General features: G+C 52.3%; 53 protein-coding genes and 1 pseudogene (2 of these 54 running past the window's edge). 12 read left to right on the top strand and 42 right to left on the bottom strand.

Features of this window, described 5'->3' with window-relative positions:
- Positions 1–69, bottom strand: a pseudogene (locus K7397_RS03230) (Gfo/Idh/MocA family protein) (it extends 1,014 nt beyond the left edge of the window).
- Positions 62–832, bottom strand: coding sequence for a sugar phosphate isomerase/epimerase family protein (locus K7397_RS03225; protein WP_223066501.1), 771 nt, complete (start codon positions 830–832; stop codon positions 62–64). Before K7397_RS03225 ends, K7397_RS03230 begins: the two are co-directional and overlap by 8 nt.
- A gap of 322 nt (positions 833–1,154) precedes the next feature.
- On the opposite strand from K7397_RS03225, the gene K7397_RS03220 reads away from it, so the two are divergent.
- Positions 1,155–1,973 carry a helix-turn-helix domain-containing protein gene (locus K7397_RS03220; RefSeq protein WP_223066500.1) on the top strand — a complete coding sequence of 273 codons (819 nt, stop codon included), beginning with the start codon at positions 1,155–1,157 and terminating at the stop codon, positions 1,971–1,973.
- A 63-nt stretch (positions 1,974–2,036) separates the two neighbouring features.
- On the opposite strand, the gene K7397_RS03215 is transcribed toward K7397_RS03220, so the two are convergent.
- On the bottom strand, positions 2,037–2,726 hold the full coding sequence (locus K7397_RS03215; protein WP_223066499.1) for a TerC family protein: 690 nt from the start codon (positions 2,724–2,726) through the stop codon (positions 2,037–2,039).
- Positions 2,727–3,156: 430 nt separating this feature from the next.
- Between K7397_RS03215 and K7397_RS03210 the strand changes: the two genes are divergently transcribed.
- Both K7397_RS03210 and msrA read left to right on the top strand, forming a co-directional pair.
- Complete coding sequence (locus K7397_RS03210; RefSeq protein WP_223066498.1) at positions 3,157–3,771, top strand: TVP38/TMEM64 family protein; 615 nt, start codon at positions 3,157–3,159, stop codon at positions 3,769–3,771.
- A 77-nt stretch (positions 3,772–3,848) separates the two neighbouring features.
- Positions 3,849–4,817, top strand: coding sequence for a peptide-methionine (S)-S-oxide reductase MsrA (gene msrA / locus K7397_RS03205; RefSeq protein ID WP_223066497.1), 969 nt, complete (start codon positions 3,849–3,851; stop codon positions 4,815–4,817).
- Positions 4,818–4,924: 107 nt separating this feature from the next.
- Here the strand turns inward: msrA and K7397_RS03200 are convergent, their stop codons facing one another.
- From K7397_RS03200 to K7397_RS03160, 9 genes are all read right to left on the bottom strand, one after another.
- Positions 4,925–5,584, bottom strand: coding sequence for a YitT family protein (locus tag K7397_RS03200; protein ID WP_223066496.1), 660 nt, complete (start codon positions 5,582–5,584; stop codon positions 4,925–4,927).
- A 410-nt stretch (positions 5,585–5,994) separates the two neighbouring features.
- Positions 5,995–6,951 carry an L-lactate dehydrogenase gene (locus K7397_RS03195; protein ID WP_223066495.1) on the bottom strand — a complete coding sequence of 319 codons (957 nt, stop codon included), beginning with the start codon at positions 6,949–6,951 and terminating at the stop codon, positions 5,995–5,997.
- A gap of 152 nt (positions 6,952–7,103) precedes the next feature.
- Positions 7,104–8,234, bottom strand: coding sequence for an alanine dehydrogenase (gene ald, locus K7397_RS03190; protein ID WP_223066494.1), 1,131 nt, complete (start codon positions 8,232–8,234; stop codon positions 7,104–7,106).
- 285 nt (positions 8,235–8,519) lie between these two features.
- Positions 8,520–9,386, bottom strand: a complete 867-nt coding sequence (locus tag K7397_RS03185; RefSeq protein WP_223066493.1) for a hypothetical protein — start codon at positions 9,384–9,386, stop codon at positions 8,520–8,522.
- Positions 9,387–9,508: 122 nt separating this feature from the next.
- Entirely contained in the window at positions 9,509–10,879 is a 1,371-nt protein-coding gene (locus tag K7397_RS03180) for a nucleotide sugar dehydrogenase (RefSeq protein ID WP_223066492.1), read from the bottom strand.
- A gap of 47 nt (positions 10,880–10,926) precedes the next feature.
- Positions 10,927–11,733, bottom strand: coding sequence for a response regulator transcription factor (locus K7397_RS03175; protein ID WP_223066491.1), 807 nt, complete (start codon positions 11,731–11,733; stop codon positions 10,927–10,929).
- Between the two features lie 49 nt (positions 11,734–11,782).
- Positions 11,783–13,159, bottom strand: a complete 1,377-nt coding sequence (locus K7397_RS03170; RefSeq protein WP_223066512.1) for a glycosyltransferase family 2 protein — start codon at positions 13,157–13,159, stop codon at positions 11,783–11,785.
- A gap of 43 nt (positions 13,160–13,202) precedes the next feature.
- Positions 13,203–14,396, bottom strand: a complete 1,194-nt coding sequence (locus K7397_RS03165) for a HEAT repeat domain-containing protein (RefSeq protein WP_223066490.1) — start codon at positions 14,394–14,396, stop codon at positions 13,203–13,205.
- A 29-nt stretch (positions 14,397–14,425) separates the two neighbouring features.
- The gene (locus K7397_RS03160) at positions 14,426–16,654 is read right to left on the bottom strand and encodes a hypothetical protein (RefSeq protein WP_223066489.1); all 2,229 of its coding nucleotides are present in this window, start codon (positions 16,652–16,654) and stop codon (positions 14,426–14,428) included.
- A gap of 556 nt (positions 16,655–17,210) precedes the next feature.
- Here K7397_RS03160 and K7397_RS03155 point away from each other — a divergent pair.
- The 7 genes from K7397_RS03155 to K7397_RS21275 all read left to right on the top strand — a co-directional run bounded on the left by K7397_RS03155 (position 17,211) and on the right by K7397_RS21275 (position 21,074).
- Positions 17,211–18,470: a DNA polymerase IV gene (locus K7397_RS03155; protein WP_237690642.1), complete on the top strand. Its 1,260-nt coding sequence runs from the start codon at positions 17,211–17,213 to the stop codon at positions 18,468–18,470.
- On the top strand, positions 18,467–18,940 hold the full coding sequence (locus K7397_RS03150) for a YhjD family protein (protein WP_223066488.1): 474 nt from the start codon (positions 18,467–18,469) through the stop codon (positions 18,938–18,940). The genes K7397_RS03155 and K7397_RS03150 overlap by 4 nt, the downstream gene beginning before the upstream one ends.
- Positions 18,941–19,123: 183 nt before the next feature.
- Positions 19,124–19,471, top strand: coding sequence for an ArsR/SmtB family transcription factor (locus tag K7397_RS03145; RefSeq protein ID WP_223066487.1), 348 nt, complete (start codon positions 19,124–19,126; stop codon positions 19,469–19,471).
- Positions 19,472–19,791: 320 nt separating this feature from the next.
- On the top strand, positions 19,792–20,412 hold the full coding sequence (locus K7397_RS03140) for a class I SAM-dependent methyltransferase (protein ID WP_223066486.1): 621 nt from the start codon (positions 19,792–19,794) through the stop codon (positions 20,410–20,412).
- Positions 20,413–20,482: 70 nt separating this feature from the next.
- Positions 20,483–20,719 (top strand): SHOCT domain-containing protein, encoded by a 237-nt coding sequence (locus K7397_RS03135; protein ID WP_223066485.1) that lies wholly within the window; start codon positions 20,483–20,485, stop codon positions 20,717–20,719.
- A gap of 151 nt (positions 20,720–20,870) precedes the next feature.
- Entirely contained in the window at positions 20,871–20,975 is a 105-nt protein-coding gene (locus K7397_RS03130; RefSeq protein ID WP_223066484.1) for a YjcZ family sporulation protein, read from the top strand.
- Between the two features lie 18 nt (positions 20,976–20,993).
- On the top strand, positions 20,994–21,074 hold the full coding sequence (locus K7397_RS21275; RefSeq protein ID WP_237690641.1) for a YjcZ family sporulation protein: 81 nt from the start codon (positions 20,994–20,996) through the stop codon (positions 21,072–21,074).
- A gap of 79 nt (positions 21,075–21,153) precedes the next feature.
- Here K7397_RS21275 and map read toward each other — a convergent pair whose 3' ends face one another.
- The 5 genes from map to K7397_RS03105 form a co-directional block, all read right to left on the bottom strand.
- On the bottom strand, positions 21,154–21,900 hold the full coding sequence (gene map, locus K7397_RS03125; protein WP_223066483.1) for a type I methionyl aminopeptidase: 747 nt from the start codon (positions 21,898–21,900) through the stop codon (positions 21,154–21,156).
- Positions 21,901–22,056: 156 nt separating this feature from the next.
- Complete coding sequence (locus K7397_RS03120) at positions 22,057–22,344, bottom strand: stage VI sporulation protein F (protein ID WP_223066482.1); 288 nt, start codon at positions 22,342–22,344, stop codon at positions 22,057–22,059.
- A 69-nt stretch (positions 22,345–22,413) separates the two neighbouring features.
- Complete coding sequence (gene recG, locus K7397_RS03115) at positions 22,414–24,459, bottom strand: ATP-dependent DNA helicase RecG (protein WP_223066481.1); 2,046 nt, start codon at positions 24,457–24,459, stop codon at positions 22,414–22,416.
- Complete coding sequence (locus K7397_RS03110) at positions 24,446–25,336, bottom strand: DegV family protein (RefSeq protein ID WP_223066480.1); 891 nt, start codon at positions 25,334–25,336, stop codon at positions 24,446–24,448. The genes recG and K7397_RS03110 overlap by 14 nt, the downstream gene beginning before the upstream one ends.
- 31 nt (positions 25,337–25,367) lie before the next feature.
- On the bottom strand, positions 25,368–27,152 hold the full coding sequence (locus K7397_RS03105) for a DAK2 domain-containing protein (RefSeq protein WP_223066479.1): 1,785 nt from the start codon (positions 27,150–27,152) through the stop codon (positions 25,368–25,370).
- Between the two features lie 461 nt (positions 27,153–27,613).
- On the opposite strand from K7397_RS03105, the gene rpmB reads away from it, so the two are divergent.
- Positions 27,614–27,802, top strand: a complete 189-nt coding sequence (gene rpmB / locus K7397_RS03100) for a 50S ribosomal protein L28 (RefSeq protein ID WP_082926854.1) — start codon at positions 27,614–27,616, stop codon at positions 27,800–27,802.
- A 122-nt stretch (positions 27,803–27,924) separates the two neighbouring features.
- Here the strand turns inward: rpmB and spoVM are convergent, their stop codons facing one another.
- The 18 genes from spoVM to K7397_RS03010 form a co-directional block, all read right to left on the bottom strand.
- The gene (gene spoVM, locus K7397_RS03095) at positions 27,925–28,005 is read right to left on the bottom strand and encodes a stage V sporulation protein SpoVM (RefSeq protein WP_036621610.1); all 81 of its coding nucleotides are present in this window, start codon (positions 28,003–28,005) and stop codon (positions 27,925–27,927) included.
- Positions 28,006–28,203: 198 nt separating this feature from the next.
- Positions 28,204–28,872, bottom strand: coding sequence for a ribulose-phosphate 3-epimerase (rpe, locus tag K7397_RS03090; protein ID WP_223066478.1), 669 nt, complete (start codon positions 28,870–28,872; stop codon positions 28,204–28,206).
- A 5-nt stretch (positions 28,873–28,877) separates the two neighbouring features.
- The gene (gene rsgA / locus K7397_RS03085; protein WP_223066477.1) at positions 28,878–29,774 is read right to left on the bottom strand and encodes a ribosome small subunit-dependent GTPase A; all 897 of its coding nucleotides are present in this window, start codon (positions 29,772–29,774) and stop codon (positions 28,878–28,880) included.
- A 36-nt stretch (positions 29,775–29,810) separates the two neighbouring features.
- Positions 29,811–31,913 (bottom strand): Stk1 family PASTA domain-containing Ser/Thr kinase, encoded by a 2,103-nt coding sequence (gene pknB, locus K7397_RS03080; protein ID WP_223066476.1) that lies wholly within the window; start codon positions 31,911–31,913, stop codon positions 29,811–29,813.
- Entirely contained in the window at positions 31,910–32,686 is a 777-nt protein-coding gene (locus K7397_RS03075; protein WP_223066475.1) for a Stp1/IreP family PP2C-type Ser/Thr phosphatase, read from the bottom strand. The genes pknB and K7397_RS03075 overlap by 4 nt, the downstream gene beginning before the upstream one ends.
- A gap of 6 nt (positions 32,687–32,692) precedes the next feature.
- Entirely contained in the window at positions 32,693–33,739 is a 1,047-nt protein-coding gene (gene rlmN / locus K7397_RS03070; RefSeq protein ID WP_223066474.1) for a dual-specificity RNA methyltransferase RlmN, read from the bottom strand.
- A 139-nt stretch (positions 33,740–33,878) separates the two neighbouring features.
- On the bottom strand, positions 33,879–35,333 hold the full coding sequence (rsmB, locus tag K7397_RS03065) for a 16S rRNA (cytosine(967)-C(5))-methyltransferase RsmB (protein WP_223066473.1): 1,455 nt from the start codon (positions 35,331–35,333) through the stop codon (positions 33,879–33,881).
- A complete protein-coding gene (gene fmt / locus K7397_RS03060) occupies positions 35,330–36,268 on the bottom strand; it encodes a methionyl-tRNA formyltransferase (RefSeq protein WP_223066472.1) in 939 nt (312 codons plus the stop codon). Before fmt ends, rsmB begins: the two co-directional genes overlap by 4 nt.
- A gap of 14 nt (positions 36,269–36,282) precedes the next feature.
- Positions 36,283–36,759 carry a peptide deformylase gene (gene def, locus K7397_RS03055; RefSeq protein ID WP_223066471.1) on the bottom strand — a complete coding sequence of 159 codons (477 nt, stop codon included), beginning with the start codon at positions 36,757–36,759 and terminating at the stop codon, positions 36,283–36,285.
- Positions 36,760–36,850: 91 nt separating this feature from the next.
- A complete protein-coding gene (priA, locus tag K7397_RS03050) occupies positions 36,851–39,385 on the bottom strand; it encodes a primosomal protein N' (protein WP_223066470.1) in 2,535 nt (844 codons plus the stop codon).
- A complete protein-coding gene (coaBC, locus tag K7397_RS03045; protein ID WP_223066469.1) occupies positions 39,385–40,605 on the bottom strand; it encodes a bifunctional phosphopantothenoylcysteine decarboxylase/phosphopantothenate--cysteine ligase CoaBC in 1,221 nt (406 codons plus the stop codon). The genes priA and coaBC overlap by 1 nt, the downstream gene beginning before the upstream one ends.
- Positions 40,606–40,709: 104 nt before the next feature.
- Positions 40,710–40,943, bottom strand: coding sequence for a DNA-directed RNA polymerase subunit omega (rpoZ, locus tag K7397_RS03040; protein WP_223066468.1), 234 nt, complete (start codon positions 40,941–40,943; stop codon positions 40,710–40,712).
- Between the two features lie 47 nt (positions 40,944–40,990).
- The gene (gene gmk / locus K7397_RS03035) at positions 40,991–41,563 is read right to left on the bottom strand and encodes a guanylate kinase (RefSeq protein WP_223066467.1); all 573 of its coding nucleotides are present in this window, start codon (positions 41,561–41,563) and stop codon (positions 40,991–40,993) included.
- A gap of 13 nt (positions 41,564–41,576) precedes the next feature.
- A complete protein-coding gene (gene remA / locus K7397_RS03030; protein ID WP_005548256.1) occupies positions 41,577–41,837 on the bottom strand; it encodes an extracellular matrix/biofilm regulator RemA in 261 nt (86 codons plus the stop codon).
- A 42-nt stretch (positions 41,838–41,879) separates the two neighbouring features.
- Positions 41,880–42,770 (bottom strand): YicC/YloC family endoribonuclease, encoded by an 891-nt coding sequence (locus tag K7397_RS03025; protein ID WP_223066466.1) that lies wholly within the window; start codon positions 42,768–42,770, stop codon positions 41,880–41,882.
- A gap of 35 nt (positions 42,771–42,805) precedes the next feature.
- Positions 42,806–44,698 (bottom strand): bifunctional homocysteine S-methyltransferase/methylenetetrahydrofolate reductase, encoded by a 1,893-nt coding sequence (locus tag K7397_RS03020; RefSeq protein WP_223066465.1) that lies wholly within the window; start codon positions 44,696–44,698, stop codon positions 42,806–42,808.
- Positions 44,699–44,987: 289 nt separating this feature from the next.
- The gene (gene dapF, locus K7397_RS03015; protein WP_223066464.1) at positions 44,988–45,821 is read right to left on the bottom strand and encodes a diaminopimelate epimerase; all 834 of its coding nucleotides are present in this window, start codon (positions 45,819–45,821) and stop codon (positions 44,988–44,990) included.
- An 87-nt stretch (positions 45,822–45,908) separates the two neighbouring features.
- Positions 45,909–48,710, bottom strand: coding sequence for a calcium-translocating P-type ATPase, SERCA-type (locus K7397_RS03010; RefSeq protein ID WP_223066463.1), 2,802 nt, complete (start codon positions 48,708–48,710; stop codon positions 45,909–45,911).
- Between the two features lie 172 nt (positions 48,711–48,882).
- Here K7397_RS03010 and K7397_RS03005 point away from each other — a divergent pair, with 172 nt between their 5' ends.
- On the top strand, positions 48,883–50,637 hold the full coding sequence (locus K7397_RS03005; RefSeq protein ID WP_223066462.1) for an Rqc2 family fibronectin-binding protein: 1,755 nt from the start codon (positions 48,883–48,885) through the stop codon (positions 50,635–50,637).
- Positions 50,638–50,719: 82 nt separating this feature from the next.
- Here K7397_RS03005 and K7397_RS03000 read toward each other — a convergent pair whose 3' ends face one another.
- The 7 genes from K7397_RS03000 to K7397_RS02970 all read right to left on the bottom strand — a co-directional run.
- On the bottom strand, positions 50,720–52,438 hold the full coding sequence (locus K7397_RS03000) for a bifunctional diguanylate cyclase/phosphodiesterase (RefSeq protein ID WP_223066461.1): 1,719 nt from the start codon (positions 52,436–52,438) through the stop codon (positions 50,720–50,722).
- A complete protein-coding gene (locus K7397_RS02995) occupies positions 52,428–53,288 on the bottom strand; it encodes a PHP domain-containing protein (RefSeq protein WP_337926666.1) in 861 nt (286 codons plus the stop codon). Before K7397_RS02995 ends, K7397_RS03000 begins: the two co-directional genes overlap by 11 nt.
- A 21-nt stretch (positions 53,289–53,309) precedes the next feature.
- A complete protein-coding gene (locus K7397_RS02990; protein WP_223066460.1) occupies positions 53,310–54,215 on the bottom strand; it encodes a selenium metabolism-associated LysR family transcriptional regulator in 906 nt (301 codons plus the stop codon).
- A 155-nt stretch (positions 54,216–54,370) separates the two neighbouring features.
- Entirely contained in the window at positions 54,371–54,808 is a 438-nt protein-coding gene (locus K7397_RS02985; protein WP_223066459.1) for a hypothetical protein, read from the bottom strand.
- A 221-nt stretch (positions 54,809–55,029) separates the two neighbouring features.
- Entirely contained in the window at positions 55,030–55,293 is a 264-nt protein-coding gene (locus tag K7397_RS02980) for a YlbG family protein (protein ID WP_223066458.1), read from the bottom strand.
- A 42-nt stretch (positions 55,294–55,335) separates the two neighbouring features.
- Entirely contained in the window at positions 55,336–55,776 is a 441-nt protein-coding gene (locus tag K7397_RS02975; protein WP_223066457.1) for a YlbF/YmcA family competence regulator, read from the bottom strand.
- Positions 55,777–55,890: 114 nt separating this feature from the next.
- Positions 55,891–57,671, bottom strand: partial view of a helicase-associated domain-containing protein gene (locus K7397_RS02970; protein ID WP_223066456.1) — the 3' portion only. 223 nt of this gene lie beyond the right edge of the window; the window shows 1,781 of its 2,004 coding nt (coding positions 224–2,004); the start codon falls outside the window, past its right edge; the stop codon is at positions 55,891–55,893.

The raw sequence follows: 57,671 nt of genomic DNA, 5'->3' as shown, positions 1-57,671 counted from the left end.
GGTTCGGCAAATGCTTGCCGTTCGCGATCCCCCACAGCCGATAACAGCTACTTTCAACAGTTTAGACATGAATGTTTCCTCCTCCGGTCTGATAGGCTTTCAGCCAATCCATACTGATTGAAATGCTGTCCAGCGCGCCTTTTGCCGAGAAATCCTGCTCCACAATCAGCCATTTCACTCCGGCGGCAATCCCTGCATCGGCGATTCGCTTCACATCCACTTCGCCGGCTCCAAGCTCAACCGTTTCGGGCGATCCGTCTTCGCGTCTTTTGACATCCTTTAAATGCAGCAGCAGCAGACGGCTCGTATATTTGCGCACATATTCTACTGGATCGTATCCGGCATAATGCACCCAGCAGGAATCAAGCTCAACCTGAACGAGCGATGCCGGCACCTGCTCGTAAATGGCGTCAAGCACGGGCCGATCTTCCAGCTTCTGCGTCAGCTCGAAGTCGTGGTTATGATACAGCAGAACCATATCTTCCGCCGCGCAGGCTTCCCCGATGTTCCGGATGTCGGCAATGATTTCCGGCCAACGGCTACGGTCTTCTTCAATAACATAAGGAATAACAAGATTCCGGTTGCCGATGAATTTGTTGAATTCAATTTCTTCCTGTAAATGGTTCTTAAGCCGGTCCAAAGACGTATGCGTACCGATCGCAGCCAGCCCGGTTTCCTCGAGGAGGGAACGGACTTCCTCCTTCGTTCGGCCATAATATCCTGCAAACTCTACCCCTTGGTAGCCAAGCCCGGCAATTTTGCGGAGCGTGCCTTCAAAATCCTGCTCCAGATGTTCCCTAACGGTGTACAGTTGCAATCCTACTTTGGTCATTGTTTTTCACCCTCACTTTTCATTCTAATTCCTGCAGAAGGAATGATCAGGTTCATAATCATAAATGTATACGTTTCCAATACTGGTCCTCCTTAGGCTTCTACGTCTTCTTCGACAGCAGGCAACAGGTGGGTGCCTACTTGTTAAAGGAACCGCCCGAGTGTTCTCAGGCAGCAACCCGTAATCCGGATAGCTCAGGCTCTCTGTTCCCAAGGCTAGCTATATAGTAATATGTTTTGTTCCGGAGTAAAATGAATGATATGATTCAAACATGAACAATCTGGTCATTATTTAACTTGGAGCTGCAGGAGGATTGTCACCAATGATCACCGAAGAGCGTATTGATATTTTGGCAGCGGGTTATTCCGTTCACCGCAAAGCTTTCGGATCAAATGCGGCCAGCGGTCTCGGCCACTATTTAATACGGCTCCAGACGGAAGGCAAAGCGCGCGCCCGATGCGGTCACGTCCTGGTCGATGTTGAAATGGGCGACCTGCTTCTTTTCTCCCCGAGCGAGCCATATGAACTGTACATCAATTCGGCTGCAAGTTCAAAAGAATCTTCGATGATTAGCGGGGATTATTATATTTTTCTCAAAGGATGCTGGATTGAGGATTGGTGGGCCGCCAGAGCAAGGTCAAACAAAATCCGAATGCCGATGACGGACTCGTTTATCAGCCTGTTCAGACAAATTACACTGGAGCAGCAGCGAATTTCGAACCACAAACCGGAAATCGCCGAATATTATGTAAAGATTTTGTGTCTGGAAATCGACAGACAATTGGATGAGCAGCCCCATGCCGGGCACCGTTCTTACCTCGCGTACCAGCTCAAGCATTTTGTCGAAGAAAATGCGGCAACGAGCTTTCGGCTTGAGGATGCGGCTGCCTATGCAGGCATCAGCGTATCGCGCGCAGTTCACCTGTTTAAAGACGCTTTCGGACAAAGCATGATCAGGTACGCGCTCGACATCCGTCTGAATATGGCGCGGGAGCGGATTATTTTCAGCCCCTTGTCCCTGGAACATGTGGCTGAAAGCTCCGGATTTCCCAGCTACAATTATTTTCATAAAGTGTTCCGTGCCAAATACGGTATGTCCCCGAAGCAGTTTCGCATTGCGAGCCGGGAAAATTTAAAATAAGCGAAAACAGACAAAGCCGTTCCAACGGAACGGCTTTGTCTGTTTTACATGCACAAAATGATTCTACTCTAGAGACTGCTGAAATTTGCGCAGCCGTTCCCGCTTTGTTTTCACATAGGTTCCTATGCTCACCACCGCTATAACGACCAATGCTTCAAATCCATATTTGATCAGCGGCATGGTGAACCAGTCATGAATCAGCGGTTCCTCAACAAGCATTTTCGCTGATGTCCAGGCCAGCACGGCTGAACCGATCGTAATCACGACAGGAAAACGCTCCGTCAGCTTCAAAATGATCGTGCTGCCCCAAACCATAATCGGAACTGACACAGCCAGTCCAATAAGAACCAGCCCCATGTCTCCGTGGGCAGCTCCAGCAACCGCAAGCACGTTATCCAATCCCATCATCGTGTCCGCAATAATGATCGTGCGAATGGCTGCCCACATCTGTGTGCCTGTGCTGATGTCATGTTTCTTCTCTTCTACAAGCAGCTTGTAGGCAATCCAGATCAGTGCCAATCCTCCCGCCAGCCGCAGTCCCGGGATATTGAGCAACTGAACGACCAGAACCGTCATAATCACTCTGACGACAATGGCGCCAATCGTTCCCCAGAGGATTACTTTCTTCTGGTCAGCTTTGGGCACATTGCGCGCAGCCAGTCCAATGACGATGGCGTTGTCGCCGGCCAGCACGAGGTCAATCAAAATAATGGATAAAAGTGCCCCCCAAAACTCAATGCTCATAAAGTCCATAAAAAAACCTCCTCCTTTTTATTATTTTCTGCCGGTTCGCGCAATTTAAAACGTTCCCCTCTTGTCCTTTTCGAGGCTTGTCGTTTCAAACACTAATGCGCCTTGCCGGTACAACAGGCAAAGGCGCATAATTAAGCAAAAATGCATAAAAATAACCTTTACCCCTGTATCACAGCGGGCAAAGGTCTCGCTAACAACAGAACGGAATTGTTGTCGATAAAGCCGGGGATACTATCCCGTAATGACGACTTTATTGTTTAAAGCTACTCCCCTTTGGGAACCAAGCATATTCATTTGCAGTCATTATAACATCTGTCTTTGAAAAATACCACTACCTATTTAACAATATTTTCGCTTTTTGGCGCTGATTTTGCTATCATCAGAGAAAAGCAAGCGATATTACCGCTAACGGAAAGGAAATACAGCAGCTATGAATAAATGGCTTGTTCCGCTCCTGTATGTATGGATTATGATCACGGCCTATTTTTATAGAGATGAAATCATGCAATGGCTGGAGCATCGTCCTTCTCCCCTGCTCATGATCGTGATGGCATCCTTGCTTGCCCTGTTCCCCGTCGTGCCTTACAAGCTCGTCATCGCTGCGATCGGCATGATCTACGGCCCGTGGGGCGGCGCCTCCATTACCGTGATCGGATCGACGTTATCGGGTGCCGTATTATACGCTGCCGGAGCTATCTGGTATAAAGACAGCACGGCACGCTGGCTGCAGCGTTTCCCCGGATTGGAACGGTTTACGGCTTATTTGCACCGCCATCCCTTTGAGTCGATTATTTTATATCGCCTGCTGCCCGTTGTTCCCCAGTGGGTCATTAATTTATACGCCGGCATTTCCTCCATTCCGTTCCGAATTTATGTAACGGCGTCGGTGATCGGCAAATTGCCGGGAATTCTCGTCTATGCCTTTCTGGGCAGCTCGCTGTTTTCGCGTCCGCTTATCGCCATTGAGATCCTCGGCCTTTACATGGCAATCATCGGAGCTGCCGTTTGGGGATACAAGCGAATGAGCGCCCGTAAAGCCGGATAATCTTTGGTTTTGCGGCTATAATCCATTATAATGAAATACGTCTAAAAGCATAAAATTTTATATAAAGGCGGGATCCTATGAATACGCAGGCAAACTATGAACTGGCTACATTTGCGGGAGGCTGTTTCTGGTGCATGGTTTCACCTTTCGAGGAACTGCCCGGCATCAAGGGCATCGTATCCGGGTATACGGGTGGCCATACGGAACATCCTACCTACGAACAGGTTTGCGCCGGACATACCGGCCATTATGAAGCGGTTCAGATCACGTTCGATCCGCAAGTATTCCCGTACCGCAAGCTGCTTGAGCTGTTCTGGCAGCAAATTGATCCTACCGATGAGGGAGGCCAATTTCACGATCGCGGCGAGTCGTATCAAACAGCCATCTTTTATCATAATGAATCGCAGCGGGAAGAAGCGGAGGCATCCAAGCAAAAGCTTGCGGCCAGCGGCCGGTTTGACAAGCCGATTGTAACGGCTATTCTGCCGGCAAAAACCTTTTACCCTGCGGAAGAATACCACCAGAATTATCACCGGAAAAATCCGCTCCATTACAAACGGTATCGCAAAGGCTCCGGTCGCGAGGATTTCATTGAGACCCACTGGTCCGGCAAGTCTGCGGATGATAAAGCTGCCTTAAAGGAGAAGCTCACGCCGATCCAATATGAAGTGACCCAGAATAACGCAACCGAGCGTCCCTTCACCGGGGAGTACTGGAATAACGATCGGGAAGGGATTTACGTGGACGTTGTGTCCGGCGAGCCGCTGTTCAGCTCCAAGGATCAATACGATGCCGGCTGCGGATGGCCAAGCTTTACCCAGCCTTTAAGGGAATACAGTATCAAGGAGAAATTGGACACGAGTCATTTTATGGTTCGGACGGAGGTTCGCAGCCGTGAAGCGGATTCTCACCTTGGGCATGTGTTTGATGATGGACCGGGGCCAAACGGCCTTCGCTACTGCATCAACTCGGCAGCCCTCCGTTTTGTCCCGAAAGCGGATCTTGAAAAGGAAGGCTACGGAGAGTACAGCTTTCTGTTTGAATAAACTATGAGGATGGCCCGGCTATGCCGTACAGCCGGCTTCTGAAGGTAAGGACAGCCCGGAATAAGTAAAAGGTACTTCCCCGTCGAAACAGGAGAAGTACCTCTCGCCTAAGCTCGCGCCGTCTTCTTCTTCGCTACATAAGAAATCGTAACCGCCGGCTTGCTTTTCTTTTGATAGCTTACCATCCAGGTAATGATCTTGCCCGCAATAGACACAGCCAGAATCGTGAACAATGTCTCCATCAGCGGCAAATAAACGAGCGATAACAAGAGTACGAGTCCGTCCAGCAGAATAAATACGGTTCCCAGCTTGATGCCGGTCCACTTGCTTATGAATAGAGCCAATAGATCATCTCCGCCGGATACTCCTCCTGCCCGCAGCACAAGTCCTGCTCCGATACCGGTTAATATGCCCGAGATCAGCGCTACGGGCAGCAGGTTGTGTTGAAAATCGAAATGAAACGGGGAGAAGCGCTCGCAGGCTTCATACATGACCGAGAACGATGTGAAGCCAAGCAGGCCGCTCCAAATGAAACGGCGGTTCTTCATGAACAAGGCGAGCATAAGCACCGGAATGTCAAGCAATAAATTCGTAAGCGCAGGCGGCAGGTTAAACAAATATTTGCCAAGCAGCGCCAGGCCTACAAACCCTCCTTCGGCCAAATGGTTCTGAAAATTAATATGGTAATACGTAAACGCAAGCAGAAAAGCTCCGAACAAAATCATTAAAATCTGTCCAACACCAAAAGCTGTCTTCTCTTTCCTCATTCGGAATCCCTCGAATCGCAGTTTTGTTGACCTTTCGGCAACACCCTGCGATGAAGGTCCTCAGAGACTTTGTCCTTCGCATCATCACACGCCTCTTTCGCAGGGAATTTGCCTAAACCGGCATACCTACGAAAGGGAGCTAAGTATAAGAGAGATCACAACGTTTCCAAATCGTCCTTTGGGATTTCGTCCTTCGGGAACACATGGTATCCTGATCCTTTCCTTATTGATTTGAAACGAAGGCTCGGCAAGCGGCTTTCGTCTCTATTTTTCCTATACATATTATATCACAGGATAAATAATGACTAAACGGCTTGGAGCTATTTGGAAGACGACAAGACAAAGAAAAGACGGCCTGCCCGGAGGACCGCCGTCTATGTAATGAATATGGGTAGCGTAAACGTAAAGCTTCAAACCGTCTCCGCCAGCTTGTTTATGCCTTCGCGGATAACCGTGCAGGAATTCTGGAATTTCCGCTCCTCATCCTTTGAAAGATTGAGTTCCAGAACTTCCTCTATGCCGCCTTTGCCTATGATGGCGGGAACGCCGATGCAAAGATCATGCTGGCCGTATTCCCCATCCAAAATGGCTGAAACGGCAATGATTTTATGCTCGTCGTTCAGCACGGATCTTGTTATATAAGCCAGCGCATTCCCTATGCCGAACTGCGTATTGCCCTTACGCGTAAAGATCTCCCAGCCGGCATCTTTTGTTCTGCGCTCAATCATCTCCAGGTCGACAGCCTTAAAACGGTCCTTATGCTGGGATAAAATATGCAAGATCGGTTTGCCGCCAATCGTGACATGGGACCAGGCAACAAACTGGGAGTCCCCATGCTCTCCCAGCGCATAACCCTGAACGCTGCGCGGGTCGATCGAAAAAACTTCCGACAGCAGCGTTTTCAGTCTGGACGAATCAATGGAGGTGCCTGTTCCGATTACCCTGGAGCGCGGCAATCCCGACACTTCCCGGACCAGATAGGTAACGATATCCACCGGATTGGCGGCTACAACAAAAATACCGTCAAAACCTCCCGCCATAATGCGGCTCACAAGGTCACGCGTTATATTCTTGGCATCCTCCAGCACATCCAGCCGCGACTGACCGGACTTCGGATTGGCTCCAGCCGTCAAAATAACGACATCCATGTCGGCGCAGTCTTCCATACGGCCGGCATAAACCTTTGTCCGCGTCGACGTAAATTCCATACAGTGGGATAAGTCCAATGCCTGTGCCACCGCACGGTCATACGTTCTGTCGATCATCATGATCTCCTCGCAAATCGACTGGTTAATCATAGAGTAAGCGCAGCCTGCGCCAACCATTCCCGCCCCGACAACTGCCACTCTTCTCGTACTTTTTCCCATCCGTCTTCCTCCTGTTGTTCTCATGGCCCACCATGTTCTTTCTTTCTCCTTATATTATAGCGTTAAGCTCGGTGGGGTGTCACAAAACATCACACCTTATTCATGACAATTTAACAGAAAAATATACGGGACAAAGCCGGAGCGGGACAAAATCAGCAGCTCAGAGCGCTAAGCACCTGTCCGCCCGGCACGTAATCATAGCCGAGGCTTATGGCAACGGCTTCGTTTGTCACCTTGCCTCCCGCGACATTGACACCTTTGGCCAGCGCCCGGTTCCGTTCTGTGCTTAGAACCAGTCCTAGATTGGCAATCTGCACCGCATAAGGCATGGTTGCGTTCGTCAAGGCCAGGGTGGATGTCCGGGCTACCGCTCCCGGCATATTCGCAACGGCGTAGTGCACCACGCCGTATTTGGTATAGGTCGGATTGGCGTGGGTCGTAATCCGGTCAATCGTCTCCACGGAACCGCCCTGGTCAATCGCAACGTCAACAATGACCGAGCCTTCGCACATCTGCTGCACCATGTACTCTTTGACAAGCTTCGGCGCCCGGGCTCCGGGAATCAGGACTGCGCCAATGACCAGGTCCGCTTTTGCTACGGCCTGCTCGATATGGAAGGAGTCCGACATGACCGTCGTAATCCGGCCAGCGAAAATTTCGTCCAAATAGCGAAGACGGTTCGCATTGAGATCAAGCAGCGTCACTCTCGCTCCCATCCCCACCGCAATTTTGGCGGCATTGGTTCCCACGACCCCGCCGCCTACAATCACCACTTCCGCCGGGGCTACACCCGGAACCCCTCCCAGCAGAATTCCTTTTCCGCCGCAAGGCTTTTCCAAAAATTGAGCTCCGATCTGCACAGCCATTCTTCCGGCCACTTCGCTCATCGGCATAAGCAGAGGCAAAGACCCGTCATCCAGCTGCACCGTCTCGTAAGCGATCGCATTGACTCCGCTCTCTACCAAAGCCCGCGTTAATTCCGGCTCCGGCGCAAGATGAAGGTAAGTGAACAGGATCAGTCCTTCGCGAAAATAGCCGTATTCCTCAGGCAGCGGTTCCTTGACCTTCATTATCATTTCTGCCCGCTTCCATACCTCTGCCGCGGTTTCTGCAACAAAGGCCCCTTTGCTTCTGTACTCTTCGTCCGAGAATCCGCTGCCTGCTCCCGCAGACTGCTCGACCCATACTTCGTGGCCGGCGCGAACAAGCGTATCTACACCGGCTGGAGTAATCGCTACACGGTTCTCATTGTTCTTGATTTCCTTTGGTATTCCAACGCGCATAGTACAAAACTTCCTTCCATCATAATGTGTAAGAAGCTGCCCTGGCTGACGACCGCCCCTTTTAAGCTTCACCTATATATTACATGAGAAGACGCGTACTTGGAACATATATTGGCACTAAAAAATGAAAATGAGCCTATAATTTTCATATTTTTCAAAATTGGCGTTATATTTTATGACATAATCAGTTAAATTTCGCCTGTTTATATAATAAACAGCCGGCCCTAAAGGGGACCGACTGCTTCTGCTGTTTACTCCGGCGACTCGTTTTGCCGAATTGGCAAATCACCTGTTATTCACTTTTCTCTGCCAGGCTTCATAGCTGTGCACAGCGATTCCGGCAAAGGATTCATGCGCCGCTCCAAGCCGGGTGAGACGTGCCAGCTCCCGGTCCACCGTCTTCATGGATTTACGGTGAAAAGACACCTTGGGCCCTTCATCGGTTTTGGCAAACTCGACGCCGATCCATACCTTTTTCTTCTGCCGGTCGCCTTCGTCCAGAAGCGGCTTTGCGGCGTCGTAAATGCCGGCCGCCCGATTGCGGTAGGCCATGATCGCTACATAATCCATCATATCGACGACCTCCTGTCCAAAAGGCACGCTTTCCCGGCTCCCAGGTTCATCTTCTCTCTGCCGATCCCGGTGGAATTTGATGTCATTCAGCCAGAACGGAACGGCCGCGCCGACGGACAGTCCGGCCTCACGGCCTTTCTCCGCCCACTCCTGCATATTGTCCGCCCACTCCCGGACGATTTCCCGCCGCTCGCTCTTCCAATCCTCGAGCAGGTATGGCTCGACATCGAACTGGATGCCTGTGAATTTTTCCCCCGGCTTCGCCCTCTCATTATATGCCCGAACCCAGGCAACAAATGCTTCGGCCTCATCACTGTTCCTGCTTCTGGCCCACTCCGGGCTTCCGGCAAGGGCATGCACCTGAATGCCGCGAGCCGAAGCTTTCGCTGCGAATGACCGGTACGCCTCTTCGGAGAGGGTGCGGTCAATCTGCAGAAAGAGCACCTGAACGCCCTCTTTGCTTATAAAATCCACAGCGGCGTCCCCCTGCCGAGTGATGACCTCCGTATTCCACAACCAGGTCGCATTCACTTGTTTCACCGCGGACTGCCTGACGTCCAGTATAAGAAAAGCCAGCAACAGCAAGCCCGCCAAAAGAAGTAGACACAAAGAGCCCCATAGCAGCCAAAACCGGCGGGAATGGCGTCTATGCCAAAAGCCTGCTGTCCTCCGTCCATGCGCATTCACTTTCAGGCCAGCCTTTATACGATCAGCGCCGCGGCGTCCGGTTCATCCACATGCTGGACGGAGTGCCCGAGCTTGTAAATATGCTCCCGGGCAAAATTTCTGAACGCATTGCGCGTATCGAGAATCGGGACGCCGAGACCTGCGATTTCCTCATACTTAAGGCTGCTATGGTTTGTAATCAACACGATGCAGTCATATCCGCGCAGTATTTCCGCATCATAGCCGATGCTGTGAACGGCACTTCCGCTCGCGGCACGGAAGCTTGCAGCAAACGGGTCATAATAGTCCACATAAGCTCCGCTTTCCTTGAACAATTCATATACTTCGAGCCCCGGAGACTCGCGCAGGTCGCTGATATCCGGCTTATAAGCCATGCCCAGAATCAGTATTTTCGATTTTTTGATCGATTTGGCGTATTCATTCAAAATTTTGGACGTCTTGTTCACGACATAATAAGGCATGTTGTCGTTGGTCGACTGCGCCAGCTCGATGAACTGGCTGTAAAAGCGGAAGCCTTTCGCTTTCCAGGATAGATACATCGGGTCCAGCGGAATGCAGTGCCCCCCGATGCCCGGTCCCGGATAAAACGGCATAAACCCGAACGGCTTGGTCTTCGCCGCATCAATGACTTCCCAAATATCGATGCCCATCCGGTCGCACATCATCGCCATTTCGTTGATAAAGGCGATATTGACGCTGCGGAACGTATTTTCAAGCAGCTTGGACATTTCCGCCACTTTCGGCGAGGTTACCGGTACGACGGTTTGCACGTATTTGCTGTACAGGCTTTTCCCCAAATTCAGGCAAGCTTCGGTTGTCCCGCCGATCACCTTCGGCGTATTGAATGTATTGAAGCGGGGGTTGGACGGATCCACGCGCTCCGGGGAGAAGCAGAGGAAGAAATCCTCGCCCGCTTTATATCCCAGTTTTTCGAGTTCCCGCTGAATCAGTTCCTCGGTGGTCCCCGGGTAAGTCGTGCTTTCCAGCGTAATCAGCAGCCCTTTGCGCATATATTTTTTGATTTGATCGACGGCCATGACAATATAGGAGGTATCGGGGTCCTGATTTTCGCTGAGCGGCGTGGGCACGCAGATGCTGATCGCGTCAAGCTCAGCAAGCACGCTATAATCCGCTGTAGCCTTAAAGCGGCCTGAAGCGGCCACCTCGGCAAGCGTCTCATCCGATATGTCATGAATATAAGACTCGCTGCGGGAAAGCTTGTCTATTTTGCCCAGATCGGGATCGATGCCCACGACTTTAAAACCCTGCTTGACCATTTCGACCGCAAGCGGCAGTCCTACATAACCAAGGCCTGCAACGCCGAGTACAGCGTTTTTCGTTTCAATGGCTTCAAGCAAATTCAGGTACGTTTTATTCACAATCATTCACCCTCCATGTTCGTCTATTTGTCTACCCGAATGCGCTTCACGGGTCAATAGAAGCAGCGGCGGATCCGCGCATCCAGCTCCACCGGAGAAAAAGGCTTCGTCATGTAGTCGTTTACGCCGTATTCAAAGCATCTGCTGATCGTTTGTTCGACCCGCTGCTCGGTCAGCACTACGATTTTCGGAGGCTCCTTCACCTTGAGCTGCCGGATTTGATGGATATAAGGCAGTCCGTCGATTCCGTACAAATTCAGCTCGGTCAGCACAAGATCCGGCTGCCAGGTTTCAATCAGCTCAAGGGCGGCCAGCCCGTCTTCGGCTTCACGGGTTTCATAGCCGTGCATCCTGAGCCGGATTTGCAAAAATTCGCGCATGCCGGCATCGTTGTCCACCACAAGGATACGACCGGGTGCAGAATGTTCCGTTTCCACTTTGGTAAAAATATGAATGTCTTCCGAAAGACTCGTCCTTGAGAGGTTCGCCATTTGCCTGAATACCTCCTCATCCGGCTCTCCCTGCTCCGGAAAGCTGGCGAGCGTAATATGCGGATGAAGATCACTGATCCGCTCCTGGAGCTGCTGCTTCAGCAGGAGCCCTCTGAAATGAACCTGATCCAGGGCCAGGCCGGGCAGCATGACCGCAAGGCACCCGGTTTCCGAATCTCTCCACACTTCAAAATCCGCATCTCCTTTCGTTTCGAGCAGGCTCACGATCTGACTTTCCAGATAGGAAGGCGCGTTCGCAGCATAGATGTACATCAGGCCGAAGCGTGCGCCAGGCGATTTTCTGAGCTTGTCCTCGGCATGATGCAAGTGATCCTCATGTTCCTCGGCTGCTGTTATGGTATGAGGCATTTTTCGTTTCCACCTTTCTTAGCAAAATAAGCCAGCCCGGCGCCTACAATCAAGCCTGCTTGGCCGGTTTGCTCTCTTCTTTCCAGCTCTGTCTGGTCATCGCTCCCCAGGAGTTGTTGTTGCGCAAGTACTGGATGTGCCCCTGAACGCGCCATAACGCGCCCAGCTGGGAGTAGCCGAAAAACTTCAGAGCCGCGAAGCCCAGCATTTTGCACAAATCCGCAAGGCGGTTGAACCTCTTGAAGGCCAGTTCCTCCAGCACGAACGCTCCGATGCTGAACAAATATCCGCTGACAAAATTAACGGCCCAGAACACGGCGAGAATTTTCCAGTGGGTCATGTCCAGCATCGCATAGCCAATGAGAGCGATCAGGCCGGTCAGCTTAAAATAAGGGTTGAGCGCTTCAAAAATGATGTTGTAGGGCATCGTCAACAGCCCCATCACCTTGTATTTCGGGTTAAAGGCCATATCATAGTTTTCAAGCATATTCTTCAGGTTTCCGCGTCCCCAGCGTTTGCGCTGATTGGACAAAATATGGTACGTGTCCGGCGCCTGCGTCCAGCAGACGGCCTCCGGACAGAAAGCGACCTTGTAGGGAAGCTTGTTCTCCAGCATATACCGGTGCAGCTTGATAATAATGTTCATGTCCTCGCCGGGATATCCTCCGCGGTAGCCCCCCACGGCGATGACGTAATCCTTGCGGAACATGCCGAAGGCGCCGGAGACGATAATCAGGCCGTTGATAGAGCTCCAGCCGATCCGCCCGCCGAGGAAAGCCTTCAAATATTCGACAGCCTGGAACATCGGCCACATTTTGCGCGGCAGCGAGAAGCTTTTGACCTGGCCGTTCTCGATCACGCAGCCATTGGCAATGCGGACATCTCCGCCGATCGCGACCGTTTCCTCGGGATTCTCCATGTACATTCTGGCCATCCGGATCAGCGCATCCTTCTCCAGCAGCGAATCCGCATCAATGGAAGAGATCAGGGGATAATGCGACAAATTGATGCCGGCATTCAGCGAATCCGCCTTCCCGCCGTTGGGCTTGTCAATGACATAAAGATGCGGATACTTGGGGTTATGGTAAACCGCCTTTACCTGCTCACAATCGATGGCGTTCCGAAGCCCCGGACTCTCCATGGGCTCAAGCTCGAACTCTTTGCACAGCACCCCGAGGGTGTTGTCCGGCGAGCCGTCGTTGATGACGATCACCTCATACGTCGGATAGTTCAGCGTAAGCAGACACTTCACGTTTTCGATAATGGTGACTTCCTCGTTATAGGCCGGGACGAGCAGTGAAACGGAGGGAACAAGCTCCGAGCCTGACAGCGTATTGTATTTGGAAAAGGCGGCCCGGCGGAATACGGTCATGATGCTGCGGAACGAGCAGGCCAGAATCGAAAAATAAATCAGGTTAACGGTCATCACATAATAAACGGCGAGCATGCCGTATATCAGCAAAATATCTCTAAGCACTGTAATCTCCTCCAATTGCGGGTGCTTTGCGGACCGGCTTGATGACCGGGGCGCCGAAATACCGCTCGTACAGAAGCCGCTTTTTGTTGAAGGCTACCATCTGTTCCACGCCTTTCGCGTTAGCGCCCTCCCGGATCGTCCGCTCGATTTGCTGGAAGGCGGCATCCCTTTCGCCGCCCGAGCCTTGCAGCGCCGCTGCGCACAGCGCTTCAAAACCGGCCTCGCCAAGCTGCGCGAGGCTTTCCGCGCTGCTCGTACGCACCCGCCAGTCCTCGTCGCGCAGCGCGCTTTGCAGCAGCGGAATGCTGCCGGCCGCATGGAGCTTGCCGAGCGATTTTGCCGCCTCGGCCCGCACCTCGGCATCTTTGTCCGACATCAGCTGCCGAATCGTTTCATCCTTCAGCGCGAAGCCCGAGCTGAGGTACAACTTGATTGCTTCGGCACGGACATCGCGCCGGCCCGTGCCGACCAGCCGGTTCAGGGCGGGAACCGCTTCCGGCACCGCCTGTCCCCACATGGCGACCAGTCCCACTTTGACAAAGTCGGGGTTTTCGTCGTCAAGCAGCCCCATCAGCATTTTGCTGGCGTCAAGCTTCGTCTCCAGCACAATATCGGCAGCCATATGGTGGATGGGCTTGCCGCTCGCAAGCAGACAGCCCAATATTTCGCGGAGCTGCCGTTCCTCCGTCGCGCATTTGGCTGCGGCGCGGGCAACGATGATCGACTGCGGACTGTATTTTTCCTGCTTGAGCATGTCAAGTAGTCTCGGCGCCGCCTCTTCAGCCCGCATGGCTCCAAGGCGGAATGCCGCTTCGATGCGCCGTCCATACAACAAGCTGTCAAGCAGCTTCAAATCCCGGCGGATAAAGCCTGCCTCCCGGCAAAGCTCCGTCAGCCCGGTCTGAAACTCGCCTTTCATTTGTCCGATCCATTCCATCAGCTTCTGCTGAATCACAGACCGCTCAAGCCGCGTCAGCTTGCCCGGCGGAAGCGGAAGCGGCGAGCTTCCGCCCATACTCGCTTGCAGGTAGCGGAAATATTCCTGATGCTTGTGCTTATACAGCTCCGTTCTCCTCGCCGCCTTCAGGTACCGGAGTTTCATATAGAACAGGAACGCAATTCCTATGAAGATCAATCCGAGGCAGACGTATATGAAATACACTGCCACGGCAAGATGCGAAAACATGATGCGAAAGCATCCTCCTTTATCCCGGACTACCTGTTGCTTTCGTCCGGAAGCTTCTCGTATAGTTGTTTCATTTGGTAATAGCCCGCCTTCAGATACTCGGTATATTGCACGGTATCCCATTGCTTCCATGTGTATCTGGGCTGCTTGTCAAGATCAATCCGGCCGCCTTCAGAGGATGGTCCTGCCTGCCCGCCGGCTGCAAGGTCCCGGATCCACGGCACAAACGTAATACCGCCCGTCCTGATCGCCGCAAACATGCGGTCCTGCTTGAGCGGGCTGTAGTCAATGACCTGCAGCGAGCTCGGATCCGAAAAGCCGAGCAGCATCCAAGGAATGCGCAGCTCCACTTCTTTGCCGCTGTACTGCCAGGAAGCGAGCGAGTCGAAGGCAGCGCTGCTGCGGTCCGTGGTCCCTCTCTTCAATCTTCCCACCGTCACGTCCTGAAACGGATGAGCCGTCCGCGTATGAGGCGGCGTCATCGTCAGACTGATCGCCAGCTTCCAGGGCTGGAATTCCGTTTTCTCCGCTGTCGTCGGTTCGCTCAGCATCCGGTAGCCGGATTTGCCGTAAAGACGGCGGTGGAAATCATACGACGGCGCGGCAAGCACCTGTGTTTCTTCATCCTTGCCGATGACGATCAGATCTTCAAGTCCGTCGCTCAGCGTCTTGCCGGGCAGCTCCTGAAGAGGCTGATCCCCGCCCGGCTGGGTGCTGCTTCCAAGGTAAATGCGGGATTTTTGCGGATCGAAGTTCTCTTTCAGCTTGAGTCCGATATATACGTAGGCCTCGTCGTGAGTGACGCGCATCGTTTCAATCCCCGGCGCCACATCGTCCCAATGCCGGACTTCCCCTGCCGGAAGCTTGTCCCAGTCACCAGGCTTGCCGTCGATAATCAGGCTGTCTGCCTTGCCCGGTCCCATAGACACAAGGCCGAACATCTCTTCGTTCGTGAGCACATTGAGCCAGTAGGGCCGCCGGTCCCCCGGAACTTCAAAACGCATCGTGTTCCACGTTTTCTTGAACCATTCGTCCTGCCACATAAACAGGATCGCTCCGGCGTAACCTTCCTCATAAATATCCCGGGTCAGGGAAACGTTAATTTCTCCCTGTTCCTTCTCATTGTGGCCTCCCTGATTGCGGCCTCCTGCCCCGATATGGGAAACGCCGAGCGAGGACGGCACGCCATATTCCGTCACCATGAGCGGAATATTCTTGTAATAAGCTTTGAGCTTTTTCAGATAGGCTCTGTAGGTATTGAATCCGCCGCTGCCGTCCGGAATCGTCTGTATCGTCTTATCCAAATGAAAAAAATCCGGATAATACGGATACACGTGATAGGCTGCAAAATACCCGGCGTTCCAGTCGGACTCCCTTATGTGCGTCGCATCGACGCTGACCAAATCCTCTTCATAGAACGGTTCTCCAGGATGCTGAAGCACATCCGTCGTCACCCAGTTGGTAAAGCTCATCGGGTGCTGCCACCCGTACGACTGCTCCTTAACGGCCGCAACATCCAGCAGACCCGCCAGCCAGCTTTCGAACGGAGTCGCCTCCTCGGTGGCGCTGAAGTAGACGCCCTGATAGCGGGCGATATCCGCGTGCTGCTTGTTGGTGTTCTCGACCATCTGCGGGTCCCATTCGGTGCCGATATGCCAGGCCAGCAAATAAGGGCCTGCATTCGCCGTATATTTGCCGCCCGCCTCCCCGGGCCTATCCGGAACGTTTAGCTTTCCGTATACGGCGCCGACGGCTTTGCCGATTTCCTGTTTAAAACGCTCCTCGATGCCCGGGCTGTATGCATCCCGCTTCTCGATCAGCTGCTCCTCGGGGGACCAGACGCCTTGTATGAAATAAAGCGGATCCTCTTGATGATCCTGATTAAATTCTACAAGCGCTTTATAAAAAACAGGGTTATGAACGGTATAAATTCTCACCACATTTGCGCCCATCTCCTTGATCTGCTTGAACCAGCGCAAATAATCCGCCTTGGCAGCCGGAAACTCGCCGGGGAAATAGCCGGGAATCGTGGCGCCCAGATTGACTCCTTTGACAAAAATGGGTTTCCACCCGTCCTCTCCTTGAAATTCCAGAAACCTGCCGCCCGAGGTCTTAAACTTGAGCCTCGTTCCATCGGGAGCCGCAAAGCTGACCGGGGGTTTCGGCATATACAGCACAACCGCTGCGAGGGTTGCGGCGATCAGGAGAATACTAGCCGCAATCCAGAGAGCCATTCGTTTTTTCGCTAACGTCGACATAAGACTTAACTTTGTACACCTCGCTCTTGTGGGGAATGATGAGTTTTGTATAGGAATGCTATCCGGCACTATATGTAACACGATTTGTGCACTTTTTCGTAATTATACGCTATAAGATATATCGAAGTTACGTTGTAATTTCTGCCTGATCTTTGCAAAAGTTACAAAAATGATACCTTCGTCTCATAACGAAAATGTTTGATATCAAGGCTTTTATCAATTATGGTTCTTTCTGGAAGCGCTAAAAAAACGGTCTGTAGACCTAAATTTATTACCTGCTTGTTACTATTTTTCAAACAGATCAGAACTAGGACCTTAGACTCATTTCTATAATCGCCAGCCGAAACGGTCTGCATCGTTTTCTTTAAATGATTTCCAGTAAAAATCATTTGCATAGAGAATGTATGTTCGGTGTATAATAATCAATAGCAGAATATATGTTCGTATTCAGGTGGTGATTATGATGCATCCTCATTCGGGCCTTGAAACGAAAGAGCGATACGGAGCTGATGATTTTACTTCAAAACTTACGGGGACGGCTGCATTGAACGACAAGCTGCCCCAAGAACGTACAATTTTTTTAGTTGATGGACAGTCATTTTATGCGTCAATTGAAAAGGCAGCCCGACCAGATTTAAAAGATAAGCCGGTAGCGGTAGGTGATCCCACTCGAAAATCCGGGATTATTCTAGCCGCCTGCCCAGTCGCTAAATCATGTGGAGTAACAACGGCGGAAAGGGTGGGTGAGGCTCTTGCAAAGTGTCCTGAGTTGGTCGTAATACGCCCTCGAATGCAAGCATATATCACCGTCTCCCTGCTCATTACTGAAATATTTGAATCGTTTACGGATCAAGTTGAACCTTATTCCATTGATGAGCAGTTTCTCGATGTTACAGGATCAATTACTTGTTTTGGTCCTCCAGAAGAAATTGCCCGCCAGATCCAGGCTCGTGTTCTGTTATCAACAGGGGTTTGGACACGTTGTGGAATTGGCCCCACCAAAATATTAGCAAAAATGGCCACTGATAATTTCGCCAAAAAAAGATCTGAAGGCATTTTTAGACTGGACACAACCAATATTGAATCCGCATTGTGGCCCTTGCCGGTCAATCAAATGTTTATGACGGGATCCCGAATGACCTATCATTTCAATCGAATGGGTCTTCGTACAATTGGTGATATTGCGCGACTTGATCTCGGTGATTTCAAAAGACGTATGCGGTACGAAATGGGCAGGCAGAGCGATATTCAAGCGGAATACTATTGGCAGACAGCACGCGGTATAGACCCCAGTCCAGTCGTACCTGGTATTCGCAGCAAACTGAAGTCTGTAAGCCATGGAAAGGCCCTCAGAAGCAGCCTGTATCACAAGCTTGAAGATATTGAAGTCGTCCTCTTGGAACTGGTGGTGGAGGTCTGCCGCCGCTGCAGGAGATTGGGTTACATCGGTCAGGTGGTATCCGTCGGGGCTACGGAAACCAATGGAGAACGCTCGTCATCGTTTCATCGGCAGGTTACGCTTCAGCACCCCACTTCTCTCTCGCATGAAGTTGCGGCAGCGGCGCGAGAAATATTCCATAAATATTGGAGGGGGATGCCTGTAAGCCACCTGCATATTTCGCTCACGGAGTTGTCGGACGACAGCGTTCTTCAACTCACTCTCTTTGATGACCGGGTAAAGGCATACGCCTTGGAGAGAGCGAGCGATGAAATTAAGGACAGATATGGAAGCGACGCTATTATTCGGGCATCATCCTTGTTGCAATCAGGGGTAGCTCGTGAAAGAGCAGGACAGATTGGAGGTCATTACAAATGAGCAAACTGGACGGGAATGAGCGGTGGAAATCCAAAATGCTGCTTACCGAGCATCAAGAGCAATATGAGCATCACAGCGAAGCGAGGAATTCTCATCGGCCTACAGAGGATGAGCTGATCATGATTCGCGACTATATTTTGCTGCCTTACATGCTTAGCATGGTCCAAAAGAGCATCGATGATATCGAAAACAACTCTAATCTTTTGAAAAAGCTGTATTTAGCAGCAGGCCAAGTAGTAAAAAACAAAATCAGCGAGGATTTATACCGTTTGCGGCGTGAACTATCCAAGCGCAATATTAAAATAATCAATGACGAACAAGTGGATCTGATCGTGTATCACCGGTTTATTTGCAGAGGTTATGAGGATCGTTTTGGAATGGTTCGTGACGTTATACGATCAGAGATCAGTATTCGCTTATCAAAATATCTCAAAGAAATAGGTGAACGATTGGTTACAAACGGGCATTAATTCCCTCAATCGCATTCGGGCTCAAATTTTTCGGGGAGCGGTCCTCTAGTTGCTGACAACCTAATGCCAAATTAACCTTCACAGCCTCATCAAGCAAATGATGGGGTTTTACATTGACACACATATCAGCAAACGCTAATATGTTATTAATATTAGTGAATACTAATGTGAATCGGAGGAACCATGATGGACAACAATTTATTGGATGTAAAGGCGAAGTTTATTCGAGGTTTTTCGGATAAGACAAGGCTACAAATACTTCATTCCATTCAAGACAAGGAATTAACGGTATCGCAAATTGTGGAAGAGCTTAAAGGCAATCAATCAAATATATCCCAACACCTGGCATGTTTAAAGGGTTGCGGAATTATTGTCGGTCGGCAGGAAGGCAAGTATATGTACTACAGCTTGAGAAATAAACAAATTAAGCAGCTGCTTATCATGATGGATGTTGTTTTTAACCAAGTGGAAGAAGAAGTCGCGGCCTGCGATAAGAACGACCAATTGGACTGTTGCCGGAGGGAGGCATGAAGAATGATTGAGAATAAAGAAAAAAGGATTTATGCTGCTCAACCCAAAGTTGCTCTCCCGCCTCAGGAACCTACATTCAAGAAAAGTCTCACGATCTTAAATACGACTGTTTAAACAAAACATTTGGTTTTCGCTCATTATTAAATTTGTTGCGTTAGTATTGATTTTTCCCGATATATTGACATTGTGGCTAGCAGTTTTAAGCGATACAGGAGCAGCGCTCCTTGTTATTCTGAATAGTATGCGACTGCTTCGATTTAAACGGTGAAAAGGAGCCAACACTCCTTTCCAATAAAGAAGCCAAGGAAGAGTGATGTATTTTGAATAATCGCTGGAATAAGGTGATTTATAAGATTTGGGCACCGATGTACGATTTCATTTTTAACTCGGGTGTGTTTTTGGCTGCTCGAAAGAAGGTCTTTCAGAATATTCAAGTTGAGCTCCAACAGAAAATCCTTTTTATCGGGGTGGGCACGGGAGCAGACCTGCCGTACATGGCAGATGGAGATGTGGAAATCACGGGAATTGATTTGTCACCCGATATGCTTCAGAAAGCCAAGAAAAAATATGATTCGCCACGGATAACGTTTATGGAAATGGATGCGCAAGACCTTACGTTTCCTCGTGAATCGTTTGATCTGGTTATTGCCAATCTTATCTTGTCGGTCGTCCCAAATCCGGACCAATGTTTACGAGAAATGTTACGTGTTACCCGTACCGGGGGAAGAATCGTGATCTTTGATAAATTTGTCCCCCCTGATCAGGATCTGTCCGTGATCAATAAAATCCTGCGTCCCGTCGTTGAGCTTATGGGCACGGATATTGGACGTCGTTTTGAACAAATCGTCACACCCTATTTAAAAACAACAATAGTAATAGAGGAAAATTCGCCTATTTTATTTAACGGCATGTATCGAAAAATTGTGCTTCGTAGAATATAAAAAAATGTAATTCAGCACAGTGCTAACGATTCCAAATTTATCAAATCCTAGTCATGGAGGTGAGTTCACAATGATGGATGGCATGATGATGAATAGTTCTATGATGCTCATGATGTGCATGATAATGGGGGTCGGGGCATTGATCTTTGTCATTATTCTCGGATCAACGGTTTATGTTGTCGTTCGGTCATTGATGATGAAGAGCCGAGTTGTGGATCGTCCGTTGATGTTATTAAAAGAACGTTATGTGAAAGGCGAACTGAGCGATGAAGAATATAGTCGAATGAGAAAAACAATCTCCGAGTAGTACATCGGCAGCATGCAGGAAACGGGTGCGCGTTAAAGCCTTCTTTCCCGGGATTTGGGCTCTCTTCCTAGGTAAATGTCCATAACGATTAACGGCAGGGTTCATACAATGGTTCAGAAAGCAACCTTTTCTTTAAAAGGAGGGACACACAATGTCTCATGTCGAAGGTTACGGCCCTTGGACTTCAACCGGAGCCATCCTGGTTCTGTTCATTCTGCTTGTCATCATTACCCGCAGCTTCGGATTTGTTTACTAGGCTGCAGGTTACGGCGGTTTGGGCCCTTGGACATCTACTGGGACTATTCTTGTCCTTTTCATTCTGCTTGTTATTATTTCCCGTACCTTTTTCATCTAAGTACCTTCCACTTGCATGCAGCATGACCCTCAGGTCATGCTGCATTTTATTACATTAGGCATTCTTTCGGATATGAAGCCTATTGCGCCGTCAGGATCAGCGGACCATCGGCCGTAATGGCGATTGTATGCTCATATTGTGCCGACAGTTTGCCATCCACCGTTCTGGCCGTCCATTCATCATCATCAATCGTAATCCGGTAGGTCCCTTCATTAATCATCGGCTCGATGGTCAGCACCATTCCTTCCCTCAGACGAATTCCTTTGCCGGCATGCCCGATATGCTCGAAGCTCGGCTCCTCATGCAGCGAACGTCCGACCCCGTGTGCGAGCAAATCCCGGACAACCGAAAATCCATGGCTTTCGGCATGGGCCTGGATCGCTGAAGTTACATCCCCAAGACGGTTGCCGGGAACAGCCTTTTCAATTCCGAGGTACAGGCATTCCTTGGTCACATCCATCAGTTCCCTTGCGGTGTCACTGATTTCCCCAACGGCATAGCACCAGGCAGAATCCCCAAACCATCCGTCATATTCCACTACAATATCGATTTTGGCGATATCCCCTTCTTTCAGCGGGGTCTGGCTCGGAAACCCGTGAGCGACTACATCGTTGACCGAAGCGCACGTTTCCGCCGGAAAACCGTTATATCCCTTTGTAAACTGCTTGCCGCCCAGCTTCGTGATATGTCTGGCAACGAAATCGTTAATCTCCAGCGTAGTAATGCCGGGCTCGATCAGCTTCGCAACTTCCCGGTGGCAATCGGCCACAATCTGATTCGCCGTCTTCATCTCTTCAATTTCTTTCGGTGATTTCAAAATAATCAAGACCATGCTCCCCTTTCAGGATCTTACTCCAAACTACACCTGTCATTCGGAAAAAGCAAATCGCCTCTTTACTTCTTATGTATGCGCAAAAAACCGCCAAAGCTTGCGCTCTGGCGGTCATTGCCGGGTTACGGGGGACATAAGGGCAGGCCCAAATTAACGGAACATTCCCCACAACCGGATGAGATGAAACTTATTCTTCGGGTCGATTCTCTGGGCCAGCACAAACTGTGTAATTTGTTCTTCCTGAACGCCGGTAAGCCGCTCGTTAAGAATTGAGGCAGCGCTTCTGACAAGCCTACGGACCTTGACCGGATCCTGCAGGTCGGCTTTGGTCAAGCCTTCCACAAGCTTTTTGACACGCTCTTTTGCCGACGGATTCTTCATCTTCTGTTTGATCCGCCCAACAAGCTCCTGGCTGATTCCAAATTGCTGATAACTCAACGCGATCTAGCACCTCCCGTCAAAACTGTTGTCCTTTCCCAGTATATGACGGTACCCCTGTCCCAAGTGCTAATCAATCAATTCTCCCTGCAAAATCTGTTCCCGCTGCAAATACTCCCGCAGCGGCCCGTACACGGGCGACGTCCAGAACGCCCCCTCGCGGACAAGCGTTACGGCATCGTCCCTCGCCGCCTCCAGCACGGCGAAATCGCTGACCATGTCCGCGATTCTGAACTCCGGCACGCCGCTTTGCTTCGTGCCGAAGAAATCGCCGGGACCGCGGAGCTCCAGGTCCCGCCTTGCCACCTCGAAGCCGTCGTCCGTTTCGGTCATGACCTTCATCCGCTGCTGACCGACCTCCGACTTCGGATCCGCAATGAGCACGCAGTACGATGCGTGCTCGCCGCGGCCGACCCGTCCGCGCAGCTGATGCAGCTGCGACAAGCCAAACCGGTCGGCGTCCATCACAATCATCAGCGTGGCGTTCGGCACATCCACGCCCACCTCGACCACGGTCGTCGACACGAGCAGCTGCGTTTCGTTCGCATAGAAGCAGCGCATCGCCTCCTCCTTCTCCGCCGCCGTCATCCGCCCGTGAAGCAGGCCGATCCTGAAATCCGGGAAAGCCTGCTGCATCGCCACAAAGAGATCGATCGCATTCTGCACATCCAGCTTGTCCGACTCCTCAATCAGCGGGCAAATCAAATAAGCCTGGCGGCCCTGGCCAATTTCACGGGATATGAAGCCAAGCACCCGATCCATCATGTCATGCTTGACCCAGTAGGTGGAAATCGGCTTTCTCCCCTTCGGACGTTCGGACAAGGTCGAAACATCCATGTCGCCGAAAGCGGTGATGGCCAGAGTCCTCGGGATCGGCGTCGCCGTCATCGTAAGGACGTCCGGGTTGTACCCTTTGCGGCGCAGAATGCTGCGCTGATTCACGCCGAAACGATGCTGCTCGTCCGTAACGACAAGACCCAGCGCCCGAAAGAACACATCCTCCTGAATGAGCGCATGGGTGCCCACCACGATGTCGGTCAGCCCCATCTGCAGGGAAGCGAGCAGATCTTTCCTTTTTCGTCCGTTCACACTGCCTGTAAGCAGGCCCACTGTAATCCCGAACGGTTCAAAAAGCGCCGACAGCGACCGGGTATGCTGCTCGGCCAATATTTCGGTCGGCACCATCAGAGCCCCCTGATAGCCTGATTTTACCGTTGCATACAGCGCTATGGCGGCTATCACCGTCTTCCCGGAGCCTACGTCCCCCTGAAGCAGCCGGTTCATGCAGTAGGGCGACCTCAGATCTTCCAGAATTTCCAGCTCGACCTTTTTCTGCGCGTTTGTCAGTTCAAACGGCAGGCTGCGTACAAACTCCCGCATGGCCGCATTATCGACGGTATGCTGAACGCCGTCCTGCCGCTTATGATTCATCGCCCGGTAGGCCTGCAGCTTAAGCTGGAACAGGAACAGCTCCTCGTATACCATCCGCCGCCGGGCCTGATGCCCTTCCTCGTTGTCCTGGGGCTGGTGAATCCGCTGGATCGCCCGGCTGCGGGCCATCAGACTGTATTTTTGGATCAGCTCGGGCGGCAAAACTTCAGGAATCATGGCCCCATATTGCGCAAGCGCCTGGTTGACCGTTTTGCGCATCCATGCCTGCGTAATGTTGCCCCCAACCGAATAAACCGGCTGCAGGCTGCCGCTGCGTTTGACTCCCTGATCGGGAAATTCGGATTCCGAGACAGTCAGCTGCAAGCGCCGCATATCCCATTTGCCGGTTAAAGTCACCTCACGGCCAGCCGTCAGCTGCTCCTTCAAAAAATGACGGTTGAACCAGGTCGCTGTGAACATCCAGTCATCCGCCATCATCTTGCAGGTCAGCCGGGATTTTTTCCCGTAGCGCTGCAGCACTGGCACCCCAAACACCTTGGCCAGTACCGTGACCTTCTCGCCATCCTTTACTTCGCTTAAAGAGCGAAGGCGGTAATCTTCATAACGGAACGGATAATATTCCAGCAGATCACACACGGTAAAGATATTAAAGGCGTGAAGCTCTCCTTCCTTAAGAGCGCTCACGCCGCTGACTTTTCTCACGGAAATTTCATTGATTTGCATTACGATCCCTCACCGGCCATAAAAATGCAGCTACCGTGCCCGTCCCCACATGAGAGCCTACCACTGCACCGATATTGGTACGTACCACTTCATGAAGAGTAAAGCGTCCCGAGAGCTCCGCCAATACCTCCTCCGCTACCTCAGGATTCACGGAATCGGCTATGGCGACACTCACATCTCTGGCATCGCCGAAATCCTTCTCGAACAGCTCCATAATCCGCAAGATCGCCTTCTTGCGTCCCCTCGCCTTGTCGACCGAGTAAATGACGCCGTCTTCACCTACCGAAAGGATAGGCTTGATATTAAGCAATGTGCCTACTAGAGCCGTTGCACGACCGATGCGTCCGCCCTTTTGCAAATATTCCAGCGTATCGACCATGAAGTACAGACGCCGCTCTTTGCGGAGACGTTCGATTTCGGCCAGTATCTCTTCGAGAGGTGCTCCCTCGCTGGCCATACGCGCTGCAGCTGTAACCTGAAGGCCGAAACCGTAGCTGGCGCATTTGGAATCGATAACATGGACATCGATCTCATGATTCAATTCTTCTTCCAGCATCTCTTTCCCCAGGAGAGCCGATTGATACGTTCCACTCATTCCGGAAGAGATATGGAAGGAGATAATCGGACTGCCCGGATACTTGCCCAGCAGTTCACGATATACCTCCAAATATTGGGAAGGAGAAGTCTGGGACGTAGTCGGCAGCTCCTTCGTATGCCCAAGCCGCTCATAAAACCCGGCGACTGTCATATCAATCCCTTCCCGATAAGACTCCTCTCCAAAACGGAGCACCATCGGAATGACATGGATTCCATATGCGTCGACGATCTGTTTCGGAACATCCGCCGTACTGTCCGTTACGATAACGGGTTTCGCCATAACCGTTCCTCCTTGACTGCTCTAGCTTTCCCTAACCTTCTACAGAGAACAAATAATAATAAATAGGCTGGCCGCCCGCGTGAATTTCTACTTCCGCTTCCGGATAATGTTCCTTAATCCATCCTGACAGCAGCTGAGTGTCTTCCTCTTTGGCTTCTTCGCCGGTGAAAATCGTCACAATTTCGTCCCCGTTCTCAATCATTCGGGACAACAGCTTCTGGCAAGTTGGAATCATCCCTTCCTCGGTCGATACGATCTTGGAATCGGCAATTCCGATATAGTGTCCTGCCCGAATTTCCAGCCCGTCAAAAACGGTATCGCGAACAGCGTAAGTAACCTGGCCAGTCTTCACATGACTCACGGCAGCTAGCATTCTGTCTTCATTCAGGTCCGCGTTGTCATCTTCCTGGAATGCAAAGGCCGCGGCAATCCCCTGCGGAATGCTCTTGCTCGGAATAACCGTTACGTTTCGCTCGCCCTCAACCAAATCACGGGCCTGCTGGGCGGCAAGCACGATATTCGAGTTGTTCGGCAGCACAAAAATATGCTGCGCCGAAATGGACTGAACCGCATTGACAAAATCCTCCGTACTCGGATTCATCGTCTGGCCGCCGGACAGCACGATATCCACCCCGAGACTTGTAAAAATGTCGGAAATGCCTTGTCCTGACGCTACTGCAATAATGCCGTAAGGCGCAATCTCGTCTGCGGGAAGCGTAGCCGGATCGGCAGGTCTCGCCGGTTCAGCCGGAATGTCCTTAAACAGCTCCGGAGCAGGCGCAATATCCATGCCTGCCGTCAGCAAATCCCGATGCTGCTCGCGCATGTTCAGAATATGAATCTGCGTAATTTCACCGTACTGCAGGGCCAGGTTGAGCACCTCGCCCGGAGCTTTGGAATGCACGTGCACCTTGATGATTTCGTCGTCTGCAATCACTATAATAGAATCCCCGTTAACCGAAAGAGCACTCCGGAAGGCTTCCTCCGAGAAATTCACGTGCTGCTTGTCGCCAAGCCGGCGATTGATGAAAAATTCCATATCATACAGAAATTCAATGTCTTCCGTTTCCAATTTCGCTTGAGCCGATGCAGGCACATGCGCAGCTTGCCGTACTTCCGGTTTAGGAGGAGTCTCGGTGGCAACTTCGGCCTTGGCTACTTGTCTTTCAGCCTGAACCGCACCCGGCGATTCCAATTTCATGCCGGATAAGAAATCGGCAAATCCCTGGTAAATATAAACCAGCCCCTGTCCCCCGGAATCAACGACGCCCACCTGTTTAAGCACGGGCAGCTGCTCCGGCGTTTGCGCCAGCGTTTCCTTCGCTTTGGCGAGCACTTCCGTCATCAGCTCGGACAGGTCGCTTGTGCGGCGCGAGTAATAAGCCGCATGCTTGGCTGCTTCCCTCGCAACCGTCAGAATCGTTCCCTCGACAGGCTTTACTACAGCCTTGTATGCGGTATCTACCCCGCTTTGCAGCGCGGAAGCGAACTGCATGACATTCAGCTCATCATACGATGCCGCATATCGGCTAAAACCGCGAAATAGCTGGGACAAAATGACTCCCGAGTTGCCGCGGGCGCCCATCAGCAGCCCCCTGGAAAGAGTCGCCGCCCGGGCTCCGACGCCTCCGGCGTCATTTTTGCGCAGCTCTGTCACCCCTGCGGACATTGTCAAATTCATATTGGTCCCTGTGTCTCCATCAGGTACCGGGAATACATTAAGCGAATTCACATGATCCGCATGCTGGTGCAGCTGCTCCGCTCCGGTCAAAACCATCGCGGTAAAATCTGTTCCATTTAGAGAACGCTTACTCAATGATATTTCCCCTTCCTAGCTTAGGTGCCCATTTACGCAGACCAATGACCGGCCCAGAAGCGAGAGATGGCCGATCGTGCTGCGACCGTTTATTTTCATTCATATAAGGAATCCGGTCATTCCGGATCAATCTCATGCTGATCCTATCATTATAGACGTAGACGAGATGAAGACACAAGAATTCCCGGCGGATTGACAGCAGGCCGGCACATCCTCTTGTTCATCACGTACCGCCAATCCGTACATATGGCCCTGACCCCAAGCGAAAACGGCGAACCGTTTGCTTTAGGAAAAAGGACTTTACAATATTGTACTATAAGAATAAAGATAAATAAATAAAAGATGACACGAGGGGCCAAATATTGTTTCATAATTAGTTGACGCAGCTTTTTTTGCTATGATATTATATTAGAAGTGTTGTGTTTTCAAGATGATCGTCTTGGAATAAGGAGGTGTAATGAATGTCACGCAAATGTTATGTAACAGGCAAGAAGCCAAGCACCGGTAACCATGTTTCTCACGCTAACAACCGTAACCGGCGTACTTGGGGCGTAAACGTGCAAAAGGTACGGATCTTGGTCAACGGTAAACCGAAACGCGTTTATGTCAGCACTCGTGCGCTGAAGTCCGGTAAAGTGACTCGCGTTTAATTCTTTAATACGCATATAAACAAAAAGCACCTTTATCTATAGAGGTGCTTTTTTTCATGTCTTGTAGGCGGAAGGCGCAGGGCAGCATTCCCCCACGCTCGGCTGCAGTGTGCTTTTTCTTTTTAGTTTTTGTGAAATGTATTCAGAACAGCCTTAACAAATCCTCCTAAAAACTTCGGCAGCTTAAACGTATAAAATTTCATGCTTCACCCTCCCCATCATTCTCACCATTACCATATGCGGATATCCGTGCCTCGGTCCCTGTTTCGCGCACAAAAAAATGGTTACATGAGAACCTTTGCTCATGTAACCATTTGTATGCGAAGCAGCCACTGCCTATTCCTTTTCGGTCTTGACAGTACCCGTCCTTTTCGTAAAAGAAAGCCGCTTCTCCCCGCATTTTAGCTGCCTTGTACGGCAATGCTCGAGCGGATTTCCCGGATCGCGGCCGCCCGATCGCTCCGGCCGAACACGGCGCTGCCGGCAACAAGCACATCGGCTCCGGCGTTCACGACAACAGGAGCAGTCTCCGCCGTAATTCCGCCGTCAACCTCGATGTGAAGATCCTGAATGCCGCGCTCCTGCTGCAGCTTTCTCAGTTCGGCAATTTTTCGGACCGTATTCGGAATAAAGGCTTGTCCGCCGAAACCGGGATTGACCGTCATGACCAAAACGAGGTCCACATCCTCAAGCACCTGGGCAACAGCCGATACCGGCGTTCCCGGATTCAGGGCTACCCCGGCTTTAACTCCATGCTCCTTGATCAGATGAAGCACCCGGTGGAGATGGATGCAGGCCTCGGCGTGAACCGTTATGACATGCGCTCCGGCCTTGGCGAATGCCGGAATGTAATTTTCCGGATTTTCAATCATCAAGTGTACGTCCAGCGGTTTCTTGGCGATCGGATTGATCGCTTCCATGATCAGCGGGCCGAATGTCAGATTGGGCACAAAGTGGCCGTCCATGACGTCAACATGAATCCAGTCGGCTCCCGCCGCTTCAACTTCAACAATTTCTTCCCCCAGCTTCTCAAAGCGGGCAGACAGAATCGATGGCGCAATACGGACCATACGTTTTAGTACCTCCGTTTCTTCTCTCTCATTTCTTCATAAAATTCTACATAATGCTCGTAGCGGCTGCCGGCAATTCCCCCGGACTCCACAGCTTCGCGAACACGGCAGCCCGGCTCGTGCAGATGGCTGCAGCCCCGGAATTTGCATTTAGGTGCATGGGGAGCAAATTCAATAAAGCAAGGAGACAGCTCCTCCACACCCAACTCCAGAAAATCAAGCTGGCTAAAACCGGGTGTATCCGCAACATAGCCGCCGTTAGCCAGTTCAATCAGCTCGACGTGACGGGTTGTATGGCGGCCTCTTCCAAGCCGCAGGCTGATTTCGCTTGTCTCAAGCGAAAGTCCGGGCAGCATGGCGTTAAGAAGCGACGATTTCCCGACACCCGACTGGCCGGCAAAAACGCTGATGCACCCTTCAAGCCGCTTCATTACGTCTTCCATTCCTTCGCCCTTCAGGGAGCTTGTGACCAGCACTTCATAGCCTACCCGCTCGTACAGCTCAACCGTCTGGCGGATTAGCTCGTCCTCCTGTTCGTCCATAAGGTCGCGTTTAGTCAGGCATATCAGCGTCTTGAGACCAGCGTGCTCAATATGTACCAGAAATTTGTCGAGCAGCTGCAAATTAAGATCGGGCTCACGCACCGAGAAGAGCAGCACAGCCATACGGGCATTTGCCACGGGAGGGCGGATTAGCTCCGTCTCCCGCGGCAAAATTTCATCCACTATGCCTTCACCATTCTCCGTAGGCGTGTATATGACCCGGTCGCCGACAAGCGGCGTCAGTCCTTTTTTCTTGAATATCCCCCGTCCACGGCACTGCACGGATTCGGCAGAGCCTGCCGCTTCCGGCTTCACATAATAATAGCCGCTTAAGGCTTTGACGATTAAACCTTCAGGCATAAGGCTCCTCGCTTTCGCGGGTTTGTTCCCGGCGAATCAATTATTTTTTTTGCCCTTGTTTTCTTTCTGGGAATTTCCTTCCCCACCGTTATTTCCGGTCACCCCCGTTACACCCGGATCTTCGCTGTCGGAAGGATCAGGATTATCGACTTCCGGATCCGAGGTGGTCGGAAGCTCGGGAACCGGAACAGTTCCCTGCTTCGCATCGATATACGAAACGGGATACGTAGCGAAGATCTGGTCGTCGCGGTACACGGTAACAGAGCCGTCTTTATTAGGTGCCAGCATGAGGTCAACCGAGAACGTCTGCTCGGTATTGATCGTTTTGGTACCCCATTCCTGATTCTCGCCTCTTGCATCGGTAAACACAATGCGGATCTTGCTGTTCTTGTCCGGCTCAGCCGGAGCTACAGGAACGCCGAAGGAATAATTGATGGCATCCGCCGGGTAACCCGAGCTGAACGTTAACGTTACCTCGGCCCCGCGCTCGACCGTATCTCCGGGTTCATAAGGCCATTGCTCAATGACTTTCCCTTTCTCAACCGTGAAGCTGGATTCTTCCTTTCTGATGAGGGTAAGTCCAAGATCCTCAAGCTTGGATGCGGCAGCCTTCTCGTCAAGGCCAGTCAGATCCGGCATAGAGACAGTTTCTTTGCCTTTGCTGATCGTAAGATGGACGCTTACCATCTCTGGATCAATATCAGTATTCGCGCCCGGGTCCTGTTTAATTACTGTTCCGGCATCCGCGTCGCTAAATTCCTCGGAGCTTGTAATCGACCCGTCTTTGACCCCAAGGGCAAGCAGCTTCTGCTTTCCTTCCTCCAGGCTGAGTTCGCTTAGATCCGGCATTTTCACAAGCGGCTTCTTCGTGCTGACCGTCAGATCAATCAAGGCTCCCTGCTTGACTTCCGTACCTTCAATCTTGCTTTGTTCATAAACGATGCCCGGATCATATTTCTCGTTATACTTTTCAGTAACTTGTCCTACCGCAAGCCCCAGTTCCGTCAGCTTCGCCCGGGCTTCATCTTCCTGCAAGCCGATCAGTTTAGGCATCTGCACATCCGCAACTTCCAGCTGCTTATTGAAATACCAGGCCATTCCAAGCAAAATCAAAATGACCAATATAGAAATTCCCGCCCAAACCAGCGGCTTGGTCGACTTTTTTCGCTGTTTGGTCTCAGGTGCAGGCTCGTCGGCCTTTGATTCTTCCCGGGTTCTCCTGACCCCGCCTGCTATGCTCTGCTGCGGCTTGATAGCCGGCATAATGCGAGTACTGTCTTCATCGTGCTGTCCAAACTCCAGCTTTGGCTCCATTCTCCGCTCGGGGAGAAGGCAGGTCTCCAGATCTAGCAGCATTTCCTTGGCCGATTGATAGCGTTCGTTCGGATTTTTTCGCATCGATTTGAGAATAATATTCTCGACACTTTGCGGAATCATCGGGTTTACGAGGCGAGGCTCTTCGAATTCTTCCTGCAGATGCTTCAGAGCCACGCTGATCGGACTTTCTCCCAAAAAAGGCAGCTTTCCCGTTAGCATTTGATACAGTACAATCCCCAGCGAATAAAGATCTGACTTTTCGCCGGTAGCCACACCTTTGGCATGCTCGGGGGAGAAATAGTGAACCGAGCCTACCACCGAACCGGTCTGGGTAATCGTTGCCGAGGTTACCGCCCGGGCAATGCCGAAATCGGTAACTTTAACTCGTCCGCCCCGGCCGATCAAAATGTTATGCGGTTTAATATCGCGATGAATAATTTGATTATGATGGGCATGATCCAGCGCATCGCAGATTTGGGAGGCGATTCTGACAGCCTCGTCTACCTGCAGAGGAGCCCGTTCCTTTATAATTTCATTCAGATTCTGGCCTTCGACATATTCCATTATGATATAGTGTGTATCTTCTTCCTGTCCGACGTCATAGATGCTGACTACATTCGGATGGGATAAAGAGGCCGCAGACTGCGCTTCGCGCCTAAAACGGCGAATGAATTCCTCGTCATTGACAAACTGCTGACGCAGTACCTTGATGGCTACATAACGGTTCAGGAGCAGGTCCTGGGCTTTGTACACCAGGGCCATGCCGCCCCCGCCAATCCGTTCGATGATTTGATAACGACCGCCTAATTCGTGACCGATCATAAGTTCCACTCCTTTATGCCGGACACGGGTCCTTCAGCAAGATGTTCAAGCAGTACGACAGTAACATTATCTTCGCCGCCCGCATCCAGGGCTAACTCGACAAGGCGATCAGCGCGCTCCTTTAAGGATGCGCCTGATGTCCCAAGCGTCAGAGTAATTTGCTCCGGAGAAACATAGCTGCTTAGACCGTCACTGCATATCAGCAGTATTTCCTTTTCTTCGAGTGTGACCGGATATAAATCGACCGCTACTTCGGCATCGGTGCCGAGCGCTCTCATGATCACATTGCGCCGCGGATGCACGCTTGCTTCCGCTTCGCTGATTTGCTTGTTCTTGACCAGTTCATTTACAAGTGTATGATCCTCTGTCAGTTGGATTGCGGAACCGCCTTTATACTTATAGGCCCGGCTGTCCCCGATATGTCCAATCACTCCGCCTGATGGCCCCAGCAGAACGGCAACAACCGTTGTTCCCATGCTGTGAAGTTCATCGTTCTCTGAGGCGGCCCGGTAAATGACTTCATTGGCATGCAAAATCGCAGCGCTTAAAGCTTCAGTACATTCTTCAGAGCTAAGATTCTGAGAGAGGGCGGACAGGTCAGCCGAAATCGTCTCGACCGCAAGGCGGCTGGCGGTATCTCCGGCCTGATGGCCCCCCATTCCGTCTGCCACAATCCCGAGCGTATAACCATGCTCCAGGTGGGCGACGCAGAAGGAATCTTCATTTACGGATCTGATATGTCCAATATTCGTTACACTTACACTATTGATCAACTGATCTCACCTCGCACCAGACTCCATATGCTTCGCGCGCAGCTGCCCGCAAGCTGCCGCAATATCATGGCCTTGCTCCCGGCGAATCGTCACATTAATACCGCGGTCCGCCAAAACACGCTGAAACTGAAAAATATCATCGCGGGATGTTCGAACATATTTGCGTTCCGGAACATGGTTAACCGGAATCAGGTTTACATGGCAAAGCATGTCTTTCAGTACGCCAGCCAGCTCCTCGGCATGCTCCGCCTGGTCATTGACACCGCCGATCAGGGCGTACTCAAACGTGATTCTGCGTCCGGTTTTTGCCTGATAATAGCGGAGCGCTTCTATCACATCATCAAACGGATACCGGCGGTTTACCGGCATCAGCTTGGAACGCAGCGCGTCGTTCGGGGCGTGAATGGATATCGCCAGATTGATTTGGGTTCCCTCTTCCGCAAATTTATAAATGCTGGGCACAATTCCGCTTGTAGAAACCGTAATATGGCGCTGGCCGATATTGAGGCCTTTCTCGTGAATCATCAGCCGGAGAAACTTCATCGTATTGTCGTAGTTCTCAAAAGGCTCGCCCGTGCCCATAATGACGATGCTGCTGACGCGTTCACCGCGCTCGTCCAATATTTGCTGGGCTTTCACGACCTGGGCCACGATTTCGCCGGCCGTCAAATCCCGTTTTAAACCGCCCAGCGTAGATGCGCAAAAGGTACAGCCGATCCGGCAGCCTACCTGAGTCGTAACGCAAATGCTGTTGCCGTAGTTGTGCTTCATAATGACGGTTTCAATCGCGTGATCGTCATGAAGCCCGAACAGAAACTTGACGGTTCCGTCTTTGGACTCGTACTTCGCAATTTCCTTCAATGTAACGAACTGGAACTGGTCGTCCAGCTTCTGACGCAGCGCTTTGGAAAGGTTCGTCATCTCTTCGAAGGAATTCACCCGTTTGACATAAATCCAGTCGAAAATCTGGCTGCAGCGAAAGGCGGGTTCGCCCTGCTCTGCCGCCCATGCCTGCAGCTCTTCCAGGCTATAATCATATATAAAAGGTTTCATTTTCACACACCTGTTCTATTATTGTATGTCGTAATCTAGGATGCATGATCACTCATTCTTCCCATTTTAGCATAATTCCCGAGTACACTAAAGAGGAAATACCCGCCGGGCGCCCGGCGGGTCAAGGTGTGAGAGCAAGTCAAGCCTTTTTGACCAGTCTTGCAATATAAAATCCGTCCGAGCCCGCGTCCTGGGGAAGCACCTGCAGGCCGATCACTTCTCTTGCGGATGCCGAAGGCAAACGGCGGAATACGCCCGGCTGTTCATCCACCGCGAATTGTTCATGCCGCTCCAAAAAAGCGGCAACAGCCCCAGCGTTCTCGGCCCGTTCGATGGTGCATGTGCTGTATACCAGCACGCCGCCCGGCTTGAGGAGACCGCTCACCGCGTCAAGCAGCTCCTGCTGAAGGGCGGCAATGTCCGCAACATCCTGCGGAGATTTCGCCCATTTCAAGTCGGGCTTGCGCCGGATCACGCCGAGCCCGGAGCAAGGAGCGTCCAGCAGGATGCGGTCAAAGGACGCCGGCGGATACTGCTCGGCCAGCTTGAGCGCATCGCCGGTCCGGATTTCGATGTTGGACAATCCGAGTCTGTCAGCCTGCTCGGCAATCAGCTTCGCCTTATGCGGATGCACATCGTTCGCAATGACTTTGCCGCTGCCCATCATCCGCTCCGCAATGTGGCAGGACTTGCCTCCCGGGGCGGCGCAGCAGTCAAGCACCGTCATACCCGGCTTCGCATCCACCGCGCCTGCAACCAGCATGGAGCTTTCATCCTGCACGGACAGAAGGCCCTCCCTGTACCAGGACGAAAGCGCCATATTACCTCCGCCTTGCACAATAATGCCGTCCTCCGACAGCTGTGACGCCTTCACCTCAAGCCCCTGCCGGCTCATCTGCTCCATAAGGCCGTCCCGGTCCGCTTTGGTCCGGTTGATCCTTACACTGACCGCAGGCGGTTCATTATCGGCTCTGCAGATTCCTTCGGCCGTCTCCGCGCCGTACTGCTTGATCCAGCCGGAAACCATCCACACCGGATGCGAATGCTCCATGGCGATTCGCTGCTCCGTTGTGAGGTTCTTTGGCAGCTGCAGCTGTTCCTTCTGTCTGAGCACATTCCTGAGGACGCCGTTCACCATGCCTGAAATTCCCTGGTGGCCGCGTTTCTTGGCGATGTTCACCGCCTCGTTGACCGCCGCATGAGGCGGAATGCGGTCCAGATAATAGAGCTGGTAAAAGCTCATTCTCAGCAAATTTCGCACCCAGGGCTGAAGCTTGTCCAGCCCTTTGGTCACGAATTTTCCCAGGAAATAATCAATTGTTGACAACCGGGAGATCGTCCCGTACACAAGCTCCGTAGCGAGGCCTATATCGGGGCCGCTGAGCGAAGCGCGCTGAAGCGCTGCGTTCAGCAGCAGGTTGCTGTAAGCTCCCTCCACTTCAACTCCGGTCAGGACCTGAAGCGCCGTCTCACGTGCGGTGGATCTTCCTCCCGCTTTTCCGGAGCCGCCCTTCCCGCCCTTCGCCGCTCCGCGGCTCCCGCCGGTTCGGTTGCTTCGGGTTCCCGTCTGTCCGCCACCGCTGCCCGCGCTCATGACAAAACCTCACCCGGCTTCATTTGACCGCCGCGCAGAAACTCGGAGGCATCCATCGCCTTCTTGCCCGCCGGCTGGATACGGGTCAGCAGTACGGAGCCGTCCCCGGTCTGCACTTCAATGCCTTTGTCCGACAAACCAACCACTGTTCCCGGAGCCTGTCCATCCCGTTTGCCGGAAGGTTCGCATTTCTTAACCTCCCATACTTTGAACACAGCGCCGTTCCAGAGCGTAAAGCCGCCCGCAAACGGCAGAAGGCCCCTTACCCGGTTGCGGATGCTTTCCGAATCCGCGCTCCAGTCGATCTTCTCGTCGTCCCGCGACAAGTTCGGTGCATAAGTGGATTCGGCATCATTCTGGGGAATCCGGTCGGCACGTCCTTCCAGAATGAGAGGCAGCTGTTCGCGCAGCAGCTGCGCGCCGGCAACGCTGAGCTTCTCAAAGACGCTGCCCGATGTATCGTCCGCTTCAATGGGGACAACCGTCTTGGCGATCATATCCCCGGTATCCAGCCCTTCTGCCATATACATGAGCGTAATGCCGGTATCTTTCTCGCCATTTATAATGGCGCGCTGAATCGGCGCTCCGCCCCGGTATTTCGGCAGCAGAGAGCCGTGGACATTCAAGCAGCCAAACTTGGGCAGCTCCAGAACCGCCTTGGGCAGGATCTGGCCGTAAGCCGCCGTAACGATCAGATCCGGCTTAAGCGCAACCACCTCGGCCACCGCTTCGGGAGCCCGCATCCGCTGCGGCTGAAGCACGGGAATTCCGTGCTTCAAGGCAGCTTCCTTCACCGGAGTGGGCGTCAAAATTTTTTTTCGGCCCTGCGGACGGTCCGGCTGCGTAACAACCCCCGCTACGCGGTATCCTTCTTCAATCAGCATTTCCAGGGACGGAACCGCAAACTGCGGCGTCCCCATAAAAACAATGTTCATCGATAGTGTCACCTCTATTCGTCTTCCTCAGCAGGCGTTTTGTAAACGCGTTCGGCAAGATCCGTATACAGCACGCCGTCCAGGTGGTCAATTTCATGCTGAAACGCGCGCGCCAGCAAATCGGAGCCGGTATAAGTGACTTCTTTGCCGTTCCGGTCAAGCCCTTTTACCGTTACCGTCTGGGCCCGTCTTACGTCACCCCGGTATCCCGGAATGCTGAGGCAGCCTTCAGGTCCAAACTGCTCGCCTTCTTTCGAAACGATTTCGGGATTGATAAGCTCAATCAAACCGTGCTCATCGCCGACATCGACAACAATCAGGCGCTTGAGAATCCCGACCTGAGGGGCCGCCAGGCCCACACCTTCGGCATGGTACATCGTATCGGCCATATCGGTCAGCAGCTTCTGCACATTCGGTGTAATTTTCGTTACTTCCTTCGCTTTTTTATGGAGCACTTCATCAGGTTCCTGAACAATTATCCGCAATGCCATGTTATTTACCTTCCTTTACCTCACTTAAAAATGATCTTGTGTTTATTATATGATAAGCCCAAAAAGGGATGTTCCTAATATTCCCGGGCGGCTACATTAACATCTGCGGGTCTACGTCGATGCTGATCTGGAACAGGGGATCTTTGTTGCCGTCCAGCATGGCTGCCGCGGTCTGCCGTACGAGTTCTACTACGCCAATGTCCCCCCGATATTTTACCATACATTGAAAACGATAGCGCTTCTTCAGCCGGGGTATGGGGGAAGCGATCGGTCCCAAAATATCCATAGCTTCGGCCGATAACCGGTCCAGGCTTCCGAAATAGCCGCTTTTTACGGCGCTTCCTCTCAGCTCTCCCGCAAAATTTTCCGCCATTCTTACAAGCACAGGCATATGCTCATGGGAAAGCGTCACCAGAATCAGCCTGCAGTACGGCGGATATCCCAGCCCTCTCCGGTGCGTCAGCTCTTCCCTGACAAACGAAAAATAGTCATGTTTGCTGGCATGAACGATGGAATAATGCTCGGGCATATAGGATTGAATAAATACCTCTCCAGGCAGTTGGTGCCTTCCCGCCCGTCCGGCGACCTGGGTCAACAGCTGAAAGGTTTTTTCGGCAGCCCGAAAATCGGGCAAATTAAGCGCGGAATCGGCCGCAATCGCTCCGACAAGCGTAACGTTCGGGAAGTCCAGCCCCTTTGCCACCATCTGGGTGCCGAGCAAGACATCCCCTTTGTGTTCCCGAAAAGCCTGCAGCAGGCGTTCATGCGAACCTTTTTCCGTTGTCGTATCCACATCCATACGGATGACCCGGATTCCGGGGAACAGCTTGGCCAGCTCGCCTTCGACGCGCTGGGTTCCCGTGCCAAAATAACGGATATGCTCGCTTCCGCATTCCGGACATATGGATGGGGCAGGTTCCGCATGGCCGCAGTAGTGGCAGCGGAGGTTGTTCGACTTTTGGTGAAAGGTAAGCGAAATGTCGCAATCCGGACAGTTCGCCACATAACCGCAGCTTCGGCACATCACGAATGTGGAGAAGCCCCGGCGGTTCAAAAACAGTACGGACTGCTCGCCCCGCGCAAGCCGGTCGACGATAGCCTGATGCAAAGGCCGGCTGAACATGGAGCGGTTGCCGTCCTTCAGCTCGCTCCGCATGTCCACGATGTGGACCTTCGGCAGCTTGCTGCCGAGCGGACGGCTGCGCATCTCCAGAAGAACCGGGGCAAATTCGTCATTCGATTGCGACCGGGCGGCGTGATAGCTCTCGAGAGAAGGCGTAGCCGATCCGAGGATGACGACCGCGCCGTGCTGCATCCCTCTTTTTACGGCAACGTCGCGCGCATGATATTTCGGCGTTTCCTCCTGCTTGTAGGAGGTTTCGTGCTCCTCGTCCATCACGATCAGGCCCAGCCGCTTGAACGGCGCGAATACCGCGGAGCGGGCTCCGATGGCTACCTGCGCCTTGCCCTCACGGATTTTTCTCCACTCATCATACCGTTCTCCGCCGGACAAGCGGCTGTGAAGAACCGCCACTTTTTCGCCGAAACGCCCTTTGAAACGTTCCACCATTTGCGGAGTCAGCGATATTTCGGGAACGAGCACGATGGCCTGCCTGCCTTGAGAGATGCACCGGTCAATGGCTTGCAAATACACCTCCGTCTTGCCGCTCCCCGTTACGCCATGCAGCAGGAAGGTTTCATGCACCTGGTTCTTAAGCGCTCCGCTTATACGCTTAAAAACAGTTTGCTGCTCTTCCGTCAATTCAAGCGGGCCTGTCGCCTTGAACCTCCGGTTCCGGTACGGGTCGCGAAACACCTCGACGTCCTCAATGACAGCATATCCTTTTTCCGCCAGTTTTTTAACCGTTCCTGCCGTTACTCCGAGCGTTGACAGCAGCTCCTGCATGGAGATCGTTATGCCGACCTCCAGCAGAAAAGACAACACTTCCTTTTGCCGTCTGGCGTGTCCGGTGAAGGAGGACAAAGCTTCCTGTGCCGCTTCCCCTTCCACGGCCGCAGCGACGGTCTTGACCGTCTTCTTCCGCACCTGGTCTTTAATAAGCTGCGATTCTATGAGCAGCCCCTGGGACAGCAGCGATTTGACGGCCTCCCCCTGATCCGGGTAACGGTTCCCCAGCTCGGTCAAAGATACCGTTCCCGCCGACTTCACGTATTCCAGGATCGACAAAGAATCCGCCGGAAGAGCGGAAGACAGAGCAAACAAAGCGGATGAATGAACATGTTCGGAATCATCCGCTGTCTCCGAAGCTGCGCTGACATAGCGCTCCGCTTTGCCCTTCAAGGCGGACGGAATCATGGCCTGAAGCGCGAGAATGGCCGTACAGGCATATTTGCGGCTCATCCAGGCCGAAAGTTCCACAAGATCAGGGGGGAGCGGAGGAAGGTGATCCAGCAGCTCCTGGATCGGCTTAATCCGTGAAGGAGCCATCTCGGACTGCTCCTTAAGTCCGACGACGAACCCCTGTACGGTTCTGCGGCCGAAAGGGACGCCCACCCGGCTCCCGACCTCGATCCAGCCGGCCATCTCCGGAGGAATGCGGTAATCGAATGGACGGTCCGTATCGCGGCTCGGTACGTCCACAATGACCTTCGCTATCGCGTACATCAAACTCTGTCTCCCGCGATACGATCCGCGGCGAGCCCGAGAATTTGCCGGGCGGTCTGCCGTTTGCTGAGCAGCGGCAGGCTTTGCACCAAGCCCTCTGCATCATAGATGTTCACGATATTCGTATCGGTTCCGAAGCCTGCCCCCTCGGAAGTGACATCGTTAGCGACAATCAGGTCGCAGTTTTTGCGGCGCAGCTTGTCAAGCGCGTATTTCTCCACGTCATTCGTCTCAGCCGCGAAGCCGATCAGAAACTGTTTCGTCTTCAGTCGGCCAAGCTGTTCCAGAATATCTATGTTTTTAACCAGATCCAGCGTCAGCGTCTCGCCGGTTTTCTTGATTTTGCGGTCCGACTGCACTGCGGGCCGGTAATCGGCTACCGCTGCAGCCTTGATGACGATATCGCTGCTGCCAAAATGGCCGAGCGCGGCTTCATACATATCCTGCGCCGATTGCACTCGCTCAAGCGGAATGCCTGCAGGCGGGGGTGACTGGGTATTTCCTGCAATCAGCAAAACTTCCGCGCCCAGTTCCCTGGCGGCTTCCGCCAGGGCAAAGCCCATTTTGCCCGAAGAATCGTTCGTGATATAGCGAACCGGATCAATCCGTTCAATCGTGCCCCCAGCCGTAACGACAACCTTCTTGCCGTATAAAGGCAGCGAAGCGCTCCCTGCCAAGCGTTCAAAATACCGCTCAACAACCTTGACGATCTCTTCCGGTTCTTCCAGCCGCCCTTTGCCGACATAACCGCAGGCCAGCAAGCCTTCGCCGGGCTCTACGAACATGACGCCCCGTTCAGCCAGTTCGTTCATGTTCCGCATCACGGCAGGATGCTGATACATATGTACATTCATCGCGGGCGCAACCATAATCGGAGCCTGCGTCGCCAGAAGGGTCGTGGACAGCATATCGTCGGCGAGACCGGCCGCCATTTTTCCGATGATGTTGGCCGTTGCCGGTGCAATCAGCACCAGATCCGCCCAGTCTGCAAGATTAATATGCGCGATCACTGCCGGGTTCTTCTCATCGAATGTGTCGGTATAAACCGGTCCCCGGGACAGCGATTGCAGGGTCAGCTCTGAAATAAACTTGGTAGCCGACTCTGTCATGATGACCCGAACCTCGGCGCCTTGCTGAACGAGTTTGCTGCATAAGGACGCCGCTTTAAAAGCCGCAATACCTCCGGTAACGCCCAGTAAAATCTTTTTGCCGGTCAACATCGTATTTCCCCCCGCTTTCAAAAAAAAGCTTCACTGCAATATTCAATCCTTACGCCATTAAAAAAATAACAACCTTGCGGTTGTCATTCTCCGTAACTAACGTTTTATTTCCCGTCGTTCTCTGGCGTCTCGTCGGCATCCTGACCGTCCCGCTTGATTTTGATGTAATCACCATAAATCTCTTCCAGCGCGACGCCGACCTGTTTATGGGATTTAGGTCCCTTCAGCTCGCTTTTCTCGCCTTCCCTGAGCTTTCTGGCTCTTCGGGAAGCGGCTACAACAAGGGAATACTTGCTATCTACTTTCTCTAGCATTTTATCAATGGATGGATACAGCACTTTCGACACCTCTTCTTCGGGCAGCGCCTGGCGCCCGACGTTTATGTTTAATTGCTCACCTTACAATGTTCGGCGATAATGATGCTTTCTATTCTTTTGCAAGCCTGATCAATTTCATCATTGACCACGGCATAGTCATAATATTCAAGCAGATTGATTTCGTCAATCGCTACCGACATCCGGTGGTCGATGGTGGCCTGATTCTCCGTACCTCTGCCGGAAATCCGGTCTTTCAGCACATCTATGGAAGGCGGCAGCAGAAATACAAACACGCCCTCAGGGAACTTCTCCTTCACCTTCAGCGCGCCTTGAACCTCAATTTCAAGAATGATGTCTTTGCCGCTTTGGATCGTCTGTTCCACGAACTCGCGCGGTGTGCCATAAAAATTGTCCACATACTGAGCGTACTCCAGAAACTGATCATTCTCGATCATCTCCAGAAACTGCTCCTTGGATTTGAAGAAATAGTTGACTCCGTTCTCTTCGCCTAGCCTCGGCTGCCGCGTTGTTGCCGAAACCGAGTAAACCAATTCCGGCATGCGGTGCCTGAGTTCAGTGCATACCGTACCTTTGCCGACACCGGACGGACCGGATAATACAATTAATAACCCTTTAGCCATATTACTCTCCATTTTATTCATCGTTGTCGTCGTCTTTAGTGGAAAGACGATGCGCTACCGTTTCCGGCTGTACTGCCGACAATATGACATGATCGCTGTCGGTAATGATTACGGCACGCGTTCTGCGGCCATAAGTAGCATCGATCAGCATATGCCTGTCCCGCGCCTCTTGAATGATCCGTTTGATCGGAGCAGACTCCGGGCTTACGATGGAAATGATACGGTTCGCCGATACGATATTGCCGAAGCCGATGTTAATAAGTTTGATTGCCATGTAAAGGTTGTTCCCCCTAATCTAGTGCCGCCAGCACGAAAGCTACTCCAGATTGGCCGCCTGTTCGCGGATTTTCTCAAGCTCTGCTTTCATCTCGACAACAAGGTTAACTATTGACAGATGATTGGCTTTGGAACCAATCGTATTCACTTCCCTGTTCATTTCCTGAATCAGAAAATCCAGCTTTCTCCCAATCGGTTCGCGGCTGCCGAGCAGCCCCTTGCTCTGGGCAAGATGACTCTTTAACCGGATTAATTCTTCATCCACATTGGATCTGTCGGCAAAAATCGCAACTTCCATGTTGAACCGCTGTTCGTCCAGAGAGCCTTCGAGCAGCTCTGTCAAACGGTTCTTCAGTCGAACCCGGTAATCTTCCACGACCATGGGGGCGAGCCCACACATCTCGCCGTGGATGGTCTCCAGCTTCTCAATACGCCGGGACAGATCTTCGGCAAGGTGCCGCCCTTCCTTTTCACGCATCGCTGTCAGTCCGGAAAGAGCTTCCCCAAGAGCCCGGTGAAGAACCGCTTCCCACTCTTCGCCGCCCAACTGATCCCCCTCTGCTTCGGACTCGGCCGGAACCATCACCCCGGGAAGGGCCAGAAGCTGGGCAACCGTCGGCATTCCGCCGATTCCGAATTTCTCTATGATCTGTTCCGCTGACTTCATATAATCCCGTACTGCAGAGAAATTCAGCTTCAGAGACGGTGAAGTTTCATCTTCCCTTTCCTTGCTGATATAAACATCAATCCGTCCCCGCTTGACATGCTGCAGCACCAGACGTCTCAAGCTGTCTTCGTAGCATGTCCATTCCCTTGGCATCCGGATTACGATCTCCGAATACCGGTGATTGACGGATTTGACTTCACATTGAATGACATAGCCGCCAAAATGCAGGGCGGACTGACCGAATCCGGTCATACTGAATGACATCGGCATCACATCCGTTACACTATTGTAATTGATAATCAGGAGTGAAACAAGTGGGCGGCACGCTCTTTCGACTTCTCATGCACATAATTCGTCAAAGCCGTACTCATTTCATAGAAGAGAAACGGAGTCATCAAATAAATCCCGTTAAAATGCTCCATGGCGGCATCCACCAGCTCTTTGGCTATTTCAGTGCCTTCGCGTCGTCCCTCGGGACCCGAAAGTCCTTTCATCCGGCTGCGAACTTCTTCCGGCAGTTCAATGCCGGGCACCTCGTTATGGAGATATTCGGCATTCTTCCCGCTTGCCAGCGGCATAATACCGACGAAAATCGGAACCGGCAGATGAGCTGTCGCCTCCTTGACGTCGGCCATCAGCTTCGGATCATAAATCGGCTGGGTCATAATGTAGTCGGCGCCTGAGGCGATCTTCTTCTCCAGCCGCTGCACCGCTTTATCCAAATGCTTGACATTGGGATTAAAGGCAGCTCCGACGACAAAACTGGCCTTCTGCTTGAGCGGCTTGCCGGAGAAGGCAGTCCCTTCGTTTAGCTGCTTGATCATCTTGATGATCTGGAACGATGTCATGTCATATACGGAGCTTGCATCCGGCAGATCCCCGAAACGGGACGGATCGCCGGTAACGGCAAGCACGTGGTCGATGCCCAGGGCGTCAAATCCCATCATATGAGACTGGGTGCCGATCAGGTTGCGGTCCCGGCAGGCGATGTGCACCAGCGGCCTGATTCCGATCTTCTCCTTAACCAAATGCCCCAGGGCCATGTTGCTCATTCGGGTAACGGCAAGAGAATTATCCGCCATGGTAAGGGCGTCCACGCCCGCTTCCTTAAGAGCCTTCGCGCCGTCCATAAATTTCGCGATATCCAAATCCCGGGGAGGATCAAGCTCGACAATCACCGTGTAGCGCTGTTTCACGAGATCCACGATGCTCGGTTCCCGATAAGGCCCCACTGGAGCCGTCTCCCTTGCCGGATCTGCAAAATCGCGGCTGACGGTTAAAGGTTCTTCCGGAAGCCGCGGCTGACTGGACAGCGGGGCAGGCTCATAGCCTTGCAGCGCTTTGGCTATTTCAGCAATATGCTCCGGCGTTGTACCGCAGCATCCGCCGATCAGCCTTACACCGAGATCGGCAAACTGAACGGCGCACTCGCCGAAATAGGCCGGAGTTGCCCGGTAAACGTATTTCCCGTCCACAAAGCTTGCCAGGCCGGCATTCGGATAAACGGAGACGGGAAGCTCCAGCGGACCTGCAAGCTGATGCTGAATGACGCTCATAATTCCTTTCGGGCCGGAATGGCAGTTAAAGCCGACGACATCGGCGCCCCTCTGTTTCAGAATGGAGAAAGCATCCGCTATGCGGTAACCGTCAAGCGTCCGGCCCACCTGGTCAACGGCGAACTGGGCAATGACCGGAATATCGCCGAGCTGGCGTGCGCATCTAAGGGCGAGCTCCATTTCCTCCAAATCAAAAAACGTTTCCAGCAATATGCCGTCAACGCCTTCATCCAGAAGCGTCTCGATCTGCTGCCCGAAATAGGTGGCGAGCTCTTGGGTAGACACATTGATCCGGCGGCCGCCGCGGATCGATCCGACCGCTCCCAAACAATAAGCCGAGTCCCCTGCAGCTTTTTTGGCGATACGGACAGCTGCCCGGTTCAACTCCTCCGTCTTGGCTTCAAGTCCATACCTGGACAATTTATAATAATTGGCAGAGAAGGTGTTCGTTTCGATCACGGATGCACCGGCCTGGATATACTGCTTGTGCACATCGCCGATCACTTCCGGAGAAAGAATATTCAGTTCTTCATAGGATATGCCTACCGGATATCCCAGATGGGATAAATAAGTTCCCATCGCCCCATCACCGATCAATACAGTCTCTTCCAATGCCTTGCGCAATTCTGCCTTCACTTTTTCTGTTCACTCTCTTCTGACTTATAATTTGCCTACTAATGTAACATATATTCGATACAAAAATAAGACTTAATGTGAAAAATGGCACCCGTTCCGCCTTTAACGCATGTTTCGTGCAGGACAAGTTAAGACTTCCCTATAGATTTAAAAAAACCAGCCAAACACCTTATCCCCGTGTTTTGACTGGTTTTATATTCCCCGCTTGGCAGGGCAACCCGGCGGTCTGAAGGATCCGCTCGCAATGCGTGAGAGTCCGGGTTCAGGTCCCTTGAACTGCTGGGGCAAGCTATTCGATAATACCGCGGTATACCGTTTCTGCCGGGCCTGTCATATAGACGCGGTTGTCGTCCTCTCTCCACTCGATAAACAGGTCTCCCCCCTTGAGTCCAACCCAAGCGCTGCGGCCTGTCAGACCGTTAAGAACAGAGGAAACAAGCGTGGCGCAAGCCCCTGTTCCGCAGGCCAGCGTCGGTCCCGCTCCCCGCTCCCAAACCCGCATCTCCACGCGATCGGGAGCTGTTACCGTTGCAAACTCGACGTTCGTCCGGCGCGGGAAATAGGGATGAACTTCCAGCTTTGGACCCCAGGTCAGAAGATCAAACGACGGCGCATCCTCCACATAAATGACCGCATGGGGATTGCCCATCGAAACGGCGGTGAAGTCAAATGCGGCTCCGTCCGTTTCGATTTTGCGTCCAATGACCGAGTCCCCCTCGAGAGTCGTCGGGATGAGCGCCGCCTGAAGAACAGGCTCGCCCATATCGACCGTAACCGTCTTGACTTTGCCGTTCTCCGCTATAAGACTCACCGGCTGTACGCCGGCGCCCAATGTCTCAATCGTAAGCTCGGTTTTACGGGTATGGCCGTGATCATATACATATTTGGCAACGCAGCGAATCGCGTTTCCGCACTGCTCCGCCTCCGTGCCGTCCGAATTGATAATGACCATCCGGAAATCCGCCCGCTTGGACGGGAGAATAAAGACAAGTCCGTCACCCCCGACGCCAAAAAAACGGTCGCACCATTTTACCGCCAGGTCTGCTACCCCCTCCGGAAGCTCCTCCAAGCCGTAAAAGACAAGAAAATCATTGCCGAGACCGTGCATTTTCGTAAATTCCATCTAAGGGCCCACTCCTTGAAAGCATGTACTGTTACTGTCTATTGTAAAGAATAGTTTATGCTTTTCAAGTCCGGGAAGCTATTCATTTTATGAACGAATGTTTGTACTATTTATTGCAGCCGTTCTGGTTGGACCAGGACCGGCAGGACGGCGTCGTTTGCCCGACCATACGCTGCCCGCTCCCATCAGGAAGGTGGGGATGCCCGCGGCAACGAGCGTAATGGCCCATTCGCGCGTACCGAGCGGCACGGTTTTAAATACCGGCTGCAGCGGTCCGATATACATCACGGCCAGCAGCAAGGCAATGGAAGACAATACGGACAGCACCAGAACCTTGTTCTGGAGAATATTCCGGTGAAAAATAGACCGCGAGCTGCGGCAATCAAACACATGGATCAGCTGGGCCATAACGAGCGTGGCAAAGGCCACGGACTGGGCTTTCATCAGCTGGGCCGGTTCGTCCGGCGAAATGTTCAGCGTTACCCAGAACGAGCCGAGCGTACAAAGACCGATCAAGAGCCCGCGGCTCAGAATTTTCCAGCCCAGGCGGCGGGCGAAAATATTTTCCTTGGCCCCGCGCGGCTTGTGCTCCATCAGGTCTTTTTCAGGCTGATCGACTCCAAGCGCCATCGCCGGCAGACCGTCCGTCACCAGGTTGACCCATAAAATCTGGATCGGCAGCAGCGGCAGCGGCAGCCCGGCGATCATGGCGAAGAACATCGTCAAAATTTCGCCGACGTTGGAAGCCAGCAGGTAGCGGATAAATTTGCGGATGTTCTCGTAAATATTCCGTCCTTCCTCAATAGCGGACACAATTGTAGAGAAATTATCGTCACTGAGGATCAGCGACGAGGCTTCCTTCGATACGTCCGTCCCCGTGATTCCCATGGCAATCCCGATGTCAGCCGCTTTAATCGCCGGCGCATCGTTCACTCCGTCACCCGTCATCGCGACGACATGGCCTTTGCGCTGCAGCGATTTTACAATCCGCAGCTTGTGTTCGGGAGAAACTCTCGAATATACGTAAACGCCGTCGCATTTCTTGTCCAGCTCTTCATCGCTCAGCGCCGCAAGCTGCTGCCCTGTCATCGTCAGGCCGCCGCGCGGAATGATGCCCAGCTCCTGCGCAATCGCCTCCGCTGTCAGGCCATGGTCGCCGGTAATCATCACGGTCTTAATGCCGGCCCGGCGGCAAACGGCAATGGATTCCTTGGCTTCCCGGCGCGGCGGATCGATCATCCCGGTCAGGCCGACAAAAATCAGCTGCGACTCTGCGGATTCCTCGTCTTTTACATTGTCATGGGATCGAAGCTCCCGGTAAGCAACGCCAAGCACGCGCAAAGCGCTTCGCGCCATGCTTTCGTTAGCGGCTGCAACCTTCTGCCGTAATGTGCCCGTGAGCGGAACAACGTTCCCGCCCCACAAAATATAGGAGCAGCGATCCAGCAGCATGTCGGGAGCGCCTTTGACAAACACAAGCTTCCCTCCCTGGTGGGATACAATGACCGACATACGCTTGCGTTTCGCATCAAACGGAAATTCCTTTTCTTTGAAATAGGTGCCTGCAAGCGAGGAAGGAGAACACCCCGTCTTCGACGCCAGCGCGACGAGCGCGCCTTCTGTCGGATCGCCTTTAAGCACCCATCTGGACTCCTTCTCTTCGCCGCCCCTTTTTTTGCTCTTTGAATCTTCGTCGGTGATTTCAATAATTTCGGCATTGCTGCATAAAGCGCTGATCTGAAGCATGCGGCGCAGCCCCTGCTCATTCCGGAGATCGACCGGTCTTCCTTCGTCCCAGATGTCCCCTCTCGGCTCGTACCCTTCTCCCGTGACTTTGAATTCCCGGCCTTCAACCCAAACCTTGGTTACCGTCATTTTGTTCTGCGTCAGCGTTCCTGTCTTATCCGAGCAAATGACCGATGCGCATCCGAGCGTTTCAACGGAAGGAAGCTTACGCACGATCGCTTTGCGCTTAATCATCCGCTGGACACCGAGCGCCAGGGCGATGGTTACAATGGCCGGAAGCCCTTCAGGGATAGCCGCTACCGCCAGACTGACACCTGCAAAGAACATGCTGCCAACGTGTTGTCCATGAAGAATGCCTGCGAGGACGACGACAACCGTCAAAGCGAGCGCGACGATAATCAGAATTTTCCCAAGCTGCTCAAGCCGGCGCTGCAGCGGCGTTTCCTGGGATTCCGTATTTTGGATCAGATCCGCAATTTTCCCCATCTCGGTGCCCATGCCTGTTCGAATGACGATCCCTTTGCCGCTGCCTCTCGTGACCATCGTACCCATAAATCCAATATTCTTCTGGTCCCCGAGAGGCACCTCTTCGTCGGCAATGACCAGGGCGTGTTTGCCTACCGGATGGGATTCCCCGGTCAGCGCGGATTCCTCCACATCGCATCCGCTCGTCTCGAGCCAGCGGATATCCGCCGGAATCCGGTCCCCGCTCTCCAGCAGGACAATGTCGCCCGGAACTATCTCCCTTGCGGGCATCACGGTTTCCTTGCCGTTTCGGACCACCTTGGCATTGGGCGCCGAAAGCTCCTTTAAGGCCCGGAGCGAGCGCTCTGCGCGAAATTCCTGGAAAAATCCGAGACATCCGTTAAGTACGATAATCGCAATGATCGTAATGGCGTCCAGATATTCCCCGAGCAGTCCCGAAATGAGCGTGGCCCCCATCAAAACAAGCATCATAAAGTCTTTGAATTGATTGAGGAACAAGAGCAGAGGGGAAACCCGCTTTGCTTCCGCCAGCTCATTCCAACCGGCCGTTTCGCGCCGTTTGGCCGCATCTTCAGTGGGCAGCCCTTCGTTCTGCTTCACCTGAAACCAATCCAAGAGCTCCTTTGTTTCAAGGCGGTGCCAACTTTTTTGTTCCATGCTTCCTCTTCCCTCCCGTAAATTCTGCGTGTTTGACAGCGTGAAGGCTTTTCCACCTAGGGTAAATGTATTCGAGCCAGTCCCGAAATATCACAGGCACTTAAGTTTTTGCTTCAAGTATGGCATCATAGAATCTGAAAACAAATTATGAACAGTAGGAGAATTCTGCATTATGGCATTGGACGGTATAGTAACCCGCGCCATCACGCATGAGCTTCAGGCATGCATCGGCGCACGTATTAATAAAATTCATCAGCCTTCGCAAAGCGATATTATCATTCAGCTCAGGGGACATGGAGACAGCAGGCGTCTCCTTCTGTCCGCGAATCCAACCTATCCGCGCGTTCATTTCACCGAAGCTTCCTTTCTCAATCCCCAGGAAGCGCCCATGTTCTGCATGCTGCTCCGCAAGCATTGCGAAGGCGGTGTCATCGAGCGTATCGCTCAGGTGGGGCTTGAGAGAATCATCCATATCGACATCAGACAGCGGGACGAACTCGGCGATGTGGCGCTTAAACGCATTATTGTCGAGCTGATGGGACGCCACAGCAACATCATTCTGCTTGATCCGGCTACAGGCACTCAGCTTGACGGAATCCATCATGTGACTCCGGCCATCAGCAGCTACCGGGTAGTCATGCCGGGCTTTTCCTACAGCGAACCGCCGCAGCAGCATAAAGTGAATCCGCTGGATGTCCGGGAGCAGGACTTTCTGAACTTCTTTCGAAATGCGGCCGATTCCGCTTCACCGGGGTGGATGGTGGAAGCCTTCAGCGGATTTAGTCCGCTGATCGCCCAGGAGCTGCTGAACAGGGCAGCTCTCGCAAGAGAGGATGCCGCCGCAGAGCAGCCGTTTGAAGCGGCGCTTTGGGCTATTTTTTCCGGGATGATGGAAGAAATAAAGTCGGACCGGTACGCTCCGGCGTCAGGTGAGAACCGTAAAGGCAAAAGCATTTTTTCAGTTGTCGATCTCACGCTTCTGGAAGAGGATACCAAGCATTACTATGACTCCGTCAGCAAATGCATGGAAGCTTATTACGGGGACAAGGCGGAGCGGGACACGATCAAGCAAAAGGTCAGCGATTTGCTGCGCTTCCTGCAGAATGAAAGAAACAAAAATATCAAGAAACTGGCCAATTTGAAAAAAGACCAGGAAGAAGCGGAGGATGCGGAAAAATACAAGATTTGGGGAGAACTGCTGCTGCCTTCCCTGCATGAAATATCCAAAGGGGACTCGGAGGCCAAACTGGTCAATTATTACGATGAAGAGCAGAGACAGGTCACCATTCCGCTGGACCCGCTGCTGACCCCCTCGGAGAACGCCCAGCGTTATTTCAAGAAATATAACAAATTCAAGAACAGTCTGGCAGTCATTGAGGAGCAGCTTGCAAAAACCCATCAGGAGATCGCCTATATCGAATCGCTGCTGCAGCAGTTGTCTTTTGCCAGCATGAACGATATTGAGGAAATCCGGGATGAACTTACGCAGCAGGGGTATTTGCGCGACCGCAGCCGAAAAAGCGGGAAAAAGAAGAAGAAAAACGACCGGCCGACGCTGCATATCTATACTTCCTCCGAAGGAATCGAGATCTATGTCGGCAAAAACAATCTTCAGAACGAATACATCACGAACCGTCTTGGTTCTTCCAATGACACGTGGCTGCATACGAAAGATATCCCCGGATCGCATGTGGTAATTCGCGGAAATTCATTCGGAGATCAAACCTTGGAGGAAGCGGCACAGCTTGCCGCCTATTTCAGCCAGGCGAAGGAATCGAGCAGCGTTCCGGTGGACTGTACTTTAATCCGTTATGTTCGCAAGCCTAACGGCGCAAAGCCCGGATTCGTCATTTACGATCACCAGCGCACCCTGTTCGTAACGCCGGACGAGCAGCTGATTAAAGCGATGCCGAATACCATTAAATAATCCGTATGACAAAAGAACTGACAAAAAGCCGCTACATGCCGGGTCTCCATCCGGTATGCAAGCGGCTTTCATGCTTTCTCCTCTATTTGTAAGTCTTTAACATTTGCTCCATCGATTCGCGGTTCAGCGGGCGGCTGAAATAATACCCTTGAATCAGATCACAACCGCTGCCGGCAAGAAATTCCAACTGCGACTGCGATTCGACCCCTTCCGCAAGGACCGTCAGACCAAATGATTTACCCAGCTGGATAATGGATTGCAGAAGAGTGCTGTCCTGCTCCGAAACCGGGGTTTCCTGAATAAACGATTTGTCTATTTTCAGAATGTCGATCGGCAGTGTTTTTAGATAATGAATCGAAGAATACCCTGTTCCAAAGTCATCGATCGATATTTTGATCCCTTTGTTTCTAAGCCGCTCCAGCTTCTCCTTGATCACGACCGGGTCATTCAGCATGGTCTCCGTTACTTCGAGCTCCAGATAACAAGGATCGAGACCTGAGATTTCGAGCGCGTTCTCCACAACATTTATGAAATGCGGATGCCTGAATTGGACGGCGGACACATTGACGGAAACGGGGATTTTCGGATATCCCTCGTCCTGCCATTGCTTGATCAGTCTGCAAGCTTCCTTGATAATCCACTCTCCCAGCGGGATAATAAAGCCGTTCTCCTCGGCAATCGGAATAAAGTCCATCGGCGAAATCAGTCCCTGCTCAGGATCGTTCCACCGGAGCAGTACTTCAATTCCGACCAGAGACGGGGTTTTGGAACTGCTGCCCTTCGGCTGAAAATACAGTTCAAATTCTCCGCTGCCCAGCGCCTTGGGCATCTTTTTCTCAATTTGTATACGCTTATGTATTTGTTCTAACAGCGAATGCTTGAACCAGTACGGCTCGCCTATTCCATCCAGTTTACTCTGTTCGAGGGCAAGGTCGGCATAGTTGAGCAGCAGCGACGCCGTCTCCCCATGCTCCGGATACAGGCTGATCCCCATGCTGAAGTTTGAGCGTATCTCCTCGTTATGAATGAAGTAAGGCTTTCGAAGCGCCTCGGACAAGAGCATGGCATACGTATGTATTTCATAGCGGCTGCTGTCCGTAAGCTTAAGCATGACAATAAAATCGTCAGCAAAGCTGCGGCAGATCAGGCAGTCTTTTCCCAGCATCCGTTTCATTCGCTCGGCGGCTTCCAGCAGCAGGCTGTCGCCTATCTGCTCTCCATAGCTTTCATTGATGTAACGGAACCTGTCTATGTTAATTCTGAGCAGGGCGCAGTGTTGTCCTTTCTGAAGCTCTTTTTCCAGCTCTTCCTTAAACTTGCTCATATTCAAAAGGCCTGTCAGCGGATCGAAAAAAGCAAGCTGCCGGATGCGCCTTGAAGAATTCTCCCTCTCCTCAATTTCTTTGGTCATGTCCAGCTGCAGGCCGATAAAATACATCAATTCCCCGGCCTGATCAAAAACAGGGCTGATGGTCAGCTGATTCCAGAAATGGCTGCCGTCTTTCCGGTAATTTTTGAGGGTGACGGTTTCCGCTTTGCGCTCAATCTGCGCTTTTTTAATGATTTTCAGATCTTCCGGATTCGTATCCGGACCCTGCAAACACCGGCAGTTGCACATCATAATTTCTTCCGGCTGATAGCCGGTCACTTTGGTGAACCCTTTGTTCACATAAATGACAGGGTTATCTTTCAGATGAGGATTGGTGATAATCAGTCCAATTCCCATTAAATCAATGGCCTCCAGCAATTCCGAAGTCGTAATGAGCGACTCCGGACTTGGAATATAAGCTTCATCTTCCATCTCGCCACTCCTTTAACCGCTTCACTGCAGCAGCATCTACCGTACGATTACCGATTTCACCGTGAAAAACAGCCCCTTGCCGCATGCCGTGATAATCCGATCCACCCGTCACGATCAGCTTGAAGCACTCGGCCATTTCCCGGTATCGCTGCTCATCCTCAGCGCTATGGTCGGAATGATAGACCTCAAGGCCCGCCGGCTGGCCATTCACAAGCAAAGAGCGGACCAGCAGATCATTCCCGTAAATGCCTGGATGGGCAAGGACCGGCGCGCCTCCCGCTTCACGAATCCAAACAAAGGCTTCCTGCGGGGAGATTCGGTTTACCCGGGCATAGGCCGGAGCGCCTTCCGCCAAATAATTGTCGAACGCGTCCCTCACGCTGTCGGCAAAGCCTTTTGCCACCAGCGCGTCCGCGATATGCGGCCTTCCGACACTTTCTCCTTCCCGCCGGTCAGGGCTAAGCCGCCCAAGAACCTCCTCCATCGTTAAGGGCACGCCAAGCTTCTGGAGGTTGGATATTATCCGCTCGTTTCTTCTCTCACGGACCGCCCGCAGTTCCTGCAGCCGCCGCAGCAGCACCGGATCTTCATGGTCAATGAAATAACCCAGCACATGAATATCAATGCCTTCAGCGCTTGTGCTGATCTCTACGCCGGGAACCACCGTTATTCCGGAAGCTTCGCCGGCTTGCAGCGCTTCTGAAACTCCGGCTACCGTATCGTGGTCCGTAATAGCAACAGCCGACAATCCTTTTTGTTTGGCCATTCGAACATTGTCAGAGGGTGAATTCATCCCGTCCGAAGCTGTCGTATGGGTATGCAAATCGCACTTGCCTTGTAATACATTCACCGCGGTTTCCCCCTTGACACATTATAACGGCAGCTTTTGTTCCCTCAAGAAATTCAGGAATGTCACCGCCGAAATCGGAAGAAGCTTAGACTTCAGATGTATGGAGAAAAACTGGCGCTTAAACGAAGCGTCTATGATATCTACCGTTCGAAGCAAGCCAAGCGCCACCTCATGCTTCACCGAGGACGGGGACAGCATCGTTATGCCAAAACCGGCTTCCACGGCAGATTTGACCGCCCCGGTGCTGCCAAGCTCCATCACAACCGTCAGATCGTTTGGCGGGGCGCCCCTGCGCCCCATTTCCCCCTCCATCACCTGCCGTGTTCCGGAGCCCTTCTCGCGCAGCACAAACGGATGCCGGACTACTTCCTCCAGCAGAACTCCATCCTGCCGATCCAAAACATGGCCGGCCGGCACAACCAGCTTAAGCTCATCTTCCATCACGGGCTCCATGACGATATCGGGATGGTCCACCGGAGCTTCGACCAGACCGAAATTGAGCTGGTGCTGGAGGATATATTCCATAATTTGCGATGTGTTCATGACCTTCAATATGATTTGAATGTGAGGATATTGGCTGCCAAATGGCCCCAGCAACCTTGGTAGGACATATTCTCCGATAGTCAGGCTTGCGCCAAGCTGCAGCCTTCCTTCCAGCTTATGCGTGAACCTGGACATGGCGGCATCGGTTTCCCGCATTAGTTCCAGGCTCCGTACAGCAAAAGGCATCAGCGCCTGCCCTGCCTCGGTCAATTCAATCCGTTTGGTTGAACGAATCAGCAGCTTGCAGCCAAAATACTCCTCAAGCGACTGAATTTGCATGGTCACCGCCGGTTGGGTCATATGCAAAGATTGCGCAGCGGCGGAGAAGCTTCCCCGTTCCGCTACCGTGTAAAAAATATGAAGCTGATGAAAATTTAGCGCCATGGAGATCAATCCTTCCTATAATCATAACAATACCATGACACAGCTGCGCTTAAAACACCCGCCCCCCTGAAATAACCATTTTCCCGGGAAATTTGCGGTTATCCCAAAAAAAGCATGCCCGGATATTACCCAGCGCATGCTGATCCTTTTGAATATTATTTTCGTTTCCGGCTGTTCTTCATGAGTGTGGTCCGTCTGGAATGACGAAGCCATGAATAATAGGACTTCAAATCCCTCAGTTCTATGGTTTCCGACATTTTGCCCAGAAATGTAATAATAATCATCTTGTGCAGCGGATTTCCCGTTATATCCGTTTCTCCGGTCAATTCGGCAAATTCGGCAACAAGCACAAGATCATTATCGATAACGTATACGTCTTCCTCATTGCGGTAATATTTCGCAATCCGTCCCTGCTTGAGACACTCCCAAAGCTCTGTCGCAATCGTATCCGTATGACTGTTCGCAGGTCCGACTCTGTCCTTGTATCGAAGTACGGCATGATGGGTAACGACGATATCGGCTACCTTATATTCCCCAAGTGCAATATAAAAAGACTCGTATGTATTCCAGCGCTGTGTGGCTTTATCCTTCATGTCGCACCTCGTTCCACCATTAAGCTTGCCCTTTAGGTCTCATCAACCTTCTAGGTCCTATTAACTAAGCATTTATTCCCATTATAGTATAATATACCGTATTGATCTACCGATTTTTCAGACAGGAAGCCTGTAATAAAAACAAGGACGGCGCCCTGCGCCGTCCCTGCTGCAAAATAACTTTTGAAAATGAACCGGCTGCCTGCCGCAAACAAGCTGCATTACAAACCGTAATATTGGGTCTTGTCCGGTACATTTTTATTGTATTCCGTCTTAATCTCGTTGCGATAGGATCTCTCGATCTTGCGGACATAGGATAATTTGCGGACATTCTTGATAATATCCTCCGCACGGTCGGCATTTACGTACATTACCACATAATGCATCCGTCTCGAAAGATAAAGAACGTTCCCGTATTTATCCAGATTTCTGGCCGCTTTCAAATCGCTGACCCATATAATAAAGCCTGTTCGTTCCGGAAACATGTCCGCTAATCCCCTCGCTCTCTATCTCAAGTCCGTTAACAGCTAGCCTCCACAGCTGCAGGCGCCGCCGCTGCCGCAGCCGCCCTTCGGATTCGGATCATTCCCCGGTACTTTGATGCTGTGTGATACCGAATAAGCGATCATCTCCGACATCTCGTGCAGCAGGTCATCCAGCTCTTTCTCGGCTTGCTTAAACCTTCTCACTGCTTCGAATTGTTCCAGCTCCCGCTCAACCTCCGCAACTTGATCCTTCGCTGCGTGATAATTGGGATGGAAATGCCCGAAACGCTGGGTTTCCTCAAAGAGCTCCTTCTTGGACGCCAGTTTTCGAACATACTTCTGAATCTCTTCATTCCGATCTATAAGCTGCTTCCAATATAGATAGTCTGACACACAGACCGAATCGTTGATCATGTCGCCCAATTCATAGGCGTATGTCAGCATTTGGGCCATGTCGACCGTCCTCAACTCAGATACGCTCATGAAATTTCATCTCTATTCTATAAAAGTTCCACCGGATGGCGGTGGACTATTTCATCATAACATAAACACGTACCGAGAAGAAGAAAAAATCCGCCAAAGTGGCGGCAGGAAAGCTTACGCTTTGGCGGGAAGCACAATCCGGATGCCTTCAACATCATGGGAGGCGAATTCGAAAGACCGGTCTTCCCCCGCTAATCCGGTCGAGGCTTCATCTTTCATCGCCGATGCCCGCCACTCTCCGGCCCCTCTGATCCACAGCAGAAGAGCCATTAAGGTCTTCCCCTGGATTCGGAGCTCCACCCGGGCCTTCCATTCCAGAGCCTGCCGGAGCACAAGCGCGACGGTGGACGCATGGTAACCCCGGAGCTCGCGGGTCCAGGAGCCCGGGACATTGCGAAGGCCGGGAAACAGCTCTTCATAGTCCGGAACGGTTTCATCCGGCTGATAGAAGTGGACGGCATTCCCGGCATATATCCATGCTGACGGCCGATGCTGAGCCTCCCCCCCTTTATCCGGATGAAAGGGAGTGGTCCGGCCGGTTTCAGCGTCCCCGCCATCTGAGGGCATCTCCAGGCGGGGATAAGCCGGCTTTCGCGGCGATGATCCGGACGCATTAGCCGTATGGGCCAAACTAGCCGAACCGGCCGAACCGCCGAGCGGAGCAACTCCGAGCCTTTCCAATCCGCGGCGTATCTCGCCAAGCTCCGTTTCCTGAACAATAAAATCCAGCGGACCAATCCGCTGCATCATCCCGGAAAGTCCGCTATCCTGCGCAATCCGGTCCGCAGCCTCTGCATCCGCGCAGCGAAGCAGGAGCGCCCGGGCGAACGAAGTCCGTCCCATTTCCCTTCCCCATTGCCGGAGTGCAAGCTTCACATTGTCCGGTACCCCTGACATCGCATGGCGCGTAAGAAACCCGAGGATGTCCTCCGGCGTTCGTTTCTGCTCCAGAGCGGCTTCCGCCGCCTGGCGCGTTAAACGGTACGTCGTCATCACATCCGAAGAACTCATTTCGCAGCACAGCTCAAGCTCCCAGCGCAAGGAGTAAGGCGTATCCGGCGGTACCAGCACTTCAAAGTCAGGCTGAACGAAAAAGGCGCTGCTGCTCCGTGAGGCATGCGCCCCGGCTTGCTCGCCCGGGACGCCATCTTCGAGCGACGGTTTTCGATGCCAGCGGAAGAACAGCTCTTTGTGACGCGAATAACCCAGCTCAAGCCAGCCGAAAGCGCAAAGAGCCTCCATCCAGCCCTGAAGCCACAATTCTCCGTCATCTTCTTGGTTCTCTTCCTGACTTAAAACGTTCCTCAGCCTAAGCTGCTTTAAAAGCGAAGGTACGCTGTACCAAATTCCGGCCTTAAAGCAGGGAAGCATCAGCGCGCAAGCTGCATGCTGCAAGCCCGAACTTGCCGGAACATAGCGCGCAAGCAGCTCATAAAGCAGTCTGCTGTCCATTTCCTCACGGGAATACGCAAGCCACCGGCTTAAAGCCGGCTCGCAAACGGTCCATTCCTGATCTCCTCTTTCCGCAAGCCCGAGCGACAAAGCCATATCCAGCATGACGGCCGCCGCGGCAGGATAGCTTTCCTGCTGGGGATAACGAAGCTTCAGGGACTCAACATCCTCCGAAGACAGGCTGAGCAGCCCAGCAAATTTGCTCATGGCGCGCTGATGCACCGTTCCTTTTGCCGTAAGCGGCAGACCGCCGCGGGCTATCCAGGATAAAGCCCTGAACAGGTCGGACGCAAGGCCCGGCTTGGATTCCTTCCAGAGGGAAATGTCCGCCGAGTCTGGGCTTTCCCTGAGCTCACTGCCTTCCCCTGCAGGCAGCAGGTTCCGGAAGCGCTCTGTCTGAAGGGCCAGAAAGATGCCCAGCGGAATATAATACAGCTTGTCCC

Source organism: Paenibacillus caui (assembly GCF_019904135.1).
GTDB classification, from domain to species: Bacteria; Bacillota; Bacilli; order Paenibacillales; family Paenibacillaceae; genus Fontibacillus; species Fontibacillus caui.
This window is presented reverse-complemented; position numbering and strand designations above follow the sequence as displayed.

Coding starts and splice junctions, on each gene's coding strand:
- K7397_RS03135 (WP_223066485.1), top strand. CDS start 20,483: ATGATGGATGGCATGATGATGAATAGTTCTATGATGCTCATGATGTGC.
- msrA (WP_223066497.1), top strand. CDS start 3,849: ATGAATACGCAGGCAAACTATGAACTGGCTACATTTGCGGGAGGCTGT.
- K7397_RS03220 (WP_223066500.1), top strand. CDS start 1,155: ATGATCACCGAAGAGCGTATTGATATTTTGGCAGCGGGTTATTCCGTT.
- K7397_RS03195 (WP_223066495.1), bottom strand. CDS start 6,951: ATGGGAAAAAGTACGAGAAGAGTGGCAGTTGTCGGGGCGGGAATGGTT.
- K7397_RS03145 (WP_223066487.1), top strand. CDS start 19,124: ATGATGGACAACAATTTATTGGATGTAAAGGCGAAGTTTATTCGAGGT.
- K7397_RS03005 (WP_223066462.1), top strand. CDS start 48,883: ATGGCATTGGACGGTATAGTAACCCGCGCCATCACGCATGAGCTTCAG.
- K7397_RS02975 (WP_223066457.1), bottom strand. CDS start 55,776: ATGAGCGTATCTGAGTTGAGGACGGTCGACATGGCCCAAATGCTGACA.
- K7397_RS03000 (WP_223066461.1), bottom strand. CDS start 52,438: ATGGAAGATGAAGCTTATATTCCAAGTCCGGAGTCGCTCATTACGACT.
- rsmB (WP_223066473.1), bottom strand. CDS start 35,333: ATGAGCGCGGGCAGCGGTGGCGGACAGACGGGAACCCGAAGCAACCGA.
- K7397_RS03010 (WP_223066463.1), bottom strand. CDS start 48,710: ATGGAACAAAAAAGTTGGCACCGCCTTGAAACAAAGGAGCTCTTGGAT.
- rlmN (WP_223066474.1), bottom strand. CDS start 33,739: ATGAAACCTTTTATATATGATTATAGCCTGGAAGAGCTGCAGGCATGG.
- recG (WP_223066481.1), bottom strand. CDS start 24,459: ATGCAAATCAATGAAATTTCCGTGAGAAAAGTCAGCGGCGTGAGCGCT.
- K7397_RS03130 (WP_223066484.1), top strand. CDS start 20,871: ATGTCTCATGTCGAAGGTTACGGCCCTTGGACTTCAACCGGAGCCATC.
- K7397_RS03215 (WP_223066499.1), bottom strand. CDS start 2,726: ATGGACTTTATGAGCATTGAGTTTTGGGGGGCACTTTTATCCATTATT.
- def (WP_223066471.1), bottom strand. CDS start 36,759: ATGGCATTGCGGATAATTGTTCAGGAACCTGATGAAGTGCTCCATAAA.
- K7397_RS03110 (WP_223066480.1), bottom strand. CDS start 25,336: ATGGCGAAACCCGTTATCGTAACGGACAGTACGGCGGATGTTCCGAAA.
- K7397_RS02985 (WP_223066459.1), bottom strand. CDS start 54,808: ATGAAGGATAAAGCCACACAGCGCTGGAATACATACGAGTCTTTTTAT.
- K7397_RS03160 (WP_223066489.1), bottom strand. CDS start 16,654: ATGTCGACGTTAGCGAAAAAACGAATGGCTCTCTGGATTGCGGCTAGT.
- K7397_RS03225 (WP_223066501.1), bottom strand. CDS start 832: ATGACCAAAGTAGGATTGCAACTGTACACCGTTAGGGAACATCTGGAG.
- fmt (WP_223066472.1), bottom strand. CDS start 36,268: ATGAACATTGTTTTTATGGGGACGCCGCAGTTTGCGGTTCCGTCCCTG.
- pknB (WP_223066476.1), bottom strand. CDS start 31,913: ATGATCGGTCACGAATTAGGCGGTCGTTATCAAATCATCGAACGGATT.
- K7397_RS03170 (WP_223066512.1), bottom strand. CDS start 13,159: ATGACCGTTAACCTGATTTATTTTTCGATTCTGGCCTGCTCGTTCCGC.
- ald (WP_223066494.1), bottom strand. CDS start 8,234: ATGCGCGTTGGAATACCAAAGGAAATCAAGAACAATGAGAACCGTGTA.
- coaBC (WP_223066469.1), bottom strand. CDS start 40,605: ATGTTGACCGGCAAAAAGATTTTACTGGGCGTTACCGGAGGTATTGCG.
- rpe (WP_223066478.1), bottom strand. CDS start 28,872: ATGGTCCGTATTGCGCCATCGATTCTGTCTGCCCGCTTTGAGAAGCTG.
- K7397_RS03210 (WP_223066498.1), top strand. CDS start 3,157: ATGAATAAATGGCTTGTTCCGCTCCTGTATGTATGGATTATGATCACG.
- K7397_RS03175 (WP_223066491.1), bottom strand. CDS start 11,733: ATGCCTCATACCATAACAGCAGCCGAGGAACATGAGGATCACTTGCAT.
- K7397_RS03200 (WP_223066496.1), bottom strand. CDS start 5,584: ATGAGGAAAGAGAAGACAGCTTTTGGTGTTGGACAGATTTTAATGATT.
- K7397_RS03025 (WP_223066466.1), bottom strand. CDS start 42,770: ATGTCATTCAGTATGACCGGATTCGGTCAGTCCGCCCTGCATTTTGGC.
- priA (WP_223066470.1), bottom strand. CDS start 39,385: ATGTACGCGATAGCGAAGGTCATTGTGGACGTACCGAGCCGCGATACG.
- spoVM (WP_036621610.1), bottom strand. CDS start 28,005: ATGAAATTTTATACGTTTAAGCTGCCGAAGTTTTTAGGAGGATTTGTT.
- K7397_RS02980 (WP_223066458.1), bottom strand. CDS start 55,293: ATGTTTCCGGAACGAACAGGCTTTATTATATGGGTCAGCGATTTGAAA.
- K7397_RS02990 (WP_223066460.1), bottom strand. CDS start 54,215: ATGGCGCTAAATTTTCATCAGCTTCATATTTTTTACACGGTAGCGGAA.
- gmk (WP_223066467.1), bottom strand. CDS start 41,563: ATGGCTAAAGGGTTATTAATTGTATTATCCGGTCCGTCCGGTGTCGGC.
- dapF (WP_223066464.1), bottom strand. CDS start 45,821: ATGGAATTTACGAAAATGCACGGTCTCGGCAATGATTTTCTTGTCTTT.
- K7397_RS03150 (WP_223066488.1), top strand. CDS start 18,467: ATGAGCAAACTGGACGGGAATGAGCGGTGGAAATCCAAAATGCTGCTT.
- remA (WP_005548256.1), bottom strand. CDS start 41,837: ATGGCAATCAAACTTATTAACATCGGCTTCGGCAATATCGTATCGGCG.
- K7397_RS03180 (WP_223066492.1), bottom strand. CDS start 10,879: ATGATTGTGAATAAAACGTACCTGAATTTGCTTGAAGCCATTGAAACG.
- rsgA (WP_223066477.1), bottom strand. CDS start 29,774: ATGCCTGAAGGTTTAATCGTCAAAGCCTTAAGCGGCTATTATTATGTG.
- K7397_RS03165 (WP_223066490.1), bottom strand. CDS start 14,396: ATGTTTTCGCATCTTGCCGTGGCAGTGTATTTCATATACGTCTGCCTC.
- rpmB (WP_082926854.1), top strand. CDS start 27,614: ATGTCACGCAAATGTTATGTAACAGGCAAGAAGCCAAGCACCGGTAAC.